Genomic DNA, 57,671 nt, shown 5'->3' with positions numbered 1-57,671 from the left:
AATTCTTATCATGACTTGTGGGTTACTACCGGTCATACCTGGAATGATGCCATGTACTCTGATGATAACGCTACACGTATAGCTAACGTAGGTAACGCCGGTTCGGTAAGCGTTCCGCCTTATCTTTATAACTTTCAAACACAGTCGCTTATTCATCAAACAGTTAATACCGACTGGCAAGATGAATTGTATCGTCACCCGGTAACACAAAGCCATAGTCTTTCGTTCTCGGGCAATTCAAATGGCACAAGATATTACTTCAGTACTGGTTACCAGGATAATCCGGGTATTATGCTGGGCACAGGACAGAAAAAAATAAATCTGCGTGCCAATATTGATGGCCAGATAGGCAAAAGATTAAAAGTAGGAGCAAACATAGCATTTACTCAAACTACCAATCAGGAAACTCAGGACGGTCGTTGGGATCATAGCCCGGCATTCGGTGCATTGATATATATGCCATTCTTCCCGGCTTACAATGCCGATGGCAGCATTGCGACAAACGTAGCCGCAGCACAATCAACAGCTTACGCTTATCAATCAATCGAAAACCCAATAGCAACAGCAACATTAATAAAGATAAATCGTGTAGGTGACCGTGCAACTTATAACGCTCATGCCAATTATTCCATCCTGGATGGCCTTTCGTTCAATGCTAACCTGGGTATGCAAACCTATGCCGAAAACTACAACTACTATTTACCTACTAATATTAGTAATGGGGCAAACCCACCGGGTTCACCTCAATCAATACAGGCAGCAAAAGCTATACGCCAAACCATTGATTATCGTGACCAATTAGGCGAGTTTACGCTGAACTACACCAAGCAATTAGGTAAAAACCATTTTGACGGATTAGTAGGTTATACCGCTCAGAAAACCACCAATAATGTGCTTACCGTACAGGGTACCGGTTTTCAGAACGATAATATACCAAACATAGCGGGCGCCAATCCAGCTCAAATAACGCTGATTACACCCAATAGCAGCCCAATAGAAGGAGTACAACCAACAGGAGATGATACCTATACATTATTGTCATACCTGGGCAGGATAAATTATAATTATGACAGTAAATATTTCCTGTCAGCCTCATTCCGTACGGATGGATCTTCCCGTTTTGGCACTAAAACCAGATACGCAAATTTTCCATCTGTTTCAGCAGGATGGAATTTATCTGATGAGTCATTTTATCACGGTTGGCTGGGCGACCAATCAACAGTTAAGTTACGCGCCAGCTGGGGCTTAAGTGGCAATAACAACATTGGTAATTATACTGCTCAACAATACTTTAACCCACCAGCAAACGCGGTATTTGGTACTCCTGGTGCTACAGCGCCTTCGCTTACTGCAGGTAATATTGCTGATCCAGGCTTAACATGGGAATCAACATCACAATATAACTTTGGTGCTGATTTGGGCTTACTTAAAGGACGACTTTTCATTATTGTTAACTATTACCTAAGCCATTCTTATAACCTGTTATTTAAAGAACCAATATCTGCTATTTCAGGAAATACAACCGTTACCACTAATTTAGGTCCTGATTCAAGAATAAGTAATAAAGGGTTTGATTTTCAGGTTGACGGTAAGGTGATCGCCAAAAAAGATTTCAGCTTAAATCTAAGCGGTAACATATCCATAAACCGAAACAAAGTGTTGAACCTTGGTGGTAGCAATACCATTATCAGTGCAGGTGCGGAGCGTTCATACTTAACTAACATTACCGAGACAGGACAGCCCGTAGGTATGTTCTACGGTTATAAAGTTGCCGGGATAGTAAGTCAGGCCGATCTGGCTAACATAGCTGCAGATCGTGCTAACTATAATCCGGCTACACAATCTTATCCGGCTGGTTATAAAATTAAAGGTCCACCTATTTCAACATTTTCTACTACCCCGATACAGGCTGGCGATCTTTATTTTAAGGATGTTAATGGCGATGGCGTAATTAATGCGAAAGACGCGGGCATTATTGGCACTCCATATCCTAAATTCACCTATGGTTTTGCCATAAATGCAACCTTCAAAAACTTCTATTTCAGTTCAGCATTTGCGGGTTCTTATGGTAATCAGATAGTTGACGGACAAGATTACTACCTGTACAACATGGAAGGTTCTGGTAACCAATATGCTGATGTTGCCGATCGTTACCGTAATGCTGCCGATCCGGGTGCGGGAAGTGTTTATCGTGCATCACGTGGTAGTACTCAAAGTAACAGCACCAGGCTATCAACTTTTTATTTACAGAGTGGCTCTTTCTTAAGAAACACCAATATGACTTTGGGTTACACACTTAAATCAGATTATATAAGTCGTAACCTGGGTTTAGGCTCATTGAAAATATATGGTGCTGTTAACAACGGCTTTACTATTACCAAATACAAAGGTTATAACCCCGAAGTTAATTATAATTATAGCTATAGCGGTTCACAGAATACAAACCTTACTCCAGGTATTGATTATGGTGTTTACCCATTGGTACGGTCATACAATTTGGGTGTTAAGGCAACTTTTTAATTCAAAAATTAATTCTGAAGCAAATGAAGAATATAAATATAAAGCTAGTTTGTCTGATTGCGTTATTTGCGCTGGGTTCTTGTAAAAAAAACTTTTTGGAGCAAACTAACCCCGATGGTTCGTTAATAAGTTCGTCTTTCAAAACCGAAAATGATGTATTATTAGCGGTTAATGGTTGTTATGCGCTATTAAGAAGCGGTAATACCATAGGTGAAGGCAGTGATCTGTGGACCGACCAACGTTCTGATGATACCGGGACAAATGATAATCAATCTAACGCAGGCGAGCCTTTTGGGTTTAATAACTTTTCATTAATACCTACCAACAGTTACTTGTACTCACATTGGAGTGCTATGTACTCCGTTATATCCAACTGTAACATTGTATTATCTAATATTGATAAGGTAAACTTTGCCAAACCCGCAACCAAACAGCAATATAAAGCCGAGGCTGAATTTATCCGTGCTTTAATATATTTTCACATGGTTAGGGAATGGGGCGATGTACCGCTGGTTACAAAACAATTTACAGACCTCAATGAGGTTGCCGCGAGTACAGCACGTAACCCGCAGATCGCAGTTTATGCACAAATAGTTGCCGATTTAAAGGATGCTCAAAGCAGCCCCCTACCTGCTACCCAGGCGGCAGGCACAATTGGTCGTATATCACTTGCTGCTGTAAATACCTTATTGGGACAGGTTTATTTAACAATGGCTACAACATTAGATGCTGCCAATAAAACAACAAATTTAAATAATGCCTTAACAAGCCTTACAGCAGCTTATAACGCCAAAACTTTTGCTAACTTAAAAGATATCCCTTACACCGATGTATTTGATGTAACCAAAAAGGGTACTTGCCCCGAGCTTATCTGGCAAATTGTAAATATACAGGGCGATCCGGTTTACAGTTCAAGCATAGCGGCAAACAATCAGGCTAAAGGCGAAACCATTAACTCTCTAAAATCATCAAGTAGTGTTGGTAATAACGTAACACATGACCTTGTGAATGATTATGAAGCTAATGATCCACGTGGCGCATTCTCCATCAAGTTTGCCAATGATGCTACGGTTAAAGATTGGTTTGTTACCAAGTTTAGGGATGCAAGTTCAGGAGCGGGTAAAAATGGGTACGGAGGTAATGACTGGATCCTGATGCGTTATGCTGATGTTATCCTGATGCTTGCCGAGGTAAATATGTACCTGGGTAACAATACAGCTGCTATTCAATATGTAGATATGGTACGTGCGAGAGCTGGTATGCCTACTTATGAAGTTTCTTCACAAGACCCCACCTACAGTGCTAAATACCCAACCCTTAAACTGGCTATATTACATGAAAGACGTGTTGAACTGGCCTTTGAACATCACCGTTTATTTGACCTGTTACGTACTTTCACTACCGATGAATTAGTAGCATATTTTCACAGTAAAAAGCAGGCAGACTTCGGCTCAGCTCTGTTATCAAACTTTACTACAAAAGATAGGTTTTTCCCTATTCCGTTTAACGAAACCAAGTTAAACCCGGTTACAATGTATCAGAATCCAGGATATTAATCAGATTCGTTTATTTAGAACAAAAAAGGAAGGCATATGCTTTCCTTTTTTGTTTTAAAATGTTTTGCCCGTTCATAAGATTTTTTTCTTCTGTATGCCTAAATAGCATATATTTTTTTCAACCAGTATAAAAAATACATAATTGGTATTATACTTTTATAATACCAGGCTCTAAATATCAACTTTAGTTAACTATCTCAATTACAGAATAGATATACTATCAAAAGGACACAATAAAGTCGCGTAAAAATACGCAGGCATTTGAGGTGTTTTTAGTAAAAGTACGCGTATTAATTAATAATTAAGCTCCTAATTTTACATCATAATAATTCTCCCTGAAATTATTAAGCAGCTGTTTTATACATCCCTTTATAAGGCAGCATTTTAAACCAGTATAAACTTTATTACAATGATAGATCAGGCTTTAACATTCTTGAACACGCATCTGGATAGCTATCTGCGGTTAAAGTTGGATCCATCCAACAGTAACTCTTTTATTCAGGTAGCTAATATAGCCTGGAATGATAATGACACCTCCGGATCTACCGGCACAAATAATCCGGCGAACGCATTCATAACACTGGTTAACATAGAGGAGGACAGGATCAGTAAATCGCCCGAAAATTATGTTCGGCAAGGGAGTGAAACCACCTATAAGAACCCCAAAATATACCTCAATCTGTATGTATTGTTCGCGGTTAACCTTTCAACTTATACAGAATCGTTGAAGCGTCTTTCTTTCATCATACAGTTTTTTCAATATCAAAACGTATTTACACCACTTAGCTCACCCGATTTACCTGCGGGAGTTGAAAAACTTATCCTGGATCTCAACACATTATCATTTCAGGACATGAACAATTTATGGGGTATACTGGGGTCAAAATATCTGCCTTCTGTTATGTACAAAATGCGGATGATCAGTATAAGTGAGGAATTTGCACAAGGAAATACCCCTCTGCTGCATGAAATTATTGTTAACGACAAAACGCTGCAAACATTATGATTGATATCAATTTTGGAAGTCTGTTCACGGTTGAACTATTGCATAGTTACTACAAAGATCAACTATGTCCCGACTTTAATATTTTACCCTCAAACCAAACGGTTAAAACTCTAGGCGGCCATCAAATAATTGCACGGCAATACTCCAACCAGTTAATTACCGGGGTAAACTGTAATGGTAAAATAAATCCTCCAAAACCGTTTACGGCAATTGAAACAGGCGCGCAGTTCACTTTTTTCATGCAACTTAACAACCCTTTATTTTTTAACTATACCAATTTATCTTCTGCTACACCTGGTAAAATTTACTATTTCACTAACAGGAACAACAACGTCAGTAACGGAAAAATTTTTCTGTCGAGCAAAATAGCGGTGTATAACGCGGCAAATACTTATGCTCCCGGCGATCTGGTGTCAAACGGTACAGGTATTACATATAGAGCAATTGGTAGCAGCAAACCAGGAAACACTTTTAATCTCACCAATGCCAACCATTGGATGGTTGTGGATAAAAATCAATATCTGACAGAAGCGGATGCTTTAAAATGGATGCCATCTATATCCGCATACCAGTTTGCCTCCCCACAAGCATCAGTTAATATATCTGTGTTGGGTTATGATAATATTGCTACTACCTACACCCAATCTGTATTTTCAAAAACGATAGCTTTTGCAAATCCGGTTTCCTCTTTTCCACTTGATCTGAGCTTTTTGCAGTCAGGAAAATACTCATTAACGGTTAACGGCATCCAGCAATGGATCTACATTAATGATGAGCTTAGTGCTAGCAAAACCTTTGCCGTGATTGACATTTTTAATGATGCATCACCCGTTTCCTGTAATCTGATTGATGGGAGTGGGGCCCCTATAAACCCTGCGCCTCACTATAGTATTTACTTTTTAAACCGTGCTACCATCTGGAAATATATTCTGGCCAGCAAACAATCGGGCAACATTAATGACACGGCTAATTTATATCACTTCGCAAATCCGGCGAGTGTGATTACTTCACTTACACCTATTCCATTAAGTAATAAGGCGTTGAATTTAAAATTAACCTTAAATAATCATGATTATTCTCCAATTGCTTGTGCAGATCCTCAGAGGCTCGTCACAATTACAAAGGGTACCGATACTTATCCATGTTCAGAGATCTTTTTAAACTTTTAAAAACCGATAAATATGTCACAAATAAACGAAAGCACAATTAAAACTCCAGGGGTTTATGTGAATGAAATTCCATCCTTTCCGCCATCAATTGCACAGGTGGCCACCGCGGTTCCGGTATTTATCGGATACTCGCAAGACGCGACAAGAAATGGGAAGAGTGTGGTTAATCAAGCTGTACGTATTTCCTCACTTGTTCAATACGTACAATATTTTGGCGCCGATTTTCCTAATCTCACTGCTAATGTTGCGCTTAAGCCAGACAATAGTGTAGATACTGTAAATATATCGCCCAAATACCAGTTGTATAACGCTGTAAGAATGTTTTACAGTAACGGCGGTGTTAACTGCTATATTATTTCTGTTGGTAAATACAAAAATGACGGTTCAGTGCTCATTACCGACTTTATTGACGCCGGCAAGATCAGAGCTTTTGAAGTTTTACGTAAAGAGGATGAGCCAACGCTGATTGTTATTCCTGATGCTATTTCATTTGGCGCCAGTGATTTTAATAACCTGGCTACAACATCTTTGAAAGCATGCGCCGATCTGCAGGACAGATTTACCATACTGGATGTACTTAATGGCGACAAAGAAAGAACCTACGATAACTCAGACGTTATTACCGTTTTTAGAAATGGAATAGGTTCGGCCAATTTGAATTATGGCGCGGCATATTATCCATGGCTCCGTTCAAGTTTGTCCTATTCTTTTTCGTACCGGAATATTCAACTGCAAAAACCAGCTGGCACCAATGTACCTACAAAAAATATTGTAACTAATAATGTTTTTGTTACACAAATTGACAGGGCTGTAACCGACTTGAATACCCATATCAACACTTTTGTTAACACACCTGGTTTTGGCGCTCCGTTCAATGTAGCTCCTTATACCAGTGCCATAACCGATGCTTACGGGCTAATTCCCTCAACAAGTGATAAGCCTGAGATGACTTTACGATTATCTTATATCAAAGACATCATATTGGGTTTTGTAGCTTTGAACAGCACTTTAACTGATGCCGACCCAAGTCATATTTATGGCGGCCGTACAACAAAAGATATTCATACTACCTACACCAGGGCCGGTGCCGATGCAACCGATATTTCACCAATGGACCAACTGATACGTGAACTTCTTCTTTTGGATGAAAGTTTTCCTGGTGGGGCGATAGGAGCGGCAATCGCAGCTAATTTCACTCCGGCGTTCCCAAATGCCGCTGGCCTGGCTGCAGATCCAACCATATATGGTACACCAGCACCCGCAGATGCAGCAGCCGCTGTAAAATATATCAGGGCAAGAGTTAACAATCTGTATTCAGGAGTTGTAAATTCTGTATCAGCGTTCATCAATGAAGTGAATCTGCGTTTACAAAATCTGGAAATCCAGCTCAACGATTCAAGCTCTATATACAACAACATCACCGTAGCCATTAAAAACCAGGGAATTGTAGTACCTCCGAGTGGCGCTCTGGCCGGCATTTATGCCTCAGTTGATGGTACTAGAGGCGTTTGGAAAGCTCCTGCCAATGTAAGTGTTAATACTATAGTGGAACCATTGGTAAATGTTGACGATAACACCCAGGAAGATCTGAACATTGATACAGATTCCGGCAAGTCAATTAACGCGGTACGCGCTTTCACGGGCAAAGGTATCCTGGTTTGGGGAGCCCGTACTTTGGATGGTAACAGTAACGATTTCAGATACATATCAGTACGCCGTTTTTATATTATGGTTGAGGAATCAGTTAAAAAAGCAGCTATGCAGTTTGTGTTTGAGCCCAACGATGGTAACACCTGGGTACGCGTACGTGCTATGATCGAAAATTATCTTACCAATCTGTGGCGTCAGGGTGCTTTGGCTGGGCCGAAACCAGAGCAAGCATTTTACGTGAAAGTAGGTCTGGGACAAACCATGACTTTTGATGATATCCTTAATGGAAAAATGATCATTGAAATTGGTATGGCTCCTGTACGCCCTGCTGAATTTATCATCCTGCGTTTCTCTCAGATCCAGCAACAAGCTTAATAGTAGTGTTTATTAAAAATTAATTATCAATCAATCTAAAACTTAAATATTATGGCTAATTACCCACTTCCGAAATTCCATTTTAGTGTTGACTGGGGCGGCACACGCATCGGCTTCACTGACGTAAGCGGACTCGATATAACCAACGATGTAATTGAATACCGCGATGGCGCGAGCCCGGAATATCACAAAATCAAGATGCCAGGGCAACGCAAATTCAGCAATATCACGCTTAAACGAGGTGTGTTTAAATCAGACAATGAGTTTTATAACTGGCATAATACCATTAACATGAATACCGTTGAGCGCCGCGATATCACCATTAGTCTGCTTGACGAAACATTAGCACCTGTAGTGGTATGGAAAGTTAAAAATGCCTGGCCTACCAAAGTTACCTCTACCGATTTAAAGGCTGATGGTAATGAGGTTGCTATTGAAACGCTTGAACTGGCACATGAAGGCTTAACCATGCAAAACGAATAGTCATGTTTGATTACCCTTTTACCGGCTTCCATTTCCTGGTGGTATTTGAAATATTTCCGCAAGTGCCTAATGATTTCCGTTTTCAGGATGTTACAGGCTTAACTGTTGATGTGGGTTTGGATACCTATAAGGAGGGTGGCGAGAATCGTTTTGTTCACCGGTTGCCCGGACGTAACACGTATTCAGACCTTGTTTTGAAACGGGGGATGACACTGGTATCAGGGGTAACGGCATGGTGTCTAGATTCGATCGAGAATTTCAATTATCAACCTACCAACATGTTGATATCGCTTTTAAACGAAGATCATTTGCCCGTATCGTCATGGTATATCGCTAATGCTATACCGATCAAATACAGTCTTTCTTCATTTAATGCAGAAACAAATTCGATAGTTATTGAGTCGATGACCCTTCGCTATGAATACTATAAGACACTTAACCTGTCGGCAGCAGTTGGTGCTGCTGTCGGTGCGGTGGCCGATCTGTTTGGAGGGGCCAGCGCAAGTGCCAGTATTTCTGTAGGCTAATCAATATGCTTTAACAAACAGTTTAATAACAATAAGCCAATGCCAGTAGAGATAAGAGAATTGCAAATAGTTACCACCATCACCGAAGGCGGGAATACAGGAGGAAATACAACACCTTCTTCTGCAGGAGCCACAAATAGTGAGGACATTATTGCCAAATGTGTTGAACAGGTATTGGAAATTTTAAAAGAAAAAACTGACCGATGAGCCTGGGTGAATTAAAAAAGATGAAACTGGTTGCCTATACGGATATCAGTTTTAGCACAAAAGCCGATGGATTGGACTATGATGTACTGATCAATCCCGAATCATATGCGCTTACTTACGGAACTGAGGTAAGTCAGAAAAGCGCCCAGGGCTCAAGTGAAAGTATTACTTCTTTTAGTAAAAGATCTGCACAATCCCTCACCTTCAAGTTCTTGTTTGATGGTACCGGTGTGATAAAAAGGGGAGGTGGGGGTTTGTTATCAGGCTTAGCCGTACCGGGATTGCCGGCAGACAAACCTGATGTAGTACAGGATTTTGAAAAATTTAAAAGCGTAGTTTATGACTACGATGGCACAACACACCAGCCGCGTTATGTTCAATTGCAATGGGGGCCGCTGCTCTACAATTGTCAGATGACCCGCATGACGTTAACTTTTAAACTGTTCAATCCCGATGGCACACCGTTACGTGCCGAAGCAGATTGCACTTTCCAGGGAGTAATTGATGAAACCAAACTGGCGGCTATCGAAAACCGCCAGTCACCCGATCTGACGCATATCCGAACAGTAATTGAAGGGGATACCCTGGCCTTAATGTGTTACAAGGAGTACGGAGACAGCAAGTATTACTACCAGGTAGCACAATATAACGGACTAACAGATTTCAAAAAATTAACTGCCGGAACTAAAATCATTTTTCCACCAATTGCAAAATAAACCATGTCACTAAGCCAAACATTACCTGGAACACAAAATACCGATCTGGTTACCTTTACCATTAAGGTAAATGGGACCCTACTGGGTGCATCTTACCAGGTGGCTTCCATGAATTTTAGTAAAGAAATAAACCGTATCCCGGTAGCTAAGTTGCTGATATATGATGGTGATGCTTCGGCACAAGATTTTGCAATAAGTAACGAACCAACCTTGGTTCCGGGGGCTGAAATTGAAATAGCGGTAGGCTACCATGCTGAACAGGCCACTCTTTTTAAAGGTATCATCTTGAAACATAGTTTAAAAATACGAGGAAATGGCTCACCTGTATTGATCCTCGATTGCCGTGATAAAGCCATTAAAATGACTATAGCCCGTAAGAACAAATATTTTTATGATACTAAAGACAGCGACGCTATTACCGGGATCATAGGCAATTACGGATTAGATACCGACATAGAGGATACCAGCATAACACTAAAATCCATTGTTCAATATGATTGTACCGATTGGGACTTTATGGTATCGCGGATGGAAGCTAATGGCAAACTGTGCATGGTTGATAATGGTAAAATAACCGCAAAAAAACCTAATTTCAGTTCGGCAACAGTGCTTGACACTTTATTTGGTGCTACAATGCTGGAATTTGATGCCGATCTGGACGCTCGGAATCAATATCAGAGCCTCACAGCCAAAACATGGGATTATACCACTCAGGAGATAGCTTCCGCAAGTGCAGCTGAACCTGGTTTTGAAGAGAATGGTAATATTTCAAGCAGCGATTTGGGAGCGGTGCTAAGTGTATCAGAATATGACCTATACTCCGGCGAAGATCTTACGACTGATGAATTACAAAGTTTAGCGGATGGTCGCCTTCAAAAAGCAAGGATGTCACGTTGCAGGGGCAGGGTAAGGTTTCGCGGATATGGCGGTCAGTTAAATCCAGGCGATCTGGTCAATATTGGTGGGGTGGGCGACCGCTTTAACGGAAAAGTATTTGTTTCTGGGGTGCGTCATGAAATTGTGAACGGCAGCTGGACTACCGATGTTCAGTTCGGCTTATCCAATGAGTTGTTTACTCGCCAGCCGGATGTAAATTCTCCACCTGCGGTAGATATGCTGCCGGCCATACAAGGTTTACAAATAGGAATTGTAACTGATCTGGAAAACGATCCTGATACCCAGGATAGGATACGCGTAAGGTTACCCATTATCGATCCTGCCGAGGATGGTATCTGGACACGTGTGGCTTGCCTTGATGCTGGTAATAATCGCGGTACTTTTTTTCGCCCTGAAATTGGCGATGAGGTGGTGGTAGGTTTTTTAAATAATGATCCCCGCCATCCTGTGGTATTAGGTATGCTGAACAGCAGCAATAAACCAGCCCCACTAAAAGCTGCCAATAAGAACGACGAAAAAGGCTACACCTCACGCAGCGGCATGAAGATGATCTTTAACGACGATGAAAAGTCATTAAAAATTGAAACACCTGCAGGTAAAAAGATAACCATAAGCGAAAAGGAAGGCTATATACAATTGGAGGATGAGAATAACAACAAAGTAACCATGGATTCATCAGCTATAAACCTGGAAAGCGGAGCAGATATTAAGCTCAAAGCAACAGGCGATCTATCCATTGAAGCCACCAATGTTTCTATAAAACCGTCCTCCAGCTTTGAGATGAGTGCAGGTGGGGCTTCAATTAAGGCCGATAGCGGTAGTGCTTCCATGTCAGCTCCATCAGTAAAGGTAGAAGGCTCAGGTACAGCTACCCTAAAGGGTGGCGTAGTAATGATTAATTAATGTTTTGGTTGATTAAGTGAATGCTTGATTGAGTTAAGTGGTTTGATAGGTTGACGAATAATAACCTAATCAACCGTTCACTTAATCTAAACTAATCCAACTCAATCAACCACTTAACCAATAAAAAATATGCCACTCGCAGCTAGAATTTCAGACATGCATGTTTGCCCTATGTTTACTGGGCCGGTTCCTCATGTAGGCGGACCCATATTACCACCGGGGAGCCCTACTGTATTAATAGGCGGACTTCCTGCGGCCTGTGCAGGTGACATGTGCACCTGCGCAGGGCCGCCAGATGTAATAGCAAACGGTTCGGCAACAGTACTGATAGGAGGTAAACCGGCAGCACGTATGGGTGACCCAACTGCGCATGGCGGTTCAATAATAATAGGATGTCCAACAGTAATTATAGGAGGTTAACATGGCTGATTCATTTTTAGGAACAGGGTGGAGTTTTCCGCCAACATTTGATACTACCGCAAACTCGGTGATCATGACCAGTGATGAGGCTGATATACAACTCAGTCTGCAAATATTACTGGCAACGCGCAAGGGCGAACGGGTGATGGTGCCTGATTATGGCTGTAATCTGGACGAGATGCTTTTTGAACCCATGACCACCACTTTTAAAACCTATATCCGCGAGATGATCAAAACGGCTATACTTTACTATGAGCCTCGGATTGATCTGGCTTCGATACAGGTTGATGACAGCCGCGAAACAGAAGGAGTGATCCTGATCATCCTTAATTACACTGTTCGCACCACAAATTCAAGGTTCAATTTTGTATATCCTTACTATAAAAACGAAGGAACAGAAATACACTGATGGCAAATAATTGTTTCGATACCAAACTCTTATCCTATAACGGCACCAGCCAGGCTCAGCGTGCGTTGGATGCCCTTTTGGCTAAATGCGCGCTCGTTGATGAGCGTTCAGATGCAGATCTTATCCTGCTTACGAAAAAATATAGCGCCTGGTTAAACTATTACGACAATACCAATACGATCAATGGTGATTGGCAACAACTCATGGGTAAAGATATTGCAGTAGTAATAGCCGCAATTGCCGAATGGAGAATAAACGATTATGCATCATTTATCAAATACTTAAATAATACTATAGCTAACGCGACAAGTGACGCCGATGCAAAGAATAATTTTAAAATTCTTTTTGATTTTATTTTTTCAATAACAGCAGCGCTTGACGATGCTTATAAACATTTAGCTGATGATCTGAGTTATAAAACTTTTTTATCAGTTTCTATAGTTTCAAAAGTAGCAGCCCCTTTAAGCATACTTTATCAATATTATGGAAGCTTTGTAACTGGTTCTCTTATAGACCCAGCTTCAACATATACAGAGGCCTTAACTCCTGTTGATGACATCGTTTATTCGCAAAACTTCACTTTTCTTCCATTAGAGGGTGTTTATGCTGTCTCTTCACAAAAACGTCTGGAAAGTATTTTCACCGTTTCGCCCCCGGTTACGGCATTCCCTATCACACTAACAGGCACCGTTCAGGAGGACATTAATCATATTCTTACACATAACCTATTTACTGGGGCCTTACAATCATTCATTTCGGGTATTGTAAATATAGTGAGCCGCACCCCGGCTTACTTATCTGAAGCATTGGATAATTATCCGACTCATGCACCTCATTATGCACTTTACTTGGCCTTTATAAAACTATTTGGCTTTGCTCAACAACATTTAAATCAGTATACTAAAAAGCATCTTGATTTTTACTATAAACAGGTTTTGCAATTAAGTAATAATGTAGCCGAAGCAGATTTTGTGCACCTGGTTTTTGAACTGCAAAAAAACACAGATCAGCACTTATTGCCTAAGGGCACTTCATTTAAAGCCGGCAAGGACGCCAACAATAAAGATTTATTCTATTCGCTTACAGATGATATTGTAGTTCAAACAGCAAATGTTCAGGCACTAAAATCCATCTATTTAAATAAAGATGATAGTCCTGTAACTTTATATGCTTCGCCTACAGCTAATTCAGAAGACGGTCAGGGAGCTAAGTTACTAAGTGCAGACAATTCCTGGTTCCCGTTTGGCAATCCCCAAAATATTCAGCAAGCCTCTATTGGCTTTGCTGTAGCATCAAACGTATTATATTTAAATGAAGGCAAACGTACTATAACATTAACGTTCACATGTGATAGTTTAGCCGGTATTACATCTGCCGATCTTTCCGGGATATTCAATATCCAATTAACCAGTAAAAAGGACTGGTATACAGTACCCGTGTATACAGCTTCAGTAATAAACAATACAACATTCTCTTTAACTGTAGTTTTGGAAGGCGATGCGCCTGCTATTGTTTCTTATTCACCAAAAATACACGGAGGGAATTTTGATAGCACACTTCCCATAGCCCAGGTAATGCTTAATAGCTACTCCTCATACCAAAAAATAAAAACCCCGCGGATAAATCAGGTAACCATATCGGTAGTTGTTGATGCCATTAAAAATTTAATACTGCAAAATGATGATGGCAAAATAAATCCAGCCAAACCATTTAAGCCATTTGGCGATTTTCCAGAAAACGGAGCCTCGTTTATCATAGGCAGTAAGGAAATATTTCAAAAACAACTCACCAAATTAGCTATAGATTTTGATTGGCAGGAAGCGCCATTGTCTGCTACAACGGTAAATTTATCTTCATTAACCAAAGGTAGTTGGACAGCTATTTCTAATGGAACAAGCTTATATGCATCAAGCATTGTTATCACCGATGTGCAACAAAGAATACTAAGTCCGGTAGTATTTAATGATTTTAATGCACGTAACACGTTAACAGCCAATATTACTTCCGTAATAAATCAAGGCTTATCATTTGAGGCAAATAATGCACTTGCTTTGAACGTGAATAATTTGGCTCAGGATGATCAGCCATTTAATGTTAAAAATATAATAAACCGGGGCCTGTCTCTTGACCGAACTAATAATACTATCAAAAATGACCTTCCAAATATAATAACAACCAGCCCGGTAAATATCAATGTGGCTGCAGGCCCCAAAGAGATTGATATTACAGGTTTAGAACGCGTAGCACAATCACCCGGAGATTTTGCACCCAATGAGGATTATAATATAACCTCTGTTGATGGTTACCTGAAATTGGAAATGATAGGGAATGATTACAGCATGGCTACATATCTAGCCCATATTCCTCCGCCATCTGTTAAAGTGGTTTATGATACTACGGATCCAAATAAAGTTGTTGGTTATACCGTTGATAAAGTCACTCCCCCGGTTCCAGCTCATCCGGTTTTAAAATCAATAAATGTAAAATATACCGCTACAGATAGTATTGTTTTCAGCAATACCAGTTTTACTACCCGCAGTAATTTCTTTTATCATATGGAGCCCTTTGGCTTCCGTGAAATGCACCCGGCTATTACTGCAGATGCACTCACTTTATTACCGGTGTTTAATGTTGAGGATGGAATACCTACAGATGATGGCGGCGAGTTATGGATAGGCTTAAATAATGCAAAAGCCGACGAAGTTTTCTCTGTTCTGTTTCAAGTATCAGACGGGAGTGCCAATCCATTAAAAAACATGACCCTGGTAAACTGGTACTACCTGAGCAATAACAACTGGCTGCTATTTAATAAACAATCGGTTACTGACCAAACCAATAATTTAACCAGCTCCGGTTTAGTTACGTTTAATATTCCAGCAGATGCTACTCTTATAAATACTCGTGCCGATAATGGACTAATCTGGATAAAAGCTGGCGTACAGCACGATACAGATGCCATTTGTAATTTAATTGCGGTTGGTGTAAATGCGGCAAAAGCTCAATTTATTCAGGATATTACGAATAACATTGTATTTACCCAGATACTGCCACCAAACACAATTAGTAAACCAGCAATATCCGACGCTGCATTAAAGAAAACGCAACAACCCTATACCTCATTTGGAGGTCGCGTGCAGGAAACTGATGATCAGTTTTATCAAAGGGTAAGCGAGCGCCTGCGCCATAAAAACAGAGCTATCACAACCTGGGATTATGAGCGTTTGATATTACAATACTTCCCGCAGGTTTTTAAGGTAAAATGTATTGACCATACCGGATTTCTCCTTGATGTGAACACCAATCAGCAAAAATACAGTGAGACGCTGGCAGGACATGTTACAATAATAACTATCCCAGATCTTACACATTTGAACAATGCCAACCCACTTAGGCCATATACCAGTATAGGTCTGTTAACCGAAATCGAGAAATATATTAAAACGCTCACATCACCATTTGTAAAACTACACCTCAGTAACCCATCGTTTGAAGAAGTACAGTTTGAGTTTAGTGTCACCTTTCGTGATGGTATTGACCCTGTTTATTTCTCCAATCAGTTAAACAATGAAATTGAGCAATTTTTAACTCCATGGGCTTTTGGCGATCCGCAAGCCATCCAATTTGGCAATAGTATTGAAAAATCAGTAGTGCTCAATTTTATTGAAGAAAGACCTTATGTAGACTTTGTTACCTGTTTTAAGATGAATCACATTATACTTCGCCAGGGACAGGTGGTAATAGAAGCACAATATGATATAGACGAGGCGATAGCAAGTACTTCCAGATCTATTTTGGTATCATATTATAATGAAGAAACCAAGGTAAAACATTTAATTAATTCACCAGCTAATTGTGATTGTAATGGATAAGCAAAAAGTAATCAGCAAGGATCCAGGCTTAACCGCCGATCAAAATTATGCTTTTCTGAGAGAGGCCGGCTTGAGTTATATTGAAAAACTGAGCGGTAGGATCTGGACAGATTATAACGAGCATGACCCGGGAATCACTATTTTAGAAGCTCTCTGTTATGCCATAACTGAATTAGGCTACAGAACGGGCATGCCTATGGAAGATCTGCTTACCGACGCGGATGGCCAAATAGCATCTTCACAAACTTTATATACCGCCAAAAATATACTTACGCAATCGCCACTTAATGTAAATGATTACCGTAAATTATTAATAGATATAGTAGGAGTACATAATGCCTGGTTTTTATACGCCGACTACTATGTTAATAATGATAAAAACATTCCGGCCGGCGAAATAACACTTTATGCTGATTGCAAATTGGATGCTTTGTCATATAAGGAAACACCACATCCGGTTTATTTATCAGGCCTATATAAAGTATTGCTTGACCTCGACGCTGATCAGCAATTTGGCGACATGAACAACGGGGCGTTGCAGGTTTTAAACCCAGCAAGCGGCAAATTTAAAGGAGGTGATGTTGGTCTTACTATTATTTTCCCTGTATGGGATAATCCAACTGTGGCTACATTATTAACCATCGATCCTGCATCTGTTTCTGGCGCTGTTGCCAGTTTTACAACAGGTAGTAGTCTTATCATTCAAATTGATTTTAATTATACTATTGAAGGATCAACCTCTTCGGCTGTCATAGCAGGTATAGTTGATGTCGATCTGCAACCTTCCGGCCAAATTGTACAGGAAAGTGATATCCAGGCTTTTTTTAGCGCTGATTTTACCGCACAGGTACTTAACTTATACCTGCTAAAAATTCAACAGGCCAAAAGCATTGTTCAAACAGCCATCCGTACCTTAAATGAAAACAGAAACCTGTGTGAAGACTTCGTAAGCGTTACCACTATAAAAGATGAAGAAATAGCCATTTGCTGTGATATAGAGGTTTTGCCATCTGCTGATATGGAGCAGATACAAGCCCAAGTGTTCTATGCCATCGAAGAATATCTTAACCCCTCAGTGAATTTTTACCTGTTAAGTGAATTACAAGATAAGGGCTATACTACCGATGCCATATTTGAAGGCCCCGTGTTGCAACATGGATTTATCGATACCGCAGAGCTGGAGCAAACTCAATTACGTGGGGAAATATATGCTTCGGATATCATCAGTATGATCATGGATATCGATGGGGTATTGGGAGCCCGAAATTTTATGATGACAAAATATGGAGCTGATGATAAGCCGGTTGATGGTTTAAGCGGAAAAAACTGGTGCATGCCCATAACTACGGGCTGTAAGCCGGTATTTTCTGAAACAAAATCAAAACTTCTTTTCTATAAAAACCAATTCCCGTATTTGCCATCTTTAACAGAGGTGCGCGACACACTCAAGTGGTTACGTGCCGTAAAAGCCCGGAATAAGCTTTCAGGACATACTGATGACCTGGCCGTTCCTGCAGGTAATTATTATCCGCTGGATAATTATACTTCTGTTGAATATCTTTTACCTCAAACTTACGGCGTGGGTTCGGCAGGACTTTCAACAAATGAAAGTGATCAAAGAAAAGCACAGGCAAAACAATTACAAGCCTATCTATTACTATTTGATCAGTTATTGGCCGATTTCTTTTCACAATTAAGCGGTGCAAAGGAATTATTTTCTACAGAGAATATCGTACAAACTTATTACGCACAGTTTTTGGGTGATATCAAAAACATTCAATCAGTTTATAAACAGGACGGAGCAACCCATACGATTAATCAAAGGGTAATGCAAAACCAGGATTCGACTGCTGAACCGGCAAACGACTGGCAAGGTTTATACGAATCAAATGAAGTTTTTACCGACAGGCGAAGTCGCTTCCTCGATCACCTGATGAGTCGTTTTGGCGAATCATTTAATGATTACGTCTTGCTGAATTACTCGCTTGATTATGCCACCCAAAAAGAGTCCAATTTAACACCTGCAGATATCATCGATAGTAAAATCTCGTTTTTAAAGGATTACCCGGTTATTGGTTATCAAAGGGGTAGGGCATTCAATTATTTTCCACAAAACTACTTCCCGCCACATCCAAACTTTTCTGTCAATACCAGTAAATTGTGGGATACGGATAATGTATCAGGTTTGGAAAAGAAACTGTGTCACCTGGGTGGAATCAATAACATTTACCGTAGATTCCTGTATTGTATCGGTAATGTCACGATTATTACTACTAATGATACACCTGTCAAATACCAATTTGTATTCAGCAATCAAAACGGAGGTACGCTAACATCTGTGGCTGTTTATGACACACAAGAGGAATTAAACAGTGCTTTACCTGCATTTATGGATGTTGTTTTAACCAATGAGCACTATGGTATTAAGCAGACGGGCAGCAACTGGAATATTTACGTAATTGATAACGAGGATAAAAATCTTGCTATAAGCAATAATTTTCCATCTCTGGCAGATGCAAACACAGCATTGGATCAATTTGTAACAGAGTTTAATAATGAATGTGACGCCGATGGACTTCACCTGATTGAACATTTACTTTTAAGACCACGAAATGATCAATTTAAGTTTGCACCGGTGTGCCTTGACCAGAATTGTGATTTTTGCGGCGAGCAGGATCCCTACTCCTTCAAAATGTCAATAGTACTGCCTTATTGGCCTTTGCATTTTAGAAATTTAGCCTTCCGAAACTATTTTGAGGATATTATACGTCAGGAAACACCCGCGCACACCATGGTGAAAATCTGCTGGATAAATGACCAGTCGATCTATGATTTTGAAAACGCCTATAGGGCATGGATAACGGCCTTAGCAAATTACTCATCTGATAATACCAAAATAGATGATCTGCAGCAAGCTAATGATACCCTGATACAACTGCTGTTTAATCTACATAGTGAATACCCGGTAGCCACTTTGCACGATTGTGCCGAAAGTAAGGACACCAACCCGGTAATGCTGGGCAAAACCATTTTAGGATCTTTAAAAAATTGATATATGGCAAATCCAATAGAATACATCGTGTTTGAACCAGATCAGGTACTTACTAACGATCATCTCAATGAAACTTTTAACTACCTCGATCAGCAAAACCGCTGGACACGTAACAAGCTAATAGGTATTGGTATTGTTTGCGGGCTGGATATAGTACTTAATCCAGGGATTATTGAAATTACTAAAGGCTGTGGAGTTACTTCGCAAGGATATCTGATCACACAGAATACCAATCAGTATACCTACTATATGCCGTATACAGCTGTTGATGTACCTGTTGATCTGCCATTTACTTATAATAATGGCAATCTGCCTTTTTTCAAGCCTTTTTGCACCAATAAGAGTGTATGGTTATTACTGACTGATGATCAGTTTAACGCGTTGGAAAGTGCTCAACAACTCAACGCCAAGACACTTTCTTCCGCAGCGGCTAACTTTTTAAATGATTATGTGATCGCCTTGTTTTTAGAGATCAAGGAAACAGACCTTAAAAACTGCGACACACAGGATTGCAATAACAAAGGCGAAAAAATGGTTTTACAGGTAAGACCATTACTTGTTGCTAAAAATGACCTATATAATAATGCCAATAAGGTAAGTAATATTGATAGGATAGGTACTATAAATAAAATATCACCTATATCTCCCAGGTTAAATATTCCATCTAAAGCATTTCAGCTAAGCTTAAACTCCAAGGTGCAGCTAAAAAGGTTTAATGTCCCCTATACTGATCTGGAAACAACAGATGATGTATTGAATGCCTTTGTTAATTTAGTTGATGATACCACATTAAGCCAGTTAACTGATGCCTATAATTCCTGCTATCAGCAATACGGGGCCATTCTGAACATTACGTCAAATCCTTTTTCTGATATGCTGGCCGTATTGAAAAATTATCTTGACCAGTTATTAAAACAAAATCCGCTCGCGATTGAATATTTCTACGATTTTATTGATGACCTGATCAAAGCCTATGATGAGTTCACTGCTAAGGTATCCCACATCATCGCTACCGGAAGCCCGGATGAGAACTTATTTCCATTGCACCTTATTTTAGGCGATGCATCACTGGCTACTAATGATTATATAAAGGATAGTTACCGTAATTACTTTATTTATTCGCCATTATTTTCAAAAATGGGGGTCGAATCCGCCGAGGTACTTCTCTTATTTAGCCGGATGGTACTGATGATCAAAGATTTTGTTATTCCGGACACAACCCAGTCAGATAAATTTACGATAAAGATCACACCAAGCCAATATATGCATTTTCCGCTTTCGGAACGTGCCATCCCATATTACTACTCGGTAAATGAAAGCGGTGCAGAGTTGTATAAATCATGGAATTACGCCAAAACCAACAGCGGCAAAGCCACGTTAAACCTGGGCTATAATTCAGGTTTATATAACACCAGTACGGAAGTGGCTCAACCGCTTTTGTATGATATTGAAAAGTACAATTTTTTCAGAGTTGAAGGGCATATTGGCCAAAACTATCAGGATGTTCTGTCAAATATTCTTATTCAGCGTTTAACCTATAATTTGCCATTTGATGTAGTAACAGTTGGGGTTGAACAGTTTAATTTCTCGGATGTAACTTTACCTGATGCTGAAATTCGGGATTTGGAAACTGACTATAACCTGATAACAACAGAAGCCACGGTTAAGGTACTAACTCCATTTATTTTTGTTGCAAACTTACCTTATACCTCTAAAAGTACAGGAACCAATATTCCCGGTAAATTAAACATAGAAACAAATAATCCTATCAGGAGAGCTTCAGATGTTAAAAGTAACCTAATTCGTGGGATTGAATCAGTGAGCCCCTCAAACACCCCTTATATCTATCCAAAGGGCACCTTTATGCGCAACAATTGTGCGGTATTGCCTAACACAATTGCAAGTGCTTATCTTAATGCATTAAGTGACACCGGAGTTTTCACCAATCCCGTTACGAGCTCTCAACCAGGTAGTCTAGACGAACTTTATTTCTACTTTTTTAATTTTATTGACGCAATCGAAACGGTGATGGTATACTTGATGAATACCCCATCTATCACTAATGTCAATTTAAACGACCAATATGATGCGTTTAACAATTATCAGGATTCCATCAATAAGGTTATAGCTACCCTGAAAGGCCCGGTGGCAAGAACTCAGATTCCACGGGATGCCTCTATAATATCATCAATTCAAACTTATGGATTGGATATTTTAATTGTAGATTTTGAAAGAGTATTAAATGCTGCTCTTGACGAATTATTGTATTCATTAAGTAATGAAGTTAACGATAGATACTCCCGTTACACCGATAAACATACATTTTTAGAATTCTACAAAAACAACCCGGGGCTCGAACATAAAGGAGGAGTACCCAAAGGCGGCACTCTGGTATTAGTTTACAAAAACTATATCCCAACTTTGAAAAGAAACGTAAGTACCCCTCTTTCTAAAGCTGCTAATATAACATCAGTGAAAGAGCAATCGGCAAGTACCGAAACCACTTCAGCAGATGGACAAAAAGCATCCCCAAATCTTGATGAAAACACGCTAAACCTTGTCAAAAAAATGGTAACCGATAGTAAGGGTGTATCTGATACTGAAAAGATGAGGCTGATCGATATTTTAGCCGGGAGATCTGCTGTTGAAGAGGAGCCAAGCTATGATATCAATAATAGACTTATTATTGCCGATTTCTATATTCCTTATATAGGTTCGCCGATAGAACGCACTACGGCAGAAATTACGCCCCCACCACCGCCCGCACCGGTTATTTCGATGAGTGGTACCACTTTCTGTGATAATGATTTTAATCCCGCACAAATTGCGGTATCAATACCAGGCGGTACTTTTAATGCAGTACCAGGTCTTGATTCAGCCAAGCAAACTTTTACACCTGCCATCGCTAAAGCTGGAACGTACAGGTTAATTTACACCGTAAATAATGTAAGTTCTGCACCATTTAACATTACAGTCCTTTCTGTACCTGGTAATAGTGGTTTCAGTTTTATAAATGATTGGTCTGGTGGCATTAAAACTGCGGCCGTAGCTGCCGCAAGGTCAGGTATTGTATCAGCAACATTTACCCCTGTCATCAGAGATACCAGATTTACCTATGATTGGGAAGTATTTGGAGATAATATATCGAAAGGCGCAATGACTACCGATGGGGTTATTCGAATATCAGGTGATAGTAGTGTAGTAAATGTTAAAGCCTCAACTGTTACTGTTTCGTTAACAATATCAAACGGGACTTGTCATTCGTCAACAACATCAATGCAGCTGGAGATTACCTCAACAGGCTTCAGCCCTGCTATTTCAGACGGTCCGCCGGCATCGCTTAAAAAACCAGGGGCAATAGAAAAACTTTTTACCAGAAAGAAGAAAGATCAATAAGTAATAAATCATGGCATCACATATAGTTCATAGGCAGCAAGTAACTTTAAATATTCCCAAACGGGAAGAGGCTCTCGCTTTTCAAAATCGAGTGAGTGACTTGCTGCGTAATGAACTATCTGCTAGTATGGAGGCCATCTTTGATGAACTATTTCCAACAACTGATATTATACGTATCGATTCATTGCTTTTGGATTTAGGTAATATTGAAGCACACAATTTTGAACAAGAGTTTAAAAAGCACTTTATCGAAAAACTCAGAAAAAGCATCCCAGCTATAAAAAATGATTTGGCAGATGAGCATAGCGAACAAATATTAAAGCCTGAACAATCATTAGCAAAAGCGTTCATTTATTTTCTGGAGAATGGTTATTTGCCCTGGTATAGCCCGGTTGAAAATATGGCTGCGTGGAGTAACGAGATCATAGCTATTTTTTCGGATTCTGAAAAAACAGCCTTATACTTTTTTGACTGGTTCCGTGATAAACATGTAGATAACCCAGTTATACTCCAAAGGCTGGTTTCGCAATTTGATAACAGCTTTCTGGAGAAATTATTATCAATTATTACCTCATTAAAAACCGAATCCTGGACTCTTATTTACAAAGATCTGGTAAGTTTCATAGTTGGTTATACAAACAAAAGCTCACCAAATCGCAAGGAAATATGGATTTGTATTTTTAAGGCTTTGTTAAGCCCTGTAATTTCAGGGAATGGCACGACTTTATCTGTTATCAATGATCGTGAACTGATATTACGGTCATTAGATTTGCTCACAAATCACTTTAAAATCTCAATTCATAGCATAATAACATCATTATCAGAGAGTAAATCAAAAGAGACGCTTAAAACAGATATTGTCAAGAAGGGACTTCTGGATCTTAAGTCGCTCTTAATATCAAGGGACAACTTGAGAAATAATACAGAAGATCCTGCATTTATAGATAAGCTTAAAGAAACCGAAGCCAACAATGCGCATAAGAATACTGAAGATATAAGTATCAGCAAGCAAACAGACCTGAGTAAAACAAGCCACGTTGAAAACACGGATCACGTAGGCAGTAATAAAAATCAAAAAGCATATGAAACCCAAACCGATGAACGCTTTGATTCTACAAATGACCCGAAAAAAATCAATATAAAAAAGGGAACTCAAGATATCCGGCAAAACAATACGGGGGATGAAAAAACCAAAGAAGAACAGGAAAACAACAAGATTAATCATTCCAATTACCAGGATGAAGAGCAATTAAAACAACAAAAAGGGATAACGGCAGCAAAAGAACTGGAAAAACAGAAAATCACGCTTACTGATAATCAAGATAGTATATCATTAAACGAACCAAAAAAATTCGAGACTGAGCAAGAAATATCTGAGAAAAAGAAACAGGGAGATAATACAAAACGGCCGCTGCCGCAGAGTAGAAGGTTTACAGGTATTCAAGAATCAGAAACGTTATACATAAAAGGTAGTGGAATTGTGATCCTTCATTATTTTTTATCGCCTTATTTTAATGATCTGGACTTATTAGTGGATGGAAGATTTAAAGATGATACGGCTCATCAGCGGGCGGTGTTATTACTTTATTATCTGGCCACAGGAAAAACCAAAGTTGCCGAGTTTGATTTAACGCTTTCTAAAATTTTATGCGGTTATCCCTTGGAGGAAACCCTGCCAGCAACTCTGATCTTAACGAAAAAAGAAAAAACAGAATCAAAAAACTTATTAGAGGCTATTATACACCATTGGTCACCGCTAAAAAACACATCGGTTAAAGGCTTGCGAAGCGCCTTTTTTGAACGGGATGGAAAACTAACAAAAAAAGAAAATGGGTGGCTATTAACAGTTGAGCAGAAAACTATTGATGTATTATTAGGTAAATTACCGTGGGGGTATTCAACCATACGCCTACCATGGATGCAGGAAATATTAAATGTGGATTGGTATTAAAATAGAAGTAATGTTAGCAAATAAGCAATCACAACCCGAAAATACTACAAAGGCAAAAAACAATGCTCCTTTTTTTCCCGGGCATTTGGTACAGCCTAAATTACAGGTAAATGAGCCTGGTGACAGCTATGAGCAGGAAGCAGACCTTATGGCTGATCAGGTTATGCGTATGAGCGTCCCTTCATCAAATGAGTCTTCGTTTTTTAAACCCGCTCCAACAACTGTTCAGCGTAAATGTCAGCATTGCGAAGAAGAAGAAAAACTTCAGCGTAAAGAAGGCCCTGATACCGGTTTAGATGTAATCAGTGATTTTAAACCAGCATTAACAACCCTTCAGCGTAAATGTCAGCATTGTGAAGAGGAGGTTCATCGTAAAGAAAGCTCCGGTGCAACCGTAAATGGAGGTATCGAATTGGACAGTTATGTAGCATCCCTTGGCTCATCCGGGCAGTCTCTATCAGAAAGCAGTCGTAACTTTTTCGAACCCCGTTTTGGTCATGATTTTTCAAATGTGCGTATTCATACCGATTCTGTAGCCGCAAAATCCGCGCAAGCCATTAACGCGCTGGCCTATACTACAGGTAATAATATTGTTTTTAACAGCGGTCAGTATTCGCCCGAAAGCGAAAATGGTAAAAGATTAATAGCTCATGAGCTCACCCACACCATACAACAAGGGGGAAACAATGTTTCGCGAATGATACAAAGAACGGTAGATAATGTAGAAGTAAATTGCGGCGATAATCAAATCAAATTCTCTCATGATGGAGCCATTACCTCTTATAATCTTGATCATTGTAACGTAACAGATGGTCAATACAATGCAACGGTAAGGCTATCACCCGCCAGGGTAGATTTTGACCTGGGGACTGTTGGGCCAGGTACACAGTTTGATTTCAGTTATGCCATAGGCCCTGGCCAGCCAAGCCCTAATACATTCTTTGCCGGGCAAACATCGGTTGCCATCAATTGCACGCATACACCATCAGCTTCGGGTGATGGCACAAATATACATTTCAATGCAAGCAGGCTAACTCCGGAACAGTTTACCCAGATGACGGGTAGATCAATTGATAGCGTACCAGAAGGGATGATGGTGCCGTTAGGTAATTTAATATCTTCTGTTGCAGGACCGGCATTAGCAGGGGCAAGTCATTTTTCGCCAACTCCATGGTCTTTCATTCCCAGAAATACCACCGGTATATTATGGGGTGGCAGCCATACCTCAGTGTGGTCAAACCCGGAAGGCCTGTTTTCAACACCAACAATAAGGGGATATAGGGGAAACCTCGGGTATTATATGGGCGAATATGCGCCAATAGTTGGCCATAACTTTACAGTCAGACTTCACGAGGGCGTACCCGGTAGTTTTGCAAATGATGCCTGGTTCCCGATGATGGCCGGCGATCAATATTATATTTTTACGCCTCAAACACCGGAACAGGGCCTGGCATTTGCCGAACGTTTAAGAAGTACCGAATATGGGGGGACTTATACCTACAGTCCGCCACGTGCAACAGGGGCTGCGGATCCCATATTAGGTCCGGTCGGTCCTACTGAGGGCAATCTCAATGCAGAATTATTATCACGGGGACGGGCTCCAATGTGTACAAATAATTGCATTACGGTACCCAGAGCCGAAGTTGAGGCCGCCATTGGCGGAAGACCAGCCACTCCAAGCGGAGTAGATGTAATGAGCGGAACCGGTCCGGATGGGGCTGTTGACCCCGCATTTGCAGGGCGCGGCAGGCTAATGACCGAGGCGATGCGTGATGGGCCATTGCCTCCCGGAGCACAACGACTTCGTATCCGGGTAACTCCAGGCGGGTCAGCCGGAATGTTTGTAATAAGAGGTGCTGGCGGAATAATGCTGGTATACGGCATTTATCAAACAACTGATAGAATAGCTTCATCAGTAGGCACAGGTCACACCACAACAGTAATTACAGAAGAAGCAGGTTCATGGACTGGAGGCATTTTAGGCTCGGCCCTTGGCGGAGCGGCAGCTGGTGCAATTTTATGCGCACCTACAGGTCCTGTTGATGCAGTTTGTGTAGTTGGCGGATTTCTTGGTGGATTATTATTTGGAGCTATTGGCGGAGCTGTAGGGCACACCGTTGGCCACGAGGTTGGAGAACATGTAGCTACACCAATTGTAGATTCTGTGATCCAACAAGCAGCCGAAGTGGAAAGCAGCATGACAAGAAGTATTTATAATCTATATGGAGTACCCTATTTTTAAAGGATTACAATTAATAATTGAATTTTTCAATAAACAGGAATTATCAGAATAGGTTTATATGTCAAAAGAGAAACAAAACACTGAACCAGTAAAAAGCAATTCGCATCATATCACATCCAAGGCTGCTTCATTCTTTTTTCAACCCAAGCTTACCATAAATCAGCCAAATGATGTTTATGAACAAGAGGCCGATGCAATGGCAGATAAGGTGATGCCTATGGCAATACCCAATCATAACCAAAATGTTTTTTTTAAACCGGTTGGGGATAGTATCCAACGTCAATGCCAACATTGCGAAGAGGAGGGAAAATTGCATCGCAAGGAAAGCTCAGACTCCAATGTGCAGGGGGGATATGAGTTAGACAATTATGTAGGCACTCTTGGATCATCCGGGCAAGCTCTATCCCAAGCCAGCCGCCAGTTTTTTGAACCCCGTTTTGGGCGGGATTTTTCCAATGTACGTATCCATACTGGCTTAGAAGCAGAAAAATCGACACAATCCATTAATGCATTAGCTTATACTACAGGCAATAACATCGTTTTCAATACCGGGCAATACGCTCCGGAAAGCAACAGCGGTAAAAAGCTAATAGCCCACGAGTTAACGCACGTAGTGCAGCAAGGACAAGGAGCAGAAGTTAAAACCTTCCCATGGCTTCCAGTTGCTCTGGGTACTGCAGTTATGGGAGGGGCATATGCTTATTGGAAATATAATTGTTTACAACCATGCAAGCCTTTAATGAAAAGAGCCTCAGACGATTTCAGTGAGTGGTACTATGAGCAAACCAAGGCCGACGTCCCGAACAATGTTTGGGATGCCTATGGGCATTGTTATGCGGCATGCTGCGCAAAAAAAAGATGTGGAGGAACCGCAGCGTACTTGGCCGGCCGGGGCCGGGAGTTTTATAGGCAATATCTTGACAGCGAGCCCCACGATAGTTATACCCAGGACGTAAACAATCAGGAGCTGGGCAGGAGTTTAGCTAAAGATGAATATGCAGACTGTTCCGAGGCATGTCAAAATCAAGCAGCTAAATTGGACCTGACTGCACCAAAAGCATCATTTTGGAATCCCCAAAAAGGCTTATATAAACCAGAATAAAATTATTATATCCATTGGAATCAGCAAAACATACCCAGAGGCAAGACAGAATAAAGGATCCATTATTTGTATCCAGATCATTCTTTCAACCAAAGCTCAACATAAATCAACCTAATGATATTTATGAGCAAGAGGCCGATGCTATGGCCGACCGGTTTATGCGTATGCCTGATCCTGCTATAAATGATAACACTTTTTTTAAGCCTGCTCAAACCATTCAGCGCAAATGCCAACATTGTCAACAAGAGGAGAAACTTTTTCGTAAAGAAAGCTCTACAGCCGGAACTCTTGGTGGCCATGATTTAGATACCTATGTAGCTTCATTAGGTTCTTCTGGTCAACCGCTACCTGAAAACAGCCGTCAGTTTTTTGAGCCACGTTTTGGGCAGGATTTTTCGGGCGTGCGCATCCATACTGATACTGTGGCCGCAAAATCGGCACAATCCATTAACGCGCTTGCTTATACTACGGGCAATAATATTGTTTTTAACAGCGGTCAGTTTTCCCCTGAAAGTGACAGTGGTAAACAACTAATGGCGCACGAATTAACACACGTAGTACAACAACGCAAAGGGATCCATCCCAAATTAATTCAGCGTGCACCAGGAAAAGGAGACGCACAAGCAATAATTGACCGCGATAAATTGATTAAAGATATCAAGGCAGAAGCAGCCTTTAAAGCCATGGATGCGGGACAAAAAAAACTTGCCGAGGAAATCATCACCGAAATAAAGAAAAAGCCAGTTCCTATTCAGAATTCCTATTATTTGAAACAGTTTCAATTGCTTTTTAAAACGGTAACCCAAACACCCGCACAAATCACCACTGCAACAAATGCAAAAACCAATACGGCAGTTGCACAGGAAGCTGTAAGAGTTGCCAAACCAGAAGAAGCCAAAAATAAGGATATGGAGGAAAATACCGCGAAAGATCCCGCCAGATCATTTGAGCGCGTTGTTGGTAAATTTGGAGGCGGTGCTTATTATATCGACCGAAGATCGCCAACTGATATTGTCATCAAGGCCGAAATAATGTTAAGGCCTACAGGTACGGGTACTATGGATCAGGTTAACAAAATTAAACAAATGAAGGATGGGATCGAAAAAGCAGCCTCCACCAAAGGCTATATCGTCTCCATCACATTTGTCGATGTAGCCGGGCCTGATACGTTCACGGTGGAAGTGAATCCATCGGAATGGGAAGTGGCCACCAATTGGTCTGGAGGAAGTCCTAAAGGTTTTGCCCATGAATTGCATCATATGATGGCTTATGAATTAGACCGCTATAACTACATTGATTCGCAGGCAGACAATGATGAGATGAAGCTGGGTACTAGGTTATACTGGTTCAGGAAAGAACTATCAAAACCCGCGGGTTATAATGATCCTACATCCATTATGGATAACGCAGATCACCCAAATAATCTTGATGTATGTACAGTTGCGGGAATAGATATGAAAACCTGCATGGACGCACGTAAAAAGATGGATGATGATGCGGTTCCTGTTGGTGAAAAGAAGCAATTTGTTACACCCGATACTATAAAAATTGGCAATGGTAAAAAAGCCAGGATTGGTTTAGACATGCATATTGATTTTTTACCAGACCATGTCCGTTTGCATGTATTTACGGCTAATGAACAAGGCGGCGAATATAAAGCCGGCGCATCACGCCAGATCATAGGCGATCCGGGTAAAGGCGGGGACTATGGTGTCGCTTTATCAGCAGTATCTGCCGGCCCTTTTATAAGACTTGAAGGAAGATCTGAAACTACGGGTATAAATGTACCAAGCGTTAAAGGGACATATACTTTAGAATTTAATTAAATATTTCACAGTGGATTCACATCAACATATCAAACTGGTTGGTAAGCTTGAAAACCACACAGCCTCCAAATCGCTATTTTTTCAGCCAAAGCTCTCCGTCAATCAACCTAACGATATTTATGAGCAGGAGGCAAATCATGTGGCTGATAGGGTTATGCGTATGGCTGTTCCAGCTCATAACGAAAAGGCCTTTTTTAAATCTTCTGATGGAATACAACGCAAATGCCAGCATTGTGAAGATGAAGTAAAGCTGCATCGCAAGGAAAGTCCGAACGCAGATGCGCACAGTGGCCATGAATTGAATAATTATATTGGTTCATTAGGTGCATCCGGCCAAACATTATCTGAGAATAGCCGTCGTTTTTTTGAGCCACGTTTTGGTCATGACTTTTCAGATGTACGCATCCATACGGACACAATAGCTGCAAAATCTGCTCAATCAGTCAATGCATTAGCCTATACTACGGGTAACAATATAGTATTTAACAACGGGCAATATTCGCCAGATAGCGATAACGGCAAGAAGTTACTAGCACATGAATTAACTCATGTAGTACAACAAGAAAAAACACGTCCATTGGTGCAGCGAAAAATAATGGTCGGAAATACGGCAATGACGGTTGACGATCAATACAAAAAAATAGTAAAAGATACATTTGGAGATAAAGGTTTAGAAATTGTATTGGGATGGCATAACAATGGGGCGGGCCCCGAATATGATTTTAAAGATTGGGAAGCTTATCGAACCGAGATCCGTATCCGGAGCAATGCCATAAAGGGTATGGATATTGCCAACGATAAAAGCATTAATTGTTGCCATTACCCAACAAAAGGTCATCCCGGAGGCACTTTGAACCCATTTTATTGGGATAAAACGGAGGATTATCATTTCATCGCAAAAGTACCATTCCCCGCTGGGAAAAACTCTTCAGACGCAATAGAAGATATGTTTAGGCCTAATGCAGGCACAGAGCTTGAATGCCTTACATTGTCTGTTGCTGTAGAGTATTATGCATTGCTTCAGGCTTTGGGTAAGGATAAATTTAACAAAATGTTTCCAGCGGGTGCCGGTCTGGTGATTGCCAATTCAGGTGCCGATCTTTTAAAGTCATTGGTAGGTTCTGACAAATTTGAGGAGCTACCAACAAAACAAAAAATAAGCGAACTTATTCCGGGCGATCACGGCTACTTTAAAAACTTTGCCGACTATGGAGCTAAACATCCAAATGGCTTATGGCAGGGCGAAAATGTAATATACTATGGTAACGGAAAATTCAGGGGCTTTGGAATAGGAATCTATGACGAGGATACCATTTTAGACAGATTGGTTTACTATTACAATAAAGATTTAGATGACAAGGACAAAAAAACAAAGACTGATCTTATAAAAGAAGGTGGGGGTTTTACAGGATGGGTTACCCGACCATCAATTAAACAAATTTTAAAATAAAATGTAATAACTTGAAAGCAATAAGAGATACAACGCAACCGGAAACGTCTGCAAGATCGCGGGATAAAAGCCCCTTGTTCTTTCAGCCTAAACTTTCCATTAATCAGCCCAAAGACATTTACGAGCGGGAGGCCGATAACATGGCCGATCAGATTATGCGCATGGCAAATCCTGCCCCAAATAAAAATACTTTTTTTAAACCAGCCAATAATATAGTTCAAAGGCAGGATGATCCATCCAAAACACTTACGGAAGGGGCAGGAGTTGTTAAAGAACAGTTGGATGATAAACCCGGGTTTGAAGAATGGCAGAAAGAGCAAACAGACGCGCTGAAAAAAGCAGTTTGGGACAACCAACCTACCGAACTTAAAGCAAGTATTATAGGTTTTGGCCTCGGTTCATTGGGAATATTGGGTTCGGTATTCGCTACTGATCAAAGATTCAGGACCGACACTATAAAATCACTAAATGATAAAAACATAGCGTTGCCACTTTCACTAATCCCATATCACGATTATTTCCCTTTATCTTCTTTTAAATATAAATTAAGTGATAATAAAACCCCTTTGTCATTTGATACAGAATTTGAGTTCAAGCCTTATCTGGAATTGTTACATAATAAATGGAACTTTATCCCAAAACTTGATCTTACATTAGGTTTAAGCAGTGAATATTCATCAAAAGGAGGTTTTGATGTCACAGGTGGCTCCATTAAACTAAAATTTGCCAGTGGTATTATTAACCTGCAAGGATACATCAATCAACCTTTGCCTCCTACGCCTATGTTGGTTAGCGGTAACGGACAATCACCCATGTGGATAATGAGAACCCTTCCCGGTCAGTTTGAGGATCAATTACCAAAAGGAACCGGTGTATTTTTATCTGTCGACGTATTACGTCTACCAGAGCTGTTTACAAACGGAGGAGAAAAAAAACCTTAATATTAAAGCTTAGACACCATGCAGGCTCAATCAATAACCAGCTCTTTGGAAGTACTTTATCAGGTGATACATAATCGCCTGCAAGCGCATTTCAATAATACAGAAACTTCTTTTCCACCAGTTACCATCATGGACGATGGCAGCTCAATTAATGGGTTTATTATCGAAAAGAAGCTTCCTATCGAGGAATACATTATCCTTTTAACCGCGCTGGCCCCGCATTTGCGTACATCCTTTTTTGAAAACATTATACAAGAGTTTTTACCAAATGGCGGCGATTTTCCTGAATTTGGAGGAATAAAAGGAAATAACCACCGCGGATTACTGCCCACCGGTGAAACCGTTCAGTTCATATTAGGTAGTAATGATATCGACAAACGCCTTGCAGTTCAGTATCTACTCACTCATGGCGTATTGGTTAAACATGGCGTACTGTCTATGGAAACCGTTAAAGAGGGCGAACCATTAATGAGCGGCAGGATCATACTTGATGCAGAATGGGTAAGCCGTTTTCTTACAGGTGCCGAAACAGTACCTAAATTCAGTCCCGATTTTCCGGCAAAAAATATTGCAACGGCCATGACGTGGGACGATCTTGTATTGAACAATTATACTCAGAACCAGCTTAATGAGATTATGATATGGGTGAAACATAATGATACATTGATGCAGGATGAGGTACTGAAAAGAAAAATAAAACCAGGCTACAGGGCACTGTTTCATGGCCCTTCAGGAACGGGCAAAACATTAACAGCCACCCTACTTGGCAAGTACTTTGATAAAGAAGTGTATCGTATTGACCTCTCGCAGGTGGTAAGTAAATACATAGGCGAAACAGAAAAAAACCTGGAGAAAGTATTCCTGAAAGCCGAAAATAAAAACTGGATATTGTTTTTTGACGAAGCAGATGCCTTATTTGGTAAGCGTACCGGCGTGCAAAGCTCTCATGACAGGTACGCCAACCAGGAAGTAAGTTACCTACTGCAACGCATAGAAGATTTTCCCGGCCTGCTCATACTCGCATCCAACCTGAAAAGTAATATGGATGATGCTTTCTTAAGACGCTTCCATACGATCATACATTTCTCTATGCCAAATGCGCAGGAGCGGCTAAAATTATGGGAAAAAGCATTCCCTGAATCATGCGGGCCAGAACCCTGCATCCAATTAAAGGACCTGGCTGATAAATATGAATTAACCGGGGCAGCTATACTTAACATCATCCATTACGCCGCGCTGCAATCTATATCCAAAAATGATCAATACATACGCCTCAGCGACTTGATAGAAGCGATAAGAAAAGAGTATCGTAAAGAAGAACGTACCATGAGTTAATTAAACCACATAACCGGAGGAAAGAACATGGCCTTAGCACAATTTCATATATACACCCCACAGGAGTTTCAGCAGTATCTGGTAAACACAGTTTTTTCCAGAAGCATTAAAATGATACAAAACCATCATACCTGGGAGCCAAATTACAGTTCACTAAGCCCTAGTCAAGGGGAAATGTATTGGCTCGAATCTATGAGAAGCTATCATATCCATAATAATGACTGGAGCGACATCGCGCAGAATCTGACCACTTTCCCTTCCGGTAACATTGGGCTATGCCGCCCAATAAATATCACACCAGCAGGCATTTTTGGTGCAAACTCAGGGGCCATTTGTATCGAAAACTTAGGTAACTTTGATGCAGGGCATGATCAAATGACCCTACCGCATAAGGATACTATTGTATTTTTAAATGCTATACTTTGTATGAAGTTTGATCTGAAACCGGTAAAAGAGCAAGTAGTTTATCATCATTGGTTTGACCGTTCAGGTAAAAGATTCCCTGAAAGTGTGGTTAATAATAATCAGGTTGGCAATCAACAGAAAACTTGTCCGGGCACTGCGTTTTTCGGCAACAATACCATTACATCTGCCGAAGCTAATTTCTTTCCTCTGATTGCTAGTAGAATAAAGCAACTCGATGAAACTTCGATATCCCAAATTGCATCTATGATTGTAAATACAGATGTATTAAACGTCCGCTCAGGGCCAGGTACATCGTATCCTATTTTGCGCACAATTACTCAAGATACTCAGGTTGCCATTTATACCACAACCAATCAATGGAGTAAAATAAGTAACACGGCAGACGAATGGGTGTTCAGCAGCTATTTGTCTTAACTAATTTTTAAAACCTCAAACCATAAAAAATCATGTTGTCATTTTTTAAAGCAAAAACCTGGAGCGGAGCCGGTTGGCTACTGACCCTTTGCGTGATACTTGTTTTTATTGCGATGATTTATACCGCACTTCATCTTTGCTATAAGGGTACCGATCATAAAAAACTGGACAATACGCAATTGTTGAATATTGATAATGTACTTGCTGTATATCCTGATCCTGATTCGGCTCAGTTGGCATCAAAAGACCCAGCGGTTAAAAAAGCTGTATTTGCAAACCGGAGAGAACGCGATCGTGCGCTGTTTAACTTTTTAAGAAATGAATATGACGGACGCATAGATGAATACCGTCTCAAACGTATGGATAGTTTATTGATCAATCTTAACAATAAAGATGCCAAGGCATACCTTACCAATGCGGAGATCATTGTGAATGATTTTTTCTGGTTTGTTGGAACAGGCACTTATGCCGAGGTGTTGTTTTGGGCTCTTATAGGCGTTCTGGTAAGTTTAATTTATTATGTAAGTATTGCCAACCGCCAGGCATTAAAATTGGCTGGAGATGCGGATACAGGGCCGTTCGACCCTGCTGAAATATCTGGGCAGGTATCAAAAATGTTTTACGCCCCCATATGTGCTCTTGTTTTGGTGCTTGGATACAATTTATTAAGCGGCAGCAACTCCAAAATGACAGATATCAGCATAGGTAAAGGGCTTTTATTGTTTTCATTTATTTCGGGATTCTTTTCGGGACGGGTTATGAAATTTATTGATGGATTAAAAGACCTGGTATTACCATTAAGCGGAAACGATAGCACCTCAACAGATAACAGTAATAAAACGGATGGAAAAACAGCAGATATAACCGTCGATCTGCATTTAGCTCAGGCTATGTTATCCGCACCCGAGGCAGCCGATATCATTGAGGGAGGATTTAATGCGGCTGTTGTTACACTAAAATCCGACGCAGGCGATATTATTACACTCGACAAACCAGCCAATGATCAAAGTTCAGAATTTACAGCAACACAGATACCTCAGGGAAAATATAACCTGCATGCCACTATGGCTTTTAAAAATAACGATGTTATTATTAATCTTGAGGGTGATAAGAATATTGAAATAAGTGATACCAACAAGACCATCTTTCAATTGGATCTGGATAAAGCGGCAGAGGCTGGCTAAAACCGTCTCCCCGTACTTTTTTGAGGTCTGATGAACGGGCACCTGTATAACTCAACCGTTAAAATGTCCGGTTCGCCTTTGAAATTGTCTACTTCGACACTGGTTATGCGTATAAGTGTTTATTATTAAACAACTTTGCTGTATAATCATTGAACTATGAATACCCCAAATTCCAACCTATTCAAAAGAAAACCCATAGTCATAGGAGCTATTTTGCTGATCGGCTTTTTGTCTATACAATTCATTCGCCCTCAGATCACCAATCCACCGGTAACGGCAGAAATAGAAGCTCCGACAGAAGTAAAAAGTATATTGACACGGGCTTGTTATGATTGCCACTCCAATGAAACCAACCTACGCTGGTATGATCAGATATCACCTGTTTATTGGAGAGTAGCCGGTCACGTGAATACCGGTCGCAAACACTTAAATTTTTCCAACTGGAAAAATCTGGCACCAGCCGATCAAAAAGCCATGCTTTGGGAAGCCGTTAACCAGATAGCCGCTGGTGCTATGCCTATAAAGGATTACGAACTGGTTCATCCCTCGGCTGCCATTTCCAAAAGCGATCTGGAGATATTGAAAAAATACGTCTCGTCCTTTTCGCCTAAGCAAATCCCGGGAGATACCGCTAAAATAAACACGGCCGATAAGCAATATGCGCATTGGCAAAAAACAACTACCACTTTAGCTAAACTGCCCAAAGCCTTAAACGGAATTACTTATATTCCAGACTATAAAAACGGGGAAACCATCAGTACCACCGAACGTTTTGATAATGGCACTATGCGAGTGATCTTCGGTAATCCGATAGCCATAAAAGCCATTCGCGAACATCATATTAATCCATGGCCCAATGGAACAACGTTTGCCAAAGTGGCCTGGGATCAGGTAACCGATAAAGATGGCAATATACACACCGGCGCATTTAAGCAGGTGGAGTATATGATTAAGGACGATAAAAAGTATGCCTCAACTGCCGGATGGGGTTGGGCCCGATTTAAAACTGATAAGCTTGTGCCTTATGGTAAAACAGCCCTGTTTACTAATGAGTGTGTGAGCTGTCATAAACCCTTAAGTAACACCGACTTTGTTTTCACATCACCAATTGAACACTAATCTATCAGGAAATCATCATGAAAATTACTCATATATTATTCGCGGCCTCTGTTTTGATAGTATCGGCCTGTAATAACCGTAAACCCGTCGAGGAACTTTTAAATAAGAAAGCCGCTATACCCGCTTCGTTTAACTTTAGCAAAGCTGGCTTAAAAGTGATCACCTCATTCATCAACAAAAAGGAGCAAACCATGTCAACTCTCTACGGCAATGACCTAGCCTTAAAAACAGCTCTTTTAGGTTCAGCAAACTATCCGCCGGGAGAAAACCTGACACTGGTTACCTGGAAACAGCAGGACGATGATCGCTGGTTTGGTGCCAGGATACCCGGCGACCTGTTATCTGTTGAAGTGATTAAAACAATCAGTTCAAATACTGGAAACGTTACAACTAATTATCAACGATTTACAGGAAGGGAATTAGCGATAGATACTGATACAACACATCAGCAGGAACGTATTAGTTACATCTTTTCTCAGAAGCCTTCAATAATGCCCTGATGCTTTTTTAAAATAGCAACAAGGCATTATTAAAGATCTGTATTACGTGGCGTACTCCCGTTGGTACTTATTCCGGTAATCAATAGGAGAGAGGCCTGTTATACGCTTAAATGTAGTACGAAAAGCTTTGGTATCGGTATAGCCTACGTTATACATTACTTCGTTCACATTCTCGCGCGAAGTTTCCAGGCTTACTTTAGCAGCCTCGATCTTTACACGCTGTATATATTCGGCCACGGTATTTGCTGTGGCTTTTTTAAAGCGGCGTTCCAGGTTTCGGCGACCAAGAGCAAACATCGAGGCCAGTTGCTCTACCGTGATTTTTTCCTGGTAATTCTTTTCAATAAATTCCTGTGCTTTTTTGATCGGATCATCTGCATGATCTTTTTGCCCCTGAAATATGATGAATGACGATTGGCTATTCCGCTCCATTTCAATGGCAAAAACCTTGGCACTTAAAATGGCAATGTCACGACCGGCGTATTTTTCAATAAGATATAAAATAAGATTCAAGTAGGAGAAGGCCCCCCCGCTCGAATAAATGCCCTGCTCATCTGTAATGATCTTTTCGGTAACCAGGTTAACATCCGGGAACATCCGCCTGAATTCATTGGCAAACATCCAGTGTGTAGCGCATTTTTTGCCGGTTAACAAGCCGGTTGAGGCTAATAAAAAAGCCCCCATGCACAAACTGGCGATCTCGGCTCCTTTATTATATTGTTCGGTTAACCAGGGTAAAAACTCTTTATTATTCTCCACTTCTTCACTGATATTACCATCAATGGCAGGAATAATGATCAGATCGGTCTTTTCAACTTCACCGATCAGCTTATTGGCATTAACGGTAAATAAGCCACCGCTAACCGGAGTTTCCATGGTAAGGCCAACCAGTTCAACTTTAAAAATAGGGTCTTTGCCGGCCGCCAAAAAAAATTGGTTCACTTGCGTAAGCAATTGACGAGACCCTTCCAGGCTTCCGAGTATGGCCCGTTTAGGAACCAGTATCGATATATGTTTCATACAGTAAATGGTTTATAATGCAGGTTTTTACTTCCCCAAATTGACGTATACTCCAATCATGGAGTATTGCAATATAACGTTAATTTTTTTTAGATGTAATAAGCAAAAATCACTTATCTGTTTACAAGCATTAATCTATCAATAGGCACCAATCCTTCAACTAAAACACATAACAATCTGATTATCTGCTTATTTTTAAAGTTCATTAAACAAATAAGTCAACTTTATTATTTTAAATCAGTACGTATTTACCGGTCAGGAAGCCTTGGTCAATTCATTAATAGCTATCAAAATATCCTCTTCCGTAGTTCGCCAGTTTACAAATGCTGCCCGCAAACAAGGTACTCCTTTATAGGACGTCGGAGAGATGAATAACTTACCTGATACTTTGAGCTTTTCCAATATCAGGGCTAGTTTACGGCCTCTATCTTCTTCGCTATCTATAGTAAAACAAACTACGTTCAACCTTACAGGCGCGACTAATTTAAATATGGTGTTTTGCTCCAGTAGCTGCGCAAATTGATTGGCCAGCGCTATATTATTTTCCACAATCCATCCAAATCCGCTGCGACCATAGGCTTGTAATGCAAACCAGGCCGGCAAGGCTCTTAAGCGCCTGGAGTTTTCAGGCCCGAAGTTCAGGAAACTAAAGTCGGTAGCCGGATCGCCTAAATAGGGGGCATTACTGTTCTGAAACGTTTGCAACTGAAATGCCGCGTGTTTTTCATGAACAAGGTATATAGCGCCATCATAAGGAACATTGAGCCATTTGTGGCAATCAACAGTAATACTATCGGCAAATTCCCATCCGCTTAGCAGATGACTATGCTTTTCCGAACAAACCGCGAAAGCCCCAAAAGCAGCGTCGATATGCCAATAAAAAGTATATTGCTTTTGTAAATCAGCAATGGCCTGCATATCATCAAAATCAACGGTATTAACCGTACCGCCACTACTGATCACAATAACCGGATAATCCTTATTTTCCTGCAATTTAACTTCCAGATCAGCTGTATCCATAGCTTCCCGGTTACCTTCTGCGGTTTTTACTGTAATGATATTGCTACTCCCCAAACCCAACATAGCCAGTGATTTAATAGCTGACGAATGTGGAGTGGCTGTTAATATTCTGATCTCTGTTTTGATACCCTCACGGGCAATATCAATACCCTTTTGCTTGCCTGCCCACTGCCGGGCAATGGCCAAACAGGTAAAGTTCGACATGGTAGCGCCCGTTACAAAGCCACCTTTAAAGTAGGATGGCAAGCCAAACAATTGAATAAGCCAGTTAATGGTTTGCAACTCAATATTGGCAGACACATCACCCGAGCCTTTGATTCCCTGTGGGTTCTGATCAAACACCGCACTTAGCCAGTCGCCGGCAATTGCGGCCGGAGTGGTGCCACCGGTTACAAAACCCCAATACCGCGGACCTGATGATGCCACTATCTTATCCTGATGTTGCTCATAAAAGGCTTTTAAGGTACCCTCCAGGCCAATTCCGTTTTCAGGAAGATTGATGGGAATAGTTACCTGAACATTATTGACGCTTACAGGCCTGTCATTTATTTCATTCAGGTAAGCAGCGGCTTTATCTTTAGTTAAAGATAATAAATAGTCCAGGTTATCAAGATCGTTTTGTAATGTGTTGTACATGGGTTTATCAATTCGATATCGCAAATAAATACATATTTGATCAGGATAAAACACCGGTCACAAAATTTGACACAGGCTGTACAAAAACTTTTTAAAGTTTTATTTTAACACTTTTTTGATCAAAAACAGGGTAAAAGCGATCGAAAAACAGCTCAAAACTCATTCAAAACCATCGATTTTAACACTTTTTAACAAATTTCAGCGCCGTTTTGAAAGCTTTAAAAAGTATTAGATAATTGATTGTCAAATAACTAAATTGAAAACAAGTCGATTTCTGGCTATATTTCTCCTTAACTAAACAGCCCGGTTTTTCTTTTTGGTCAGAAAAACCGGGCTGCTGTATATACAAAAATACGAAAATTTCCGCTTATAATTAAATTATCGAGGAGTAGCCCGCCTCATACCAGCTCTTTATTTTTCCTTAAAGCCCCTCGGCCATTTTTAGTCCTTCCTGGCGTATTTGCTCGGTACGTACATAACGTTTATCGGCACCTAAGCGCGACTGGGTGATGAACTCATAAAACATCCGTGTCCAGGATCGGGTTGAGTCCAGATGCTCATAAAACTCCTTGGTTATTTTATAATAGCGGGGTAAAAATCGGCCCGGGATATTCATAATGTCATGATGTTCGTTATGATAACCCACATTAAAACAAACCCAATTGAGCCACCCGTAATAGGAATTGGTTTCCTGACCTTCCTTAAATACAAAATGCTCATGTATAAAATGCCCCGCAGATGGGTGCAAACTAAAGCCCCATAGTGTTGAAAGCAGCAAATAAATAATGGCTATTTTACCTAAGAATATAAATATAAGCACATCTGTAATGACCAGCGTGATGATATTTGCCCACTCCCAACGGGTGGGCTTGGTATCAAAACCTCGCACCAAAAACAGAAAGAAGATGTAAAAAAACAACCACACAAATTTCTTTATCCCCGATTTGCCCACCATTTTAACCTCCCAATGGCTCGGGAAATCATTGTCTATCTGTTCGATACCTAAATGGGAGTGATGCTTCATATGGTGCCTTCTAAAAGCGATGGCTCCTGGAACCAGAACAGGTATGTTGGCAATAATAGCTAACGCCTTATTCTGCGCCGGGGTTTTAAGCATAAGGTTATGTGCCATTTCGTGTACGGCCATAGCCGCCCAATGGTTCATGGTGCCTCCAACTACGTATGATAACAAAATAATTTGCCACCAATAGGGGCCAAAGTGCGGAAACCAAACGCCTACCGCCCAGGCAAAGCTTAGCTGACCGGCTACAATAAATAGTGTAAGTACCGCGGCCCAGGGATCATAGCCCATCAATTTTTTTACCTGGGGATACTTTTTTAAAACCTCAATCCGGCGCAGATGATGAATGTCCGGTGTCTGAATGCCTTCAAATGGTGTGCTGCTTTCCATGATGATAAGTTTAGGTAACACTAATTTAACATCAATAGTCAAAATATCACACCGTATTTCTACCGAAAATAATGCGTACAAATACCTAACTATCAATACCATAAAGCACCATTAACAGATTATTTTCATGGACAGCTTATTTTAACGTAATACTTACCTTTTGAAATCTGCGTTTAGTTACGATACAAAATTGGTGGAGGACAGCCCGATGTGAAATAAACATCCTGTGATTCTCTTTATTTTCACGCCATGTTATACTCAACTGAGCTTGAAATCACGAATATTTTTTATGTTTACAAAAAAACAAAATTTAGCTATGAAAGCTTTAAAAACACCCTTATTTACTTTAATCTTTGCGTTAGGCGCCATCACTGTAATCTCATGTAAATCAAAAAAACTGGTTCAAAAACCTGTACCGGTTGAAACCGAACAAACTTACGCACCAAAGCCACAACCAGCTCCGGCGCCAAAACCTGCACCAAAAGAAACTCCACCGCCGCCACCGGCAAAACCAAACTATAACTTTAGCAATATCCAGTTTGAGTTTAACTCAGCCGTGCTAAGAACTTCATCTTACCAAACCCTTGATCAGGCAGCTGCTGAAATGAAGAAAGATCAAACTGTAAAATTTGTATTGAATGGTAATGCTTCATCAGAAGGTACGCCTGAGCACAATATGGAATTATCTGTTGAAAGAGCTAATTCAGTAAAATTATACCTGGTAAACAGCGGTATCAACGGCGATAACCTAAGCGTAAAAGGTTATGGCGAAAGCAAGCCAATTGCAGATAACACTACAGAAGACGGCAGAGCTCTGAACCGCCGTGTAGAGATCAAGCTTAACAAATAAATCTTTTCGACCTCATATCAAAAGCCCGGTAATTAAAATTACCGGGCTTTTTGCGTTCAAACGGGCAACCATTAAGCTTTTTGGCCCGTAATGAATAGAGTCAAGAGGTTAGAGTCAAGAATCAAGACAGAAAATAACCACATTGTTTTTCTTGGTTCTTGACTCTTAATTCTTGCTTCTTAAAAAATGAAGCATATTATAAAAGGCATTTTAACACTGCTGAACAGGCAGGAGAAAGCGCAATTGAGCAGGCTCATCCTGCTCGATCTGTTGATCAGCGCGCTTGATATCGCTTTTCTGGGGATGCTGTTACTGGTAGTCGGAATTTACACTTCGACTAAAACCATCAATAACGGCTTTGCCTTTTTGCCTTCTGGCTGGTTCAACAAAAATTCCATGCTGCTCATCAGTATATTCCTGGTACTTTTTTGCTTTAAAAACTGGATGGGCTACCTCATTATGCGTTTTCAGCATCATTTTTTTTATGGAGTAGCTTCGCGCTTATCAAAAAGGAACATCATCAATTACCTGAAAAATGATTACGTGAACTTTGTTAATGTCGATTCCTCTATCCATATCCGGCAGATCAGTCAGCAGCCTATTGAGTTTAGTCATTACATCCTCACCAACGTGCAACAGGTTATTTCGCAGGGCATCCTTATCCTGTTTACGGTTTGTGCTATACTCATCTATCAGCCCATATTATTTCTATTGCTGCTGCTGTTGCTGTTACCTCCGGTAATTTTACTGGCCTGGTTTATCCGGAAACGGTCGAAACAGATCAGGGTGAATACCAAACAGGCCAGCGAAAAAACGCTTCAGCATTTACAGGAATCATTAGCCGGTTTTGTGGAGAGTAATATTTATGATAAAACCAGCTTTTTCACCAATCGTTACCACAGCTATCAGCAACGGCTGAATGATAACCTGGCCGGGCAACAAACCTTGCAGGCTTTACCATCGCGCCTGGTGGAGGTCTTCGCGGTGCTGGGTTTCTTTATATTAGTGCTCATCAATAAATACTGGACCAACCAGCCAGTAATTGATCTGCTCACTATCGGCGTTTTTATGGCTGCCGCCTACAAGATCATCCCCGGTATTATCAAAATACTCAACAGCACCGGGCAAATAAAAACTTATGAGTTTACGCTGAATGATCTGACCTCACCCCGGTCCTCTCAAAAGGAGAGGACTTTACTTAGCGGCTTTGCTGATCCAGGCTCCCTCTCCTTTGGAGAGGGCTGGGGTGAGGCTGAGGCTATCACCTCCATCCAATTCAACAACATCAGCTTCCGGTATAAAGATCATCAGATCCTAAAAAACAGCAGCTTTAGTATCGAAAAGGGCGATCTGGCGGGTATCTCGGCCTTATCTGGCAGAGGCAAAACCACGCTCATCAATCTATTGTTAGGCTTTTTAGTGCCTGATGATGGGGATATCCTCATCAATGACCAGGTAGCAAATATTATCGCCAGAAAACAGTATTGGAACAGGATAGCCTATGTAAAGCAACAGGGTTATTTTATTCATGACACGATTCTTAAAAATATCACCCTCAGCGATGAGGAAAGTGAGCATGAAAAACTGGCTGAGGCTATCGCAATATGCGGACTTAACCCATTGCTGAATGGCAATGCAGAAGGATTGTACCAGACCGTCAGGGAAAATGGGAAAAACTTGAGCGGCGGTCAGCGCCAGCGCATATTGCTTGCCCGGGCGCTTTACCATGATTTTGACGTACTGATATTGGATGAACCTTTTGGCGAGATGGATCAACAGGCCGAGGAAGCCATTTTGATACAACTGCAACGACTGGCTGCTTCGGGCAAAATGATCCTTTTTATAACCCATAACACCGCGAGCCTGAGCTATTGCAACAAACTGATAACACTGGAATGACCAAACAAAAAACCATAGTGATATTAAGTCCCGGTTTCCCGGCTGATGAAAACGATACTACCTGCATACCGTCTATGCAGGTCTTTGTAAGGGGACTAAAGCAAAATAAGCCCGGGCTGCATATCGTGGTGGTTAGTTTTCAGTACCCATTTAAAGCCGCGCGATATAACTGGCAAGGGGTGGAGGTGATCGCATTGGCAGGAAAAGGCAAAGGTCAGTTATACCGCTTAATTACCTGGCGGCGGGTATGGCAAACGCTTAAACAATTGCATGCCCGGTATGAACTGATGGGCCTATTGAGCTTTTGGATGGGTGAGGCCGCCTATATGGGTAAGCGCTTTGCCAAAAAGTATAACCTGCCACAATATACCTGGCTGCTTGGCCAGGATGCCAAAGCGGGTAACCATTACGTAAAACAGGTAAAACCACTGGCTGGCGAATTAATAGCCATATCTGATTTTTTGGCCAGGGAGTTCAGCATTAATTACCATATACAGCCAGGTTATACAATCCCATCGGGGATAGATGTCACACTTTTTGGAGAGCAATCCACCAACCGGGAGATCGACATCATTGGGGTAGGCTCGCTGATACCATTGAAGCAATACAACCTGTTTATCCAGGTAGTAAAAAGCCTTACAAGGCAATTTCCGCATTTAAAAGCGGTGATATGTGGTAAAGGTCCTGAAATGGAGAACCTCCAAAAACAGATCAGCAGGCTAAAGTTGGAAGATCATATCGAACTTAAGGGAGAGCTCTCGCACCCCGAAGTTCTGGCATTAATGCAACGCTCCAAGATACTGCTGCACACCTCGGCCTACGAAGGCTACAGCACCGTTTTAAGCGAAGGCCTGTATGCAGGCTGCCATGTGGTAAGCCTGGTAAAGGGAATGGATTCGCGCCCGCCACAGCATCATGTACCTGGTAATGTTGAGAATATACCCGGGATAATTAAAGAGCTGCTGCACGATCCTGATTTGCTGCATGAGCCCGTACTGGCATATCCCGTAGAAACCATTGCCACCCGGGTTGCCGCTTTATTTGGGTGTTGAGTATTCTTGTTTCTCCTAAACTAAACGTTATTTCGAACGAACCACGACAATCTCCATAATTCAGGTTGTCATCCTGAGGAACGAAGGATCTATTCGCAGACAGTTCTGTAGTATAATAGATTGTTCGCTACGCTCAGAATGACAGGAGATTTTTTACTGTCTACTCGTGGTTTCACCTTTATTGGCGCAAGTCTTGTGTTATGGTATTGTGGGTCGATGACTTGTGACATCATCAGACTCATAAGCACAAGTCATCAGCGCACCAGCAACCACCCAAGACTTGCGCTAAAAAAGATAAAAAAACTATTTTGTCATGCTGAACTACAATGAATGTAAGCGTCCACGCTTACGATTGCAACATCAGACAAGTAAGCGTGGACGCTTACTCTAAAAAATCATTCAAGCGTTGACGCTTGAATGGGCGTCGTGACCTGCTCACAAATACCCACCAGATCATCAGCGATATTCTTAAAACTGAGGTGTTGATGAAAATGAATTAAGGTATCGTCAGAAAGCTTTTTTTGATCGGCGTTATTCACAGTATAAAGCAATCTGGCCAGCGCATTGGCATCACCCGGGGGATATAGAAACCCGCAACGGCCATTTCCGGTTATTTTTTGATATGGAGGAATATCAGTGATCAGCGGAACACAGCCACAGGCCATAGCCTCTAATAAAGCATATCCACTGCCTTCTTTATGGCTGCCCGAGATATAAAAATCGGCCGCGCTATACCAGTAGGGCAATTCGTGGTTAGCAACGCGGCCCACCAATACCACCGCGTTTGCCAGCAGCTTACTGGAGGCAAACAAGGCCATTATATCATTGATCATATCCTCACTTTGGTAGATCATATACAATTTGGCCTCGGGTTTTATCTTCAGATACTGCATAAAACCCAATAAAACAGCTATAGGGTCTTTATTGGCATTTAACCTGCCAACCCATAAAATATTGGTTTCGCCCGCCATTTGGGTGCGTGTTTTACTTATTTGCTTATCTTTTTGCTGAAGATTGGTGGAGGCCTCCAGCAGTTCAAATATGGGGGCATCCTGTTTGATGATGTTTTTCCTTTTCCAGACCATAGCATTACCGGCAGCCGTAAAAATAAAAGCATCGGCAAAACTGCAGGCTATTTTTTGCAGCCAGCCTTTGATACCGCCGAAGGGCAACCCACCATGATGCTGGATCATAATTTTGAATCCCTTACCGCAAAACAATCGCAAAAAAATCACTTGCAACGGAAAGATGAATCCCTGCACCAGTACCACATCCGGCTTGAGTTTTTTGATATATTGATGTGTTTTTAGCGTGATGGACCAAAACCGGTTTCGGCCTTTAAAAAAATGATAAGGCACACCATCCATAACAACGTGCTCTTCAAAGGCGGCGTGTTTAACAAAACAAAAGTCGATCTTATGGATAAGATAAGGTGCAAAGGCAAGAGCAGGGGCATGGTTTTCCCTAACCTGGGCGGTATGGGTATAATCGCGATGTGCATAATAAGTAAGGTCAACCAGCTTTATCACCTTTTAAAATGTTTGATGATCCATAAATTCAAACGGGAAAGTAAATTCAGGCAAATACAAATGAATTTGCTCCGTCAATTCCCCAAGGTTACCTTCAATATATTTATAAGCTTTTCCTACTCTGATCAGACTAAAATCGCGCCCCTTTACTACGGAAGCAACTTGCAGTAACAACTCATGATCAAACAGACGGATATTACCCTTATGCATCACCATAAGCAAACCGGCAGGGCTAAGACCGTGAAAAGAGTCAAACCCAGTGGCTCCATTTTTTTGGCGGGCTATCACCAGGTCGGCATCTTTTCCCGGGCTGATTTCGCCGGTATTCATCAGCCATACTTTCGCGGCGTTACTATTCAGGGATTGGTATAACTCTTCGTCTGTAAGCAAACCTGTTTTACGGGCCATGGTGATGTGATCCCATATGTTCCAGTTGCCAGTAAGGGTAGAGTCGGTGCCAAATAAAATAGTGGTGTGTTGTTTTAATTGATCGATAGAGGCCGTTTTATTCAACAAATAATAGTTCGACTCGGGGCACCACACAATACCTTTAAAATTAGCAGCTTGTGCGCCGGTCATGGCCACGGCATGGATACCAATTAGCGGCCGGCGCCATTTGTTCCAGCGGATAAGACTGTCAATTTCTGTTGAAGCCGCCTCATCCGTACCCTCGCCAATATGTATCGCTACAGGCAAATGGCGTCTTAAGGGATTGTTGAGTTTCAGTCGCCATAGGTTCTCAAAACCTACGGAGTGCAAATCCTGTGTTTCTTCAAAAACGTTGATCAATGAGCCATCAAGGCTTAGATGTTCGCCATGATTAACCACGGTTGTAACCCCGCAAAGCAGGTTTTTGTATATTCCCCAGCGAATACGCAGCGGAGCGGGTACCCGCAATATATGATTTATCTCGGGTTTATAATGTTTGTGGATATAAGCGCCCCACTCGGTATAGTTTATATATATGCGATTACCTAACTGGGGGAAAAGATTAAAATCAAGATGATCGTGCGAATTGATCAACCCGGGAAAGATCATGGCATTATCAAAATGTAAATCAGTGTCATCCCCGGTAATTGACACAGGTGTTACCTCATCAATTTTACCTTTATTGATCCTGACGTTTACACATTGCCCGCCATCGGCCATTCGCAGCCCGTGGAGTATCATTATCCCTTTTTTAAATGAATACCGTATATCACCGGGAAACCTTTATACTTTTCATACACATGCAGCGCGTGTTGTTTGGCATAAAAAGGCTTCATGCTTTCGTCTATTTTGATCTCCTCCTGTAAAAGCAGCTCAAAATTATTCCGGAACAAGGCATCTTTTATGGTATAAATGGGGTGTACGTAGTTCTGCACGGCCATTACCGAGTTATTGTGCTTAAATGTCCGTTTACCGCCGGAAGCCAGGATATGGGGATGAAAATCGGTGATAATGAGCTCGCCGCCGCTTTTGAGCAAACGGGCCCAAGCCTGCATAGCTTCTTCAATATCCTCAATATGGGCCACGGTAAGGGTAGATATGATCACATCGTAAGTTTCGTCGGGAATCACAGAAAACAAATTATTAGTGATCATATAGGTATGCGCCTGCGGATATTTTTCGTTCAGTTTTTTCAACATTCCGCCAGATACATCAAACCCGGTTAACGTGCCGGGCTCTTTACTAAATAACAGCGACCAGTGCCTGCCTGTGCCACAACCAATATCGGCCACCTGTTTACCTTTGATATCAACGTTGCTGATGAGCTGCTCAAACAGCTTTCCGTCCAGGTGCAGCATGAGGTTATCGGGTTGGCTATCATAATTCTCGGCCCAGATATCATAAGCGTCAACCGCGTTTTTTTCGGTTACGGCCGATAATGACCTTTTTTTCTGTAAGTAGTTTTTTATGGTTGCCAGCATAGTAATCATCTTTTATAACAATACGGTGTAAAACGCCTTGAGGTTGCCTGCATTTTTTTATTGCTGGCTGAGGCAACCACTGCCCAATACCCAGCGTAATGTATTAAGAACGGTTATAATTTTTATGATTTAGGGTTGTGTAAGCGATGGGGGTAAAACCTCATCGCTTATCATTAAAATTAAATGACCGGTCTTTAAATATTCATGCGTCAAGAATAAATCTATATGGCAAAAATCAATAAGGTAATACTGTTTAACCCAAGAAGTGCTATAGCCAAATACCGTATACCTAATTCCATTTTAAATATAGCGGCCTCTATTGAAGGAAAATATGAATGGGCCATTGTTGACGGCAACTGTGAAGCCGACCCGATGGAGAAAATAGAAAGCTATTTACGAACCGGTGAGTATGGCTACCTGGGTTTCACGGTGATGCCCGGCCCGCAATTAAAGCAAGCCATTGAAATAGCCAAAGCCATAAAAATAAAATACCCATATACCACCATGATCTGGGGAGGTTATTTCCCTTCTAATCAGCCCAAAGTGGTATTGGATTCTAAATATGTTGATTTTATTATCAACGGGCCCGGCGATAATGCTTTTCCTTTGCTGATAGACGCGTTGGAGAACAGTAAGCCTTACGAGTTCATCAAAAACCTGATCTACAAGGCCGATGGTAAAATAACCAAAACCATCAAAGAAGATCTGCTTGATCAGGATTCATTGCCGCCATTGCCTTATGATAAGCTGAACAATTTTTATCCCATACCTAAATTCCTGGGTAAAACCTACCTGGGCGAGCATACGTTGGCTTATCATTCCAGCATTGGCTGCCCTTTTACCTGTTCGTTTTGCGCGGTGGTGCCTATTTATGAGGCCCGCTGGAAAGCCAAATCGGCACAAACGGTGTATAAGGATGTAAAATACATTAAAGATAAATGGGGCGCCGATGCCATTGAGTTTCACGACAATAACTTTTTTGTATCCGAGAAACGCGCGGTTGATTTTTCCAAACTCATTAAACCCGAAAACATGACCTGGTGGGGTATGGCACGCATCGACACCATGGATAAGTTTAAAGATTCATCGCTGGAGATTATCCGGGAATCGGGTTGCAAATGTATTTTCTTTGGGGCCGAAAGCGGCAACAACGAGATCCTGGAACAGATGGATAAAGGCGGCACCCAAACCGGCGAACAGATCATCCGTTTTGCCGAGCGGATGAAGAAATTCGATATCATCCCCGAATATTCTTTTGTATTAGGCACACCAGCGGAAACGCCCGAGAAAGTGCAGAAGCAGATAGATTTTGAGATCAATTTTATCAAACAGGTAAAAGCCGTTAACCCTAAAACTGAGATTGTTATTTATACCTATACACCGGTGCCCACAGAGGGCTCCGAACTGTACAAACAAGTTTTGGAATCGGGCTTCGCCTATCCTCAGATATTGGAAGACTGGATAAGCCCGGCCTGGGAAAGCTTCGATCTGCGCAAAAACCCGTTAACCCCCTGGATAAAACCGGAAATGATTGACAAGATCAGAAATTTTGAGACCGTATTGAATGGCGTTTACCCAACGGTTACCGATATCAGGATGAATGACCTCAAGAGAAGATCAATTAAGCTGATATCGAGCCTGCGTTATAAAACAAACCTGTACAAGTACCCATACGAAATAAAGCTGTTGCAAAGGTTCTGGAAATACCGCCAGCCGGAGATCCAGGGTTTTTAATTGTGTTTAAGATTTGAAAGAAAAACCATAGTTATGGCAGGTCAGTCGTTATACCATACTTTTAAGCGTTACCGCACACTGCAAACGCACAGGATATCAGTATTGCCCATTGTAATATTAATGCCTCACAGCGCCTGTAACTGCCGTTGTGTGATGTGTGACATCTGGAAGGACAACAAAAACCTGAAACAACTAACCGAAGCAGATATCAGCGGCTTATTGGCATCCTTAAAACAACTCGGCACCAAACAAGTGCTCATGTCTGGTGGCGAGGCTTTATTAAATTCCAATTTCTTTGCGTTGTGCCGCATCCTTAAAAATGCCGGTATCAAAGTAACGCTGCTCACCACCGGTTTATCCATAAAAAGCAATGCAGAGCAATTGTTGACCTGGGTTGACTATTTGATTGTATCCTTAGATGGTGATGAACCCCTGCATGATGCTATCCGGAACATTCCCAATGCCTTCCGCAAGCTTAAGGAAGGGGTGGAGTATATCAAAAAACTAAACCCCGCGTATCGTATAACCGGTCGTACGGTGATACACCGGCTCAACTATCGTAACTGGCCGGCTATTATTGCCGAAGCAAAAAAAATGGGGCTCGACCAGGTGAGCTTTTTGCCCGCCGATGTGAGCAGTCATGCTTTTAACCGCCAGCAGGCCTGGGAAGAACCACGACAGGACGAAATACGGATAGCAGAACGTGAACTTCCCGAATTGAATGAAGTAGTCAATTACCTGATGACCAAATATGCCGCCGAGTTTGATAACCGCTTTATTGCGGAAAGCCGCGAAAAGATCAGGGACATTTATCATTATTATGCCGCTTTTTATGGCTTGAATGATTTCCCTTTTAAAAAATGCAATGCACCCTGGGTATCCACAGTTGTGGAAGCCGATGGCACCGTGCGGCCATGTTTTTTTATGGAAGGTATGGGCAATATCAGGGATACCCCGCTTAAACAAATCATTAACAGCGACGAAGCCATCGCCTTCCGCAGGGCATTGGATACCTCGGGGCACCCAACCTGTGTAAAATGCGTTTGCTCACTTAACCTGTCGCCATTAACCAATGTCGCTTAACCTATGGAACAGTTAAATCATATACTTTTTACGCATTCCTATTTTTTGCGTTTCGATCCCAAACAATGGGCGCAGGGACAGCCATATCCGCCACTAGGCACTTTATATGCTGCTTCATTGATGCGGCAAAACAATTACCAGGTATCGCTTTTTGATACAATGTTTAGTCATACCCCACTTGAGATCACGGATCTCCTGGATAAAACCCGTCCCGGTTTTTTTGTGATCTATGACGATGGTTTTAATTACCTCACCAAAATGTGCCTCACCAATATGCGCGAGGCTGCTTTTGCCATGTGCAAATTGGCCAAAGAGCGCGGCTGCACCGTCATTGTGGCCAGTTCCGACTCAACCGACCGTTTCAAAGAATATCTGGCCGAGGGCGCCGACTTTGTGATCATCGGCGAAGCAGAGCAAACTTTACTGGAATTGACTAATACCATAAAAAAGGGAGAAGATTTCTCTCATATACAAGGCCTTGCTTATCTACAGGATAATGTCCCGGTTAAAACACCGGGCAGGCCTGTGTTGAAAGATCTGGATAGTTTGCCATTACCGGCCTGGGACCTGGTTAACATTGCGCCATATCGCGAATGCTGGCTGCAGCATAAAGGTTATTTTTCGCTCAATGTGGGTACCACACGCGGCTGCCCCTTTAAGTGTAACTGGTGCGCCAAACCTATTTATGGTAACCGCTACAATTCGCGCAGTCCCGAAAATGTGATCATCGAGTTGAAGCTGATGAAGGAGATGTTCAACATGGATCATATCTGGTTTTGTGATGATATTTTTGGCTTGAAACCAGGTTGGGTAGTTGAATTCGCCAGATTAGTAAAACAGGAGGGCTTGCAGTTCAGGTACAAGCTGCAATCCCGCGCCGATCTGTTACTGGATGATGAAACCGTGGAAGCTTTAGCAGCATCGGGCTGTGATAATGTTTGGATAGGCGCGGAAAGCGGATCGCAAAAGATACTGGATGCCATGGATAAGGGCACTACCATACAACAGATATACACCGCAACCCAAATGATGAAAAAGCATGGCATCAAACCATCTTTCTTTATCCAGTTTGGTTATCCGGGCGAAAACAAGGAAGATATCAGGCGAACCATCCGTATGATCAACAACTTGCTGCCTTATGAAATTGGTATATCAGTTTCGTACCCACTGCCCGGTACGCTGTTTTATGAAAAAGTAAAGGCCGATCTGCAGCAAAAAACCAACTGGACCGACTCCGACGAGATGGCACTGATGTTCAACAATACCTTTAAGCCTGCTTACTACAAACAGCTGCACAAGTACGTACATCAAAACTATCATGCTCATCTGGCTAAACATAGTTTGGTTGAGCTGTTGAGCAACCCCTTTAAACCAAGTGTAAAACGCATCCGCAAGGCCGCATCCGTATTATACCATGCACCCGCTATGATGATTGAGCGTTTTAAACTTAATCAACTGGAAAAAGCATCATGACAAACGGGATAAGCATAACGAGTACCAACGAAACCGATGCCTCTACAGCTTTTAGCCGGCAGTCGGTTATTTTTGATGAGATCTATTCCAGCAATACCATTGTTAACTATAAACGGGCAAGGGTAAGGCAACATGTTTTGCAATACCTGGCGCCCAACAGTAGTATCCTGGAGCTTAACAGCGGAACCGGCGAAGATGCCTTGTTTTTTGCCAAAAATGGTCACCGGGTACATGCTACCGATATATCCACAGGCATGCAACAGGTACTGCGCCAAAAAACTGAAGCTTACCGCGACCGGATCAGCACAGAAATTTGCTCTTTTACTCAATTGGCCCAACTGCAAAACCAGGGGCCATTTGACCATATATTCTCTAACTTTGGTGGTCTCAATTGTACCTGCGAACTGGACAAAGTTCTCCTGTCTTTTGACCAGCTTTTAAAACCAGGCGGCAAGGTAACGCTGGTGGTTATTCCCGGCTTTTGCCTGTGGGAAACCTTGCTGGTTTTTAAAGGCAAATTCAAAACCGCCTTCCGCAGGTTTTTTAGCAGCAATGGCCGTACCGCACATATCGAGGGGACTTATTTCAAGTGCTTTTACTACAGTTCATCATTCATTATCAATACTTTAAAGGAATCATATAAAGTATTAGGTGTTGAGGGACTTTGCACCATTGTACCGCCATCCTACATTGAAGGCTTTGCTGAAAAGCATCCTAAAGCCTATCAATTCCTGAAAAACAAAGAAGATAAATTAAAAAGTAGCTGGCCCTGGAAATTCATGGGCGACTATTTTATTATCTCGCTGGAAAAGAAGTAACAAAACTATTCGGGAGTATTAATTTAAAGCTGTCATTTCGACCGCAGGGAGAAATCTTCTGCTCATTTCTAAACAACGTAAAAGATTTCTCCTCGTTCCTCGTTCGAAATGACAGCGGAAGTTGAACAGCTACGAGATCGCTTCGTCGTTCCTCCTCGCAATGACATAATTTCTTTATTTATTAATTCGCTACACTATGCTGGTTTTCTACCAGCAACTGTGCTATCCTGGTTTCGTAACGACTGATTAGACTAATCTGGAAATTCTTTGGATCGGGTTTGGCGTAATGTTTACCGGTTGCCATGGCCAGTACCATACCGTGATCATTTAACTTTTTCTCGCGGGTTTTCTGACTCCATCTGCTGGCCGTGATCCTCATGAACTTGTTATCCAGTAATTCGCCCAAACGATTATTCAATAACCATTCAACCAGGCTTTTTAAGGGAAATTTGCTTAAAGGTTTGGCTGTGGATACCCGCATGATATGATTGGGCAGATAGTCGCGTGTCCAGGCGTTGGCTGCAAAAAAATCGGCAAAGGTGGTATCGCCCTGTATCGGGATCAGGGTAACCACTTCGGTCGCCGTATAAATGTTCTTTTCGGCAATTTCCAGCTGCTGCTCATCTATATAGTAGTTCATGCAGAAGTAATGCTCGCGATTAACCAGGAAAGTGAGTTTTTTTAAAAAGTGCATCAATGTACGGGCCACCCACATGCGGTTGGGGGCGGTAACTATAAACAGATCGATATCTGATTCGGCATCGGCATAGTTTTTTGATAAAGAACCCGAAATAGCTATACCACGCACATAAGGGAAACGGATAAGGATATTACCTACCTTACGGGCTGTTTTAATCATATCGGCCGCTTTCTGGTTCCCGTCGTTTCTTCTTTTCACCAGGTAGGGATCGTTCTTTAGCATATAGAACCTGTCGAACCGATAAATCAGTCTGCAACTCACCAGGCAGGCCATAGCCAGATCAAAATCTATAGCATCGCACTTAACGGGCAGAAACAAACTTATCTCTTCCCGCGTAAGCGGATAGTTGAACACATCGAAATAAGCCAGTGTTGCCAATATGTTTTTTTTGATCTCTGCCACGGTGCTGTATATTTAGTAGTATATAATTATGACGTAGCAGCCAATGCGTTGGTTGCCAGCGGTATTAAATATTCATCAGGTTTTTGCTGCTCTTTGATAATTGTTTTATTATCAGGCGCCGAGAACAGGAAAAAGGAAAAGAAAAAGCTGTAAAACATCACGCCCTTATCTACATCCAATAAGTTTTCGCTCACCGACACCACAGCAATAATCAGCATAAAGCTGATGAACAAAACATCTTTTCGTTTGAAGGCCATTTTAAACCCATAAACCAGTGTCAGTATATAAATAACCAATCCCCATATACCCGATTTTAATACGAAACTGATATACTGATTATGGGAATTCAAGCCTTTGAGATAGGAGCTGTACATTTTGGCATTATAAAAATCATCCTTCAGCAAACCTACTTCCGAGCCTGAGCCATATCCCAGCAATGGTTTATCTTTTATGCGTGCGGCTGCGATATGCCAGCGTTCAAAGCGCGAATCTGAGTTCCGGGGGATGGTTTTATCTGTTGAAATATCGTCTTTCAGCAAGGTTATGTAGCGATCTCTGAAGGTGGATATGCTTAAAATTCCGGCAATACCTACTGCTGTGATCAACCATCCGGTAATCATGTATCGCCGACGCTGTTTTGCCTGTAGCAGATACAGTGGCAGTACCACGTTTACAGCCACAAAAAGGATAATCAATATTGATTTGGAACTCAACTGAATCATTCCACATACCAGGATAAGACAACTGATGATGTATATATTTCTTAACCACCTGGTTGTTACCCCTTTGATCAAAACCGACAGCAGGTAAACCAATGCGACAACCAGCTGGAAGGAGAAAAAAGTAGCGTGAATTTTTAACGGACCGGCGAAATTATGATTGGTAAAACCTTCACCAAAAATGGCCCGCAAAGGCATATGATAAAACCTAACGGTGGCCAAAACAACCACGAACAGGTAAAAAACGGTTAACGCGCAAACCAACGAAAACCCCATCAAGAAGTTTTCCCGGTATTTTTTCCAATCGAGGCCATTGAGTAGGAACATAACCGGGAACAGTAAGAGCGGGATCCGCAAAGTCCATTCATTAAAAGCAGCCTTTAGGTTGATAGTATAAATGGTGGCGATGATGGTAATAAATAAAACAGAAGGCAGTACCAACTGCTTAAAAGTACGTAATGCTTTTAGCCTGCTTTTATCCAGATGAATAAGCGTGTGCAGCGTAAAACTAATAAGAATGATATGACTGTAAAACATATCAAAAGGCAGGCTTGCCATGAGCAAGAGCACATGGTAATAGCTTATCCTATTGGCCGGTGTATCATTAATAAGCAATAATTGCTTCATGATTGGCGTGTTTATAGCTTTCCACAATAAATTCCTCGTACTGATCAATTACCGTTTCCCAATTAAACTGATCCTGGATCTTATGCAGGTTATTCATCACCATGCTTTTTTCTGTGTCTTGGCGCTGTACGTTTTCTACCAGTTCCCGCACTTCGAGAGCATTTGAAAAATAAAAAGCATCGGTATTCAGCACCGATTTATTGAAGGGGTTGTTATGCGCGGCGATAAGCGCTTCGCTGGCCATGGCTTCCAATAGAGATGGATTGGTGCCGCCTACGCTATGCCCATGAAAATACAGGTAAGAGTTATTTTGTAGCGATCGTACTTTGGGGTTATCAAAAATAGATCCTTTAAATTCTATACGCTCATCGTTATTAAATTTATTGGTGATATACTTGCCAAAGCGGTTGCCGGTATCGCCCAAAACTTTAAACTTTCTGCGCGAATTGCTTTTGTTAAATCCATCCAGAATAGTTTCGATATTATTTTCGGGCTCCATGCGTGCCATCAGCAGGAAATAATCTTCTTTTAAGGCTTCGTCAAAGTCATACTGTTCACGTTCCTGATCCGAGTAAACATCAGCGCCGTAGGGGATATATTCACTTGTAATGTTATATTTATCGGCAAGGTATGATTTGATCACCCTGGAGTCGGCCACATAATAATGACTGTACTTTACAGCCAACTTTTCGGCGTATTTTAAAAATTGCTGTACCGGTTTGGAGTACTTTGACCGTTTCCACTCCATACCATCCATATTGGTGATGATGGTACTATTTTTTGGATACAGTTTGCCCCAAACCGAGCTGCTGGTATAACCCATGATCAATACCACGTCAAACTTGTTTTTGCGGGCATCCAGCAGGCAATTCATATCATAGATGAATTGTCCGGCGGTACCTATCAAATATTCCGGGTCGTAGCAGTGTTTTATCTCCACACCATTCCAGCTATCCTGGGTATACGGGTGATTGTGCGAATTATAAACAGTTACCGAGTGCCCGCGTTTTACCAAACCGGCCGATACATATTCAGATATATGCTCAAATCCACCGTAATAATTGGGGATGCCCCGGGTTCCTAAAATGGCTATACGTAATTTCATGGCTATAATACTGATTGATACGCTTTTAATGTTTGTGA

Annotated in this window: 43 protein-coding genes (2 of these 43 running past the window's edge); 33 read left to right on the top strand and 10 right to left on the bottom strand. The window is 41.4% G+C overall.

Annotated elements, in window-relative coordinates; translation table 11 throughout:
- From FHW89_RS02730 to FHW89_RS02605, 26 genes are all read left to right on the top strand, one after another.
- On the top strand, positions 1–2,520 hold the 3' portion of the coding sequence (locus FHW89_RS02730) for a TonB-dependent receptor (protein WP_253952144.1). It extends 1,065 nt beyond the left edge of the window; the window shows 2,520 of its 3,585 coding nt (coding positions 1,066–3,585); the start codon falls outside the window, past its left edge; its stop codon occupies positions 2,518–2,520.
- 23 nt (positions 2,521–2,543) lie between these two features.
- Entirely contained in the window at positions 2,544–4,076 is a 1,533-nt protein-coding gene (locus FHW89_RS02725) for a RagB/SusD family nutrient uptake outer membrane protein (RefSeq protein ID WP_172333460.1), read from the top strand.
- Positions 4,077–4,485: 409 nt separating this feature from the next.
- Positions 4,486–5,082 (top strand): DUF4255 domain-containing protein, encoded by a 597-nt coding sequence (locus FHW89_RS02720; protein ID WP_172333459.1) that lies wholly within the window; start codon positions 4,486–4,488, stop codon positions 5,080–5,082.
- Entirely contained in the window at positions 5,079–6,251 is a 1,173-nt protein-coding gene (locus FHW89_RS02715) for a hypothetical protein (RefSeq protein WP_172333458.1), read from the top strand. Before FHW89_RS02720 ends, FHW89_RS02715 begins: the two co-directional genes overlap by 4 nt.
- Before the next feature lie 12 nt (positions 6,252–6,263).
- Positions 6,264–8,276 (top strand): phage tail sheath C-terminal domain-containing protein, encoded by a 2,013-nt coding sequence (locus tag FHW89_RS28770; protein WP_172333457.1) that lies wholly within the window; start codon positions 6,264–6,266, stop codon positions 8,274–8,276.
- Positions 8,277–8,327: 51 nt separating this feature from the next.
- The gene (locus FHW89_RS02705; protein WP_172333456.1) at positions 8,328–8,759 is read left to right on the top strand and encodes a phage tail protein; all 432 of its coding nucleotides are present in this window, start codon (positions 8,328–8,330) and stop codon (positions 8,757–8,759) included.
- A 2-nt stretch (positions 8,760–8,761) separates the two neighbouring features.
- Complete coding sequence (locus FHW89_RS02700; RefSeq protein ID WP_172333455.1) at positions 8,762–9,286, top strand: phage tail protein; 525 nt, start codon at positions 8,762–8,764, stop codon at positions 9,284–9,286.
- A gap of 39 nt (positions 9,287–9,325) precedes the next feature.
- Positions 9,326–9,493: a DUF5908 family protein gene (locus tag FHW89_RS02695; RefSeq protein WP_172333454.1), complete on the top strand. Its 168-nt coding sequence runs from the start codon at positions 9,326–9,328 to the stop codon at positions 9,491–9,493.
- Positions 9,490–10,209 (top strand): LysM peptidoglycan-binding domain-containing protein, encoded by a 720-nt coding sequence (locus FHW89_RS02690; RefSeq protein ID WP_172333453.1) that lies wholly within the window; start codon positions 9,490–9,492, stop codon positions 10,207–10,209. The genes FHW89_RS02695 and FHW89_RS02690 overlap by 4 nt, the downstream gene beginning before the upstream one ends.
- Positions 10,210–10,212: 3 nt before the next feature.
- A complete protein-coding gene (vgrG, locus tag FHW89_RS02685) occupies positions 10,213–12,009 on the top strand; it encodes a type VI secretion system tip protein VgrG (RefSeq protein WP_172333452.1) in 1,797 nt (598 codons plus the stop codon).
- Between the two features lie 129 nt (positions 12,010–12,138).
- Positions 12,139–12,429: a PAAR domain-containing protein gene (locus FHW89_RS02680; RefSeq protein ID WP_172333451.1), complete on the top strand. Its 291-nt coding sequence runs from the start codon at positions 12,139–12,141 to the stop codon at positions 12,427–12,429.
- Between the two features lies 1 nt (position 12,430).
- On the top strand, positions 12,431–12,838 hold the full coding sequence (locus FHW89_RS02675; RefSeq protein WP_172333450.1) for a GPW/gp25 family protein: 408 nt from the start codon (positions 12,431–12,433) through the stop codon (positions 12,836–12,838).
- Positions 12,838–16,707 (top strand): baseplate J/gp47 family protein, encoded by a 3,870-nt coding sequence (locus tag FHW89_RS02670; protein WP_172333449.1) that lies wholly within the window; start codon positions 12,838–12,840, stop codon positions 16,705–16,707. Before FHW89_RS02675 ends, FHW89_RS02670 begins: the two co-directional genes overlap by 1 nt.
- Positions 16,700–19,759 (top strand): hypothetical protein, encoded by a 3,060-nt coding sequence (locus FHW89_RS02665; protein WP_172333448.1) that lies wholly within the window; start codon positions 16,700–16,702, stop codon positions 19,757–19,759. The genes FHW89_RS02670 and FHW89_RS02665 overlap by 8 nt, the downstream gene beginning before the upstream one ends.
- 3 nt (positions 19,760–19,762) lie before the next feature.
- Entirely contained in the window at positions 19,763–23,155 is a 3,393-nt protein-coding gene (locus FHW89_RS02660) for a hypothetical protein (RefSeq protein WP_172333447.1), read from the top strand.
- 10 nt (positions 23,156–23,165) lie between these two features.
- Positions 23,166–25,106: a contractile injection system tape measure protein gene (locus FHW89_RS02655; RefSeq protein ID WP_172333446.1), complete on the top strand. Its 1,941-nt coding sequence runs from the start codon at positions 23,166–23,168 to the stop codon at positions 25,104–25,106.
- A 10-nt stretch (positions 25,107–25,116) separates the two neighbouring features.
- Positions 25,117–27,348: a DUF4157 domain-containing protein gene (locus FHW89_RS02650; protein ID WP_216650452.1), complete on the top strand. Its 2,232-nt coding sequence runs from the start codon at positions 25,117–25,119 to the stop codon at positions 27,346–27,348.
- Positions 27,349–27,406: 58 nt separating this feature from the next.
- Complete coding sequence (locus FHW89_RS02645; protein ID WP_172333444.1) at positions 27,407–28,450, top strand: DUF4157 domain-containing protein; 1,044 nt, start codon at positions 27,407–27,409, stop codon at positions 28,448–28,450.
- Between the two features lie 14 nt (positions 28,451–28,464).
- Positions 28,465–30,276, top strand: a complete 1,812-nt coding sequence (locus FHW89_RS02640) for a DUF4157 domain-containing protein (RefSeq protein WP_216650451.1) — start codon at positions 28,465–28,467, stop codon at positions 30,274–30,276.
- A 10-nt stretch (positions 30,277–30,286) separates the two neighbouring features.
- Entirely contained in the window at positions 30,287–31,726 is a 1,440-nt protein-coding gene (locus tag FHW89_RS02635) for a DUF4157 domain-containing protein (protein ID WP_172333443.1), read from the top strand.
- A gap of 11 nt (positions 31,727–31,737) precedes the next feature.
- Positions 31,738–32,667 carry a hypothetical protein gene (locus FHW89_RS02630; RefSeq protein WP_172333442.1) on the top strand — a complete coding sequence of 310 codons (930 nt, stop codon included), beginning with the start codon at positions 31,738–31,740 and terminating at the stop codon, positions 32,665–32,667.
- An 18-nt stretch (positions 32,668–32,685) separates the two neighbouring features.
- Positions 32,686–34,002, top strand: coding sequence for an ATP-binding protein (locus FHW89_RS02625; RefSeq protein ID WP_172333441.1), 1,317 nt, complete (start codon positions 32,686–32,688; stop codon positions 34,000–34,002).
- Between the two features lie 27 nt (positions 34,003–34,029).
- Positions 34,030–34,842, top strand: a complete 813-nt coding sequence (locus FHW89_RS02620; RefSeq protein WP_172333440.1) for an SH3 domain-containing protein — start codon at positions 34,030–34,032, stop codon at positions 34,840–34,842.
- A gap of 32 nt (positions 34,843–34,874) precedes the next feature.
- Positions 34,875–36,026: a hypothetical protein gene (locus FHW89_RS02615; RefSeq protein WP_172333439.1), complete on the top strand. Its 1,152-nt coding sequence runs from the start codon at positions 34,875–34,877 to the stop codon at positions 36,024–36,026.
- 156 nt (positions 36,027–36,182) lie between these two features.
- Positions 36,183–37,145, top strand: coding sequence for a heme-binding domain-containing protein (locus FHW89_RS02610; RefSeq protein WP_172333438.1), 963 nt, complete (start codon positions 36,183–36,185; stop codon positions 37,143–37,145).
- Between the two features lie 17 nt (positions 37,146–37,162).
- Entirely contained in the window at positions 37,163–37,645 is a 483-nt protein-coding gene (locus FHW89_RS02605) for a hypothetical protein (RefSeq protein WP_172333437.1), read from the top strand.
- A gap of 42 nt (positions 37,646–37,687) precedes the next feature.
- Here FHW89_RS02605 and FHW89_RS02600 read toward each other — a convergent pair whose 3' ends face one another.
- The 3 genes from FHW89_RS02600 to FHW89_RS02590 form a co-directional block, all read right to left on the bottom strand.
- The gene (locus FHW89_RS02600; protein ID WP_172333436.1) at positions 37,688–38,665 is read right to left on the bottom strand and encodes a GlxA family transcriptional regulator; all 978 of its coding nucleotides are present in this window, start codon (positions 38,663–38,665) and stop codon (positions 37,688–37,690) included.
- A 255-nt stretch (positions 38,666–38,920) separates the two neighbouring features.
- A complete protein-coding gene (locus FHW89_RS02595) occupies positions 38,921–40,321 on the bottom strand; it encodes a pyridoxal-dependent decarboxylase (protein ID WP_172333435.1) in 1,401 nt (466 codons plus the stop codon).
- Between the two features lie 421 nt (positions 40,322–40,742).
- Positions 40,743–41,732 carry a fatty acid desaturase gene (locus tag FHW89_RS02590; protein ID WP_172333434.1) on the bottom strand — a complete coding sequence of 330 codons (990 nt, stop codon included), beginning with the start codon at positions 41,730–41,732 and terminating at the stop codon, positions 40,743–40,745.
- Between the two features lie 316 nt (positions 41,733–42,048).
- On the opposite strand from FHW89_RS02590, the gene FHW89_RS02585 reads away from it, so the two are divergent.
- From FHW89_RS02585 to FHW89_RS02575, 3 genes are all read left to right on the top strand, one after another.
- Positions 42,049–42,582: an OmpA family protein gene (locus tag FHW89_RS02585; RefSeq protein WP_172333433.1), complete on the top strand. Its 534-nt coding sequence runs from the start codon at positions 42,049–42,051 to the stop codon at positions 42,580–42,582.
- Positions 42,583–42,768: 186 nt separating this feature from the next.
- Complete coding sequence (locus tag FHW89_RS02580; RefSeq protein ID WP_172333432.1) at positions 42,769–44,481, top strand: ABC transporter ATP-binding protein; 1,713 nt, start codon at positions 42,769–42,771, stop codon at positions 44,479–44,481.
- Complete coding sequence (locus FHW89_RS02575) at positions 44,478–45,533, top strand: glycosyltransferase (RefSeq protein ID WP_172333431.1); 1,056 nt, start codon at positions 44,478–44,480, stop codon at positions 45,531–45,533. Before FHW89_RS02580 ends, FHW89_RS02575 begins: the two co-directional genes overlap by 4 nt.
- 395 nt (positions 45,534–45,928) lie before the next feature.
- Here the strand turns inward: FHW89_RS02575 and FHW89_RS02570 are convergent, their stop codons facing one another.
- From FHW89_RS02570 to FHW89_RS02560, 3 genes are read right to left on the bottom strand one after another with little or no spacing between them, the layout of a single operon-like run.
- Positions 45,929–47,062 carry a glycosyltransferase family 4 protein gene (locus FHW89_RS02570; RefSeq protein ID WP_172333430.1) on the bottom strand — a complete coding sequence of 378 codons (1,134 nt, stop codon included), beginning with the start codon at positions 47,060–47,062 and terminating at the stop codon, positions 45,929–45,931.
- 3 nt (positions 47,063–47,065) lie between these two features.
- Positions 47,066–48,232, bottom strand: coding sequence for an amidohydrolase family protein (locus FHW89_RS02565; protein WP_172333429.1), 1,167 nt, complete (start codon positions 48,230–48,232; stop codon positions 47,066–47,068).
- Positions 48,232–48,972, bottom strand: a complete 741-nt coding sequence (locus tag FHW89_RS02560) for a class I SAM-dependent methyltransferase (protein WP_172333428.1) — start codon at positions 48,970–48,972, stop codon at positions 48,232–48,234. Before FHW89_RS02560 ends, FHW89_RS02565 begins: the two co-directional genes overlap by 1 nt.
- Before the next feature lie 225 nt (positions 48,973–49,197).
- Between FHW89_RS02560 and FHW89_RS02555 the strand changes: the two genes are divergently transcribed.
- The 4 genes from FHW89_RS02555 to FHW89_RS02540 are packed head-to-tail and all read left to right on the top strand — an operon-like array spanning position 49,198 to position 54,080.
- Complete coding sequence (locus tag FHW89_RS02555; RefSeq protein WP_216650450.1) at positions 49,198–50,706, top strand: B12-binding domain-containing radical SAM protein; 1,509 nt, start codon at positions 49,198–49,200, stop codon at positions 50,704–50,706.
- Between the two features lie 33 nt (positions 50,707–50,739).
- A complete protein-coding gene (locus FHW89_RS02550) occupies positions 50,740–51,789 on the top strand; it encodes a radical SAM protein (RefSeq protein ID WP_172333427.1) in 1,050 nt (349 codons plus the stop codon).
- Positions 51,790–51,792: 3 nt separating this feature from the next.
- On the top strand, positions 51,793–53,262 hold the full coding sequence (locus FHW89_RS02545; protein WP_172333426.1) for a radical SAM protein: 1,470 nt from the start codon (positions 51,793–51,795) through the stop codon (positions 53,260–53,262).
- Positions 53,259–54,080: a class I SAM-dependent methyltransferase gene (locus FHW89_RS02540; protein ID WP_172333425.1), complete on the top strand. Its 822-nt coding sequence runs from the start codon at positions 53,259–53,261 to the stop codon at positions 54,078–54,080. Before FHW89_RS02545 ends, FHW89_RS02540 begins: the two co-directional genes overlap by 4 nt.
- A 181-nt stretch (positions 54,081–54,261) precedes the next feature.
- On the opposite strand, the gene FHW89_RS02535 is transcribed toward FHW89_RS02540, so the two are convergent.
- The 4 genes in view from FHW89_RS02535 to FHW89_RS02520 are tightly spaced (at most 26 nt apart) and all read right to left on the bottom strand, a layout consistent with a single transcriptional unit that may run on beyond the window.
- Positions 54,262–55,182: a hypothetical protein gene (locus FHW89_RS02535; protein ID WP_172333424.1), complete on the bottom strand. Its 921-nt coding sequence runs from the start codon at positions 55,180–55,182 to the stop codon at positions 54,262–54,264.
- Positions 55,183–55,208: 26 nt separating this feature from the next.
- Positions 55,209–56,528, bottom strand: coding sequence for an O-antigen ligase (locus FHW89_RS02530; RefSeq protein WP_172333423.1), 1,320 nt, complete (start codon positions 56,526–56,528; stop codon positions 55,209–55,211).
- Positions 56,506–57,633: a DUF1972 domain-containing protein gene (locus FHW89_RS02525; RefSeq protein WP_172333422.1), complete on the bottom strand. Its 1,128-nt coding sequence runs from the start codon at positions 57,631–57,633 to the stop codon at positions 56,506–56,508. Before FHW89_RS02525 ends, FHW89_RS02530 begins: the two co-directional genes overlap by 23 nt.
- 2 nt (positions 57,634–57,635) lie before the next feature.
- On the bottom strand, positions 57,636–57,671 hold the 3' portion of the coding sequence (locus FHW89_RS02520; RefSeq protein WP_172333421.1) for a glycosyltransferase family 4 protein. 1,038 nt of this gene lie beyond the right edge of the window; only the last 36 of its 1,074 coding nucleotides appear in the window; the start codon falls outside the window, past its right edge; it ends in the stop codon at positions 57,636–57,638.

Origin of the sequence: Mucilaginibacter sp. SG564, assembly GCF_013149275.1 — a bacterium.
Classification (GTDB): domain Bacteria; phylum Bacteroidota; class Bacteroidia; order Sphingobacteriales; family Sphingobacteriaceae; genus Mucilaginibacter.
This window is presented reverse-complemented; position numbering and strand designations above follow the sequence as displayed.

What these genes read in the sequence shown, in the direction of transcription:
- FHW89_RS02725 (WP_172333460.1), top strand. Translation starts at nt 2,544, where the DNA reads ATGAAGAATATAAATATAAAGCTAGTTTGTCTGATTGCGTTATTTGCG.
- FHW89_RS02720 (WP_172333459.1), top strand. Translation starts at nt 4,486, where the DNA reads ATGATAGATCAGGCTTTAACATTCTTGAACACGCATCTGGATAGCTAT.
- FHW89_RS02715 (WP_172333458.1), top strand. Translation starts at nt 5,079, where the DNA reads ATGATTGATATCAATTTTGGAAGTCTGTTCACGGTTGAACTATTGCAT.
- FHW89_RS28770 (WP_172333457.1), top strand. Translation starts at nt 6,264, where the DNA reads ATGTCACAAATAAACGAAAGCACAATTAAAACTCCAGGGGTTTATGTG.
- FHW89_RS02705 (WP_172333456.1), top strand. Translation starts at nt 8,328, where the DNA reads ATGGCTAATTACCCACTTCCGAAATTCCATTTTAGTGTTGACTGGGGC.
- FHW89_RS02700 (WP_172333455.1), top strand. Translation starts at nt 8,762, where the DNA reads ATGTTTGATTACCCTTTTACCGGCTTCCATTTCCTGGTGGTATTTGAA.
- FHW89_RS02695 (WP_172333454.1), top strand. Translation starts at nt 9,326, where the DNA reads ATGCCAGTAGAGATAAGAGAATTGCAAATAGTTACCACCATCACCGAA.
- FHW89_RS02690 (WP_172333453.1), top strand. Translation starts at nt 9,490, where the DNA reads ATGAGCCTGGGTGAATTAAAAAAGATGAAACTGGTTGCCTATACGGAT.
- vgrG (WP_172333452.1), top strand. Translation starts at nt 10,213, where the DNA reads ATGTCACTAAGCCAAACATTACCTGGAACACAAAATACCGATCTGGTT.
- FHW89_RS02680 (WP_172333451.1), top strand. Translation starts at nt 12,139, where the DNA reads ATGCCACTCGCAGCTAGAATTTCAGACATGCATGTTTGCCCTATGTTT.
- FHW89_RS02675 (WP_172333450.1), top strand. Translation starts at nt 12,431, where the DNA reads ATGGCTGATTCATTTTTAGGAACAGGGTGGAGTTTTCCGCCAACATTT.
- FHW89_RS02670 (WP_172333449.1), top strand. Translation starts at nt 12,838, where the DNA reads ATGGCAAATAATTGTTTCGATACCAAACTCTTATCCTATAACGGCACC.
- FHW89_RS02665 (WP_172333448.1), top strand. Translation starts at nt 16,700, where the DNA reads ATGGATAAGCAAAAAGTAATCAGCAAGGATCCAGGCTTAACCGCCGAT.
- FHW89_RS02660 (WP_172333447.1), top strand. Translation starts at nt 19,763, where the DNA reads ATGGCAAATCCAATAGAATACATCGTGTTTGAACCAGATCAGGTACTT.
- FHW89_RS02655 (WP_172333446.1), top strand. Translation starts at nt 23,166, where the DNA reads ATGGCATCACATATAGTTCATAGGCAGCAAGTAACTTTAAATATTCCC.
- FHW89_RS02650 (WP_216650452.1), top strand. Translation starts at nt 25,117, where the DNA reads ATGTTAGCAAATAAGCAATCACAACCCGAAAATACTACAAAGGCAAAA.
- FHW89_RS02645 (WP_172333444.1), top strand. Translation starts at nt 27,407, where the DNA reads ATGTCAAAAGAGAAACAAAACACTGAACCAGTAAAAAGCAATTCGCAT.
- FHW89_RS02625 (WP_172333441.1), top strand. Translation starts at nt 32,686, where the DNA reads ATGCAGGCTCAATCAATAACCAGCTCTTTGGAAGTACTTTATCAGGTG.
- FHW89_RS02620 (WP_172333440.1), top strand. Translation starts at nt 34,030, where the DNA reads ATGGCCTTAGCACAATTTCATATATACACCCCACAGGAGTTTCAGCAG.
- FHW89_RS02615 (WP_172333439.1), top strand. Translation starts at nt 34,875, where the DNA reads ATGTTGTCATTTTTTAAAGCAAAAACCTGGAGCGGAGCCGGTTGGCTA.
- FHW89_RS02610 (WP_172333438.1), top strand. Translation starts at nt 36,183, where the DNA reads ATGAATACCCCAAATTCCAACCTATTCAAAAGAAAACCCATAGTCATA.
- FHW89_RS02605 (WP_172333437.1), top strand. Translation starts at nt 37,163, where the DNA reads ATGAAAATTACTCATATATTATTCGCGGCCTCTGTTTTGATAGTATCG.
- FHW89_RS02600 (WP_172333436.1), bottom strand. Translation starts at nt 38,665, where the DNA reads ATGAAACATATATCGATACTGGTTCCTAAACGGGCCATACTCGGAAGC.
- FHW89_RS02595 (WP_172333435.1), bottom strand. Translation starts at nt 40,321, where the DNA reads ATGTACAACACATTACAAAACGATCTTGATAACCTGGACTATTTATTA.
- FHW89_RS02590 (WP_172333434.1), bottom strand. Translation starts at nt 41,732, where the DNA reads ATGGAAAGCAGCACACCATTTGAAGGCATTCAGACACCGGACATTCAT.
- FHW89_RS02585 (WP_172333433.1), top strand. Translation starts at nt 42,049, where the DNA reads ATGAAAGCTTTAAAAACACCCTTATTTACTTTAATCTTTGCGTTAGGC.
- FHW89_RS02580 (WP_172333432.1), top strand. Translation starts at nt 42,769, where the DNA reads ATGAAGCATATTATAAAAGGCATTTTAACACTGCTGAACAGGCAGGAG.
- FHW89_RS02575 (WP_172333431.1), top strand. Translation starts at nt 44,478, where the DNA reads ATGACCAAACAAAAAACCATAGTGATATTAAGTCCCGGTTTCCCGGCT.
- FHW89_RS02565 (WP_172333429.1), bottom strand. Translation starts at nt 48,232, where the DNA reads ATGATACTCCACGGGCTGCGAATGGCCGATGGCGGGCAATGTGTAAAC.
- FHW89_RS02560 (WP_172333428.1), bottom strand. Translation starts at nt 48,972, where the DNA reads ATGCTGGCAACCATAAAAAACTACTTACAGAAAAAAAGGTCATTATCG.
- FHW89_RS02555 (WP_216650450.1), top strand. Translation starts at nt 49,198, where the DNA reads ATGGCAAAAATCAATAAGGTAATACTGTTTAACCCAAGAAGTGCTATA.
- FHW89_RS02550 (WP_172333427.1), top strand. Translation starts at nt 50,740, where the DNA reads ATGGCAGGTCAGTCGTTATACCATACTTTTAAGCGTTACCGCACACTG.
- FHW89_RS02545 (WP_172333426.1), top strand. Translation starts at nt 51,793, where the DNA reads ATGGAACAGTTAAATCATATACTTTTTACGCATTCCTATTTTTTGCGT.
- FHW89_RS02540 (WP_172333425.1), top strand. Translation starts at nt 53,259, where the DNA reads ATGACAAACGGGATAAGCATAACGAGTACCAACGAAACCGATGCCTCT.
- FHW89_RS02530 (WP_172333423.1), bottom strand. Translation starts at nt 56,528, where the DNA reads ATGAAGCAATTATTGCTTATTAATGATACACCGGCCAATAGGATAAGC.
- FHW89_RS02525 (WP_172333422.1), bottom strand. Translation starts at nt 57,633, where the DNA reads ATGAAATTACGTATAGCCATTTTAGGAACCCGGGGCATCCCCAATTAT.